This window comes from Asaia bogorensis NBRC 16594 (assembly GCF_001547995.1).
In the GTDB taxonomy this organism is placed as follows: Bacteria; Pseudomonadota; Alphaproteobacteria; order Acetobacterales; family Acetobacteraceae; genus Asaia; species Asaia bogorensis.
This window is the reverse complement of sequence record NZ_AP014690.1, coordinates 2253504-2311174: the sequence shown is the minus strand read 5'-3', so window position 1 is coordinate 2311174 and position 57671 is coordinate 2253504. Positions and strand designations below refer to the sequence as shown.

Genomic DNA, 57671 nt, shown 5'->3' with positions numbered 1-57671 from the left:
AGCATAAGGCCGCCCGGACCGAATTGCCCGGTGAGCACCGGATGCCAGACTCCGGCCGGCAGGGGCAATGTATGCCCACCGAACGGTATCGTTCCTGTAAGTGACGCAGTGATATCGGGTGTCATCAGGCGATTGGTCTCGTCCGGCGCGCCTGCTTGTGCCTGAGAGCCTTGCCCGTTATTGACGGCCTGATCCCTCGCAGTGGATGCGGTGGCAGCGCCATTCGGGGGTTGCATGCCGGGCAGCCGCTGAAGCCACGGCGCATGGGCAAGCATCCAGGGCAAGGGGAAGAAGAGGCTCATGATCGTGAAAAAGATCATGATATAGATCATGAGGCGCCATGCAGGGGCACGGCGCCACAAGCGGGTGAAAGCTGACACTGACTATCGTTCCGGCGGGGTTCAGGGTGTCAGTCGCGCATTGAGCGAGACCGAGTCGTCAGCTATTTCGGCTTTGACACCGTCGTTGCTCATGACGAGACGAACGAGCTTCGCATTATTCTGGCGCGCCAGGATCAGGCTTTCACTGACCATGTCTTCGATCGAGCGAACCAGATCACGTGCCGAGGCCCCGGCACCCAACTTCTGCTGACGCTGCATGAGTTGGAAGAGCAGGTAGGCATCGATACCGCCAGCTTCGACATTAAGCCCATAACCCTTGATCATTGCCTCGATTTCCAGCGCCGCTACCCGCGCAAGATCGAGGTCGCGCAGCTGACGGAAGACAAAGATACGATCCAGACGGTTCAGGACTTCGGGTGCAAAACCGGCCTTGCGCAGGGCTTCCGTCGACTCCGCACGCATCCTGTCTGCGTCGTCATGAAGACGATCGGCAATTTCGGTCAGTGCTTCTGTGGCGATATTGGAGGTGAGCATGAAGATGGCGCGCGTTGTAGATACCTGAGCGCCAGTTGAGGCCTCGGTCACGTGACCGTCATTCCATGCTGTCAGGAATTTTTTGAAAACGTCTGGATGCGCTTTCTCGATCTCATCCAGCAACACAATCGCATCCGGCTTCTCCTGAAGGCCGCCCGTGAGCTTGCCGAAACTATCGGATCCTACATATCCCTTTGGCGAGCCGAAGAGCATGGTTGCAGCGTGAGGGCTGGACATCTGGGTCATGTCGAAATGAAGCAGGGGCCGGTCCATCTGCCGGGCGATCTGCTTTGCCAGATAGGTTTTTCCCGTGCCCGGAGGGCCGGCGAGGAGAAAGATTCCGACCGGCTTGTTACGCATAGTAAGAGCGAGACGGCGTCTCAACTGCTGGGCAATATCCTCGCAAACCTGATCCTGACCGACGACCTTGGCGCGCAGTCCGGCGGCCAATTCTTCGGCATTGATCGCGACTTCCTTCTGCTCTTGGGCAAGTAGCTCTTCGAGCGCAACGCGGTTTGTCAGGCGGGCGAGAATATCCATAACGAAACCTTTGCGACGGCGAAGCCCCTTGCGGGCCAGTTTTGTGGAGCGCACCTCATAGAGGAGGCCGGATATCGAGAGCAGGGCGGCGAGACCGGCAATGGGAGGATAGGCGTCCCTTGCCCAGGAGAGGAAATGAAGCAGCATTCCCCCCGAAAGGTGAAGCGAAACAGCTGCCTGAATGCTCGCAAGGATCAGAAAAATCACCATCATGACGGGCATGAGGCGATTGAGGGCGGGCATCAGGGCTTTCATTGTACGATCACGTCCAGAACAATCTGCTGATCAAGGCTGGCTAGGGTCGGGAGAACCTGAGCGCCAAGCGCCGTAAGTATGCCGGTCTCCAGCCCCCCAGCTGGAGGCTGAGTCAGGGGAGATATCGTGACCTCGCCAGCCAGATAGATGGGTAGAACCACAGCCTGCAATTCGGGTTTGAGAGTGAGTCGTTGCGTTAAGCCACCCGAGGTGATGGCAATAGACTGGCCGGGTAGCCCCGCTATCTGAGCGATAGGCATGCGCACCAACCGCATGCGGCGATTTTTCACAGCGGCGAGTATGTTTGCCCTCTGCTGGGTATCGAAGCCTGAATGCGCCAGAGCTGACGGAGCCTGCCCGGGGGCAATCAGGGCAAACTGTGCACCCAGATGTCTGGCATCTGCCCGGATCTGAGGTTCACGGTCTAGCGAAGAGGTTGAAGCTTGCGGTGCGCGAGCCGCTGTCACGCCGCCATGAGCCGTGTTTTGCCAGTAGGCACCCCCCATGCATGCCATGACAACGGCAGACGCCAGGACGAGCTTGGAGGTCAACCCGCCGCTCTCGCGAGGGGAGTGATGGCCGCTGCCAACTGTCCCATGGGAGAGCGGCTTGAGTTGTGGCTCGGGCGTATCGTTCATCGCTGCGACTGTGGCAGGATAAAAACCATGACTGCAAGAGCCCTGTTACACGGGGAGTGTAATCAAAAGTTACGCATCACGCTTCCTGCCATGCACGAGTCTTGCATCAACGGCCATCTTGGCCTAGACAGCCCGTATTCCTTTCATCTTTCGTCTTATCGGGGGGTGGCCTTGACGGGCCGCCTTTTTTGTCTTGGCCAATGAAATTCCCAGCCTGAACGGTCTTGAAGCGCGTATCGCGCAGCAGATCGAGCCGACCCTGACCGATCTCGGTTACGAGCTCGTGCGCCTGAGCGTGCTGGGCCGCGAAACGCCCACCATCCAGATCATGGCTGATCGCGCCGATGGGTCCCTGATCGGAATCGAGGACTGTGAGCAGATCAGCCACGCCGTTGGCGCCGTGCTGGATGTGGATGATCCGATCCCCGGCGCATGGACGCTTGAGGTTTCCTCTGCCGGAATCGATCGCCCGCTGACACGCCTGAAAGACTGGGACCGTTTTGCGGGTCATCTGGTCAAGGCTGAGCTCGATCTGCCGCTCAATGGTCGCAAGCGCTTTTCGGGCATCATCACTGGAACGCGTGATGGTGCGGCTGTGATTCGTCTGGATGACGGCGAGGAAGCCGTTCTGCCCATCGACACGATCCGCAAGGCTCGCCTTGTGCTGACCGATGCGCTGATCGAGGCGAGCGCCGCGATGCTGGGCATTGCATCCGAGGATGAAGGGGCAGAAGAAGAGGGAGCGCCGCGTCGCAAGACGCCGAAGCTCAATCCTGCCAAGCCGGGCAAGGGATCGCGGCCCGGACGAAAGACACACTGAAGTTAGCGTTACTGGGTTTATCGCCTTTCCCGTTTCTGATGGTCCGCGCCGCACCGGCGCGCCGCATTTGAGGATTTCGTCTGATGGACACCTCCGTTACCCGTCCTGAGCTGCTTCTGGTGGCAGACGCTGTTTCGCGTGAAAAGAACATCGATCGTGAAGAAGTGCTGGAGGCGATGGAGCAGGCCATCCAGAAGGCCGGGCGCGCCAAGTATGGCCACGAAAAGGATATCCGCGCGACGATCGATCGCCGCTCTGGTGAGGTTCGTCTGTCACGCTGGACCGAAGTGGTCGAGACCGTGGAAAACGAGGACACGCAGATTCCGCTCGCCATTGCGGTGAAGTTCCAGCCTGAGATCAAGCTGGGCGAGCATCTGGTCGACCCGCTGCCGCCCATCGATTTCGGCCGTATTGCTGCCCAGACCGCCAAGCAGGTTATCGTGCAGCGTGTTCGCGAATATGAGCGCAAGAAGCAGTATAACGAGTTCAAGGATCGCGTGGGCGAGATCGTCAACGGCACGGTCAAGCGCACGGAATACGGTAATCTCATGGTCGAGATCGGTCATACGGAAGCACTGCTCCGTCGTGACGAACTGATCCCCCGCGAGTCGTTCCGCAACTCCGATCGCGTACGCGCCTACATCTATGACGTGCGTGACGAAACGCGTGGCCCGCAGATCTTCCTGAGCCGCACCCATCCTGCGTTCCTTGCCAAGCTGTTTGCGCAGGAAGTGCCGGAAATCTATGACGGCATCATCGAGATCAAGGCCGTGGCCCGTGATCCGGGATCGCGCGCCAAGATGGCCGTTGTCTCCAAGGATGCATCCATCGACCCGGTTGGTGCCTGCGTTGGTATGCGCGGCTCACGCGTTCAGGCCGTTGTAGCTGAGTTGCAGGGCGAGAAGATCGACATCATCCCCTGGAGCCCTCAGGCCGCAACCTTTGTGGTGAATGCTCTGGCTCCCGCCGAAGTGACCAAGGTGGTCATGGATGAGGAAGCCGGTCGCGTGGAAGTTGTCGTGCCGAACGAGCAGCTTTCGCTTGCCATCGGTCGCCGTGGTCAGAACGTGCGTCTGGCAAGCCAGCTCACGCGCTGGGACATCGACATTCTGACCGAGGCCGAAGAATCCGAGCGTCGTCAGGAAGAATTCCGCAAGCGTACCCAGCTCTTTGTCGATGCGCTCGATGTCGATGACGTGATTGCTGGCCTGCTAGTGACCGAAGGCTTCCACACCATCGAAGAGCTGGCTTACGCCGATCCGGATGAGCTGCATGCGATCGAGGGCTTCGATGAAAGCGTAGCCGAGGAGCTGATGCGCCGCGCCGAGGAATTCCTCGTGCAGAAGGAGCAGGAGCTGGACGACAAGCGTCGGGGCCTTGGCGTTGAGGATTCGATTGCCGAGCTGGGCGTGTTTACCAACGCCATGCTGGTGACGTTGGGTGAGAAGGGTGTGAAATCACTCGATGATCTGGCCGATCTCGCAGGTGACGAGCTTGTCGAAATGCTCGGCAGTGACAATATAGATGAAGATGCTGCCAATGAGATCATCATGGCAGCCCGTGCCCACTGGTTTGATGGTGAGCAGGCAGAAGCAGCCCCCGAGGAAGGGGAGGCTTCCGACGTCTGAGATCCACCAAACACAGACACCGAGTCCCGACTCCGATATCGAGCTTGACCTGATCGAACTCGATGATGAGAAGGGGCCGCAGCGGCGCTGCATCGTCTCTCGCGAGAGCGGGAACCCTGAAGTCATGCTGCGTTTTGTCGTCGCGCCCGATGGTACGGTCGTTCCCGATCTGGCGGCTAAGCTGCCAGGGCGGGGAATCTGGTTGAGTGCCAAGCGGGATGTGCTAGAAACCGCGCGGACGCGTCACCTGTTTTCTCGGGCAGCGCGTCAGCCGGTAAAGGTGCCTGAGGATATTGCGCAGGTGCTGGTTTCAGGAATAGAAGCGCGGCTGGTGCAGGGCCTTGGGCTCGCGCGTCGGGCCGGGCAGGCTCTCTGTGGGTTTGTTAAGTGTCGCGAATGGATTGCTGCCGGAAAGGCCGGCTTGGTGATCCAGGGATCGGGCGGAAGCCCGGATGAGTTGCGGCGTCTGATATCGGGAAACAACAAGGTTCCGGTGCGGACGTTACCGGCCCAGATGCTCGCGACGGCATTTGGGCGGGAACATGCGGTCTATGTTGTGATAGCGCCCGGTGCGCTCGCGCAGCGTCTGATGGCTGAGCATGAACGATTTTTGGGGCTGACCGATGGGTTGGTTCCTGAGCCGCGCAATGAGCGGCTCGGACGGGAACAGGCAGGTATATGAGCGAAGGCAACGAACGGAACCAGGGCACTCAGGCTCAGGGCGGTCAGACAGATGGCCAGAATGTCCAGGATCAGGGCGCCCAGGCTCAGGGTGACCAGGGTAAGGGACGTCTGTCCCTGCGTCCGGGCGGGCGCATGGAACTCGGGCGCACGGTAGATGCGGGCTCTGTCCGACAGAGCTTCAGCCACGGCCGCTCCAAGGTGGTGCAGGTCGAAGTGCGCAAGAAGCGCGAGACGAATGAGCGCAAGGACGGCCGCGGTGCTGCCGGCGGCCGTGGTGGCCGCGCCGGTGCAGGACGTGCGCTGACCCCTGCGGAACTCGCCATCCGCCAGCGCGTGCTTGAAGAGCAGCGCAAGGAAGCGGCTCGCGAGGCTGCGCGTCTCGAAGAAGAAAAGATCCGTATCCTCTCCGCAGCCGAAGAGGCCAAGCGTGAGGAAGAGGCACGTGCCGAGGCAGCAGCCCGCGAGGTTGAGGCCCAGCGTGAAGCTGAAGAGCATGACCGCCAGATGGCTGCCGCGGCTGAAGATCAGGCGAAGCAGGAAGCTCTCGAGGAGCAGCGCAAGGCGCGTGCCGCTGAGCGCGAGCGCGAGGAAGCTGCACGTCGTGCGCCGCTCGAGGCGACTGAGTCGGCCCGTCGTACCGGTGGCGTGCAGCTTGCTGCCCCGATGGAACGTCTGCGTCCGCTGGCCGAACGTGCCGTCATGGCGCCGCGTCCCGTCACGCCCAAGCCTGCGCCTGCCGCGGCCGGTGCATCGGCTGCAGCGCCTCGCAATGAAACCCTGCATCTGCGTCGCGGTGGCGCTGGTGGCGAAACCGAGGACGATCGTCGCGCTGGTCCGCGCCGTGCCCCGGCCGCGCCGCCGCGCCGTGGTGCGCCAGCTGCGCCCAAGAAGAGCGGTGATTCGCGTCGTTCGGGCCGTATCGACGTCCGCGCCGCCATCGAAGGTGATGACGACAAGACGCGTTCGCTCGCTTCGGTTCGTCGCCAGCGCGACCGCGAGCGCCGTCAGGCCGAGCTTGAGCGTCTCCGCGCCGATCAGGTCCGCGTGGTGCGTGACGTGATCCTGCCGGAATCCATCACGGTGGCCGAGCTGGCCAACCGTATGGCGCTGCGTCAGGCTGAAGTCGTCAAGGCACTCATGAAGATGGGTGTGATGGCCACAGCCACGCAGCTGATCGACGCCGATACGGCCGAACTGGTCATCAGCGAATTCGGCCATCGCGTCCGTCGCGTTGCCGAGAGCGACGTGGAACTGGGCATCGAGGGTGTGGAAGATCGCGAGGAAGACCTCGTAACACGTGCTCCGGTCGTGACAGTCATGGGCCATGTCGACCACGGCAAGACCTCGCTGCTCGATGCACTGCGCACAACTGATGTGGCGGCTGGCGAAGCCGGTGGCATCACCCAGCATATCGGCGCCTATCAGGTGACGGTGCCTAGTGGCGCGAAGATCACCTTCGTCGATACGCCTGGCCACGAAGCGTTCACTTCGATGCGTGCCCGCGGTGCTTCGGTCACTGACGTGGTTGTGCTGGTTGTGGCAGCCGATGACGGCGTGATGCCGCAGACGATTGAGGCCATCAAGCATGCCAAGGCTGCTGATGCCCCGATCATTGTGGCCATCAACAAGATCGACAAGCCGGGTGCAAACCCCGACCGCGTGCGTCAGGCCCTGCTGAGCCACGAAATCGTGGTGGAAGCCCTTGGCGGTGACGTTCAGGATGTCGAGGTTTCGGCGCTCAAGCGTACGGGTCTGGACAAGCTGGAAGAGGCCATTCTGCTGCAGGCAGAAGTGCTCGACCTGAAGGCGAATCCGAACCGCGTGGCTGAAGGCTCGGTCATCGAAAGCCGTCTGGATCGCGGTCGCGGTCCGGTGGCAACGGTTCTGGTGCAGAAGGGCACACTCAACCGCTCCGACATCGTCGTGGCTGGTGCCGAGTGGGGTCGCGTTCGCGCCATGCTGGATGACAAGGGACGCCAGCTCAAGGATGCTGGGCCGTCCATGCCCGTCGAGCTTCTGGGTATCACGGGTGTTCCCGGTGCCGGCGAACCTTTCGTGGTCGTCGAGAACGAGAACCGTGCCCGCGAGATCTGCGAGTTCCGTCAGCGCAAGCAGAAGGACAAGATGGCAGCCGGTCGTGCCGCAGCCCGCGGTACGCTCGACCAGATGCTGGCCCGTATCCAGGCGGGTGAGCAGAAGGAAGTGGCTCTGCTCATCAAGGCAGACGTGCAGGGCTCTGCCGAGGCCATTGAGGCTTCGGTGCTCAAGCTCGAGCATGAGGAAGTTCGTATCCGCGTACTGAATGCCTCTGTTGGTCAGATTACTGAGAGCGACATCCAGCTGGCCAAGGCATCGAACGCCATCATCGTGGCATTCAATGTTCGCGCCACCACGCAGGCTCGTGAAATGGCCCAGCGTGAGGATGTGGATATCCGCTATTACTCGATCATCTATCAGGTGACCGACGATGTGGAGCAGCTGGTCAAGGGCAAGGTTGCGCCCAAGCATCGCGAGAAGTTCCTCGGTTACGCCGAGATCCGTCAGGTCTTCAACATCACGAAGGTCGGCAAGGTCGCGGGTTGCTATGTCACCGAGGGCGTGGTCAAGCGTGGCTGTGGCGTGCGTCTGCTGCGTGACAACGTGGTGATCCATGAAGGCGAGCTGAGCCAGCTCAAGCGCTTCAAGGATGACGTCAAGGAAGTGGCTCGCAACTATGAGTGCGGTCTCTCCTTCGCTGGCTATAACGACCTGCGCGAAGGCGACATGGTTGAGTGCTACGAGATGGAAGTGATCCCTGCATGAGGGGTTCGCGTTCCAAGGTGCCGGGCTTTTCAGGGCCCGGCGACGCCCGTGGCCCTTCACAGCGTCAGCTGAGAATGTCCGAGGAGGTCCGTCGTGTTCTTTCAGATCTCTTCGCTCGCACCGAGTTCCGTGATCCGGAACTTTCGGGCGTGCATGTGACGGTCACTGAAGTGCGTATCTCCCCCGATTTTCGCCACGCCACGGCTTTTGTCAGCCGTCTGGGACGTAGCGATATCGAGGAAGTGCTGCCTGCGCTCAAGCGCGTGGCGCCGTTCCTGCGTACAGGACTTTCCAAGACCCTGCGTTCGCGCATCGTGCCGGAAATTCATTTCCAGCCCGATACCGCGCTCGAACATGCGATGGAAATGGATGCGCTGATGCGCACACCGGAAGTCCGTCGCGATCTTGATTCCGAAGACTGAGTGGAGCGACCCGTCATGGGACGCAAAAAAGGGCAGGATATCGACGGCTGGCTGGTCGTCGACAAGAGCCTGAAAGTCGGTTCGACCGATGTGGTGAACAAGGCACGCCGCCTGTTCGATGCCAAAAAGGCTGGACATGGCGGCACGCTGGACCCCTTGGCGACGGGCATTCTGCCGGTTGCTTTTGGTCAGGCCACCAAGACGATCCCCTATATCATGGATGCCACCAAGCGTTATCGCTTCACGCTGTTCCTTGGTGAGTCGCGCACAACCGATGACCGTGAAGGTGAGGTCGTGCTGACAAGCGAGCATCGCCCCAGTGATGCTGAATTGCGCGCGGCTCTTCCCGCGCTCATCGGTGATATCATGCAGGTGCCGCCGGTCTATTCGGCGCTCAAGGTGGATGGCGAGCGATCCTATGACCTCGCGCGGGCCGGACGGCCGCCCGATCTGCCCCCCCGGCCTGCGCGCGTTGACTCCATCACGCTTGTGGACCGTCCTGATCGTGACCATGCCGTGTTCGAGGTTCAGTCGGGCAAGGGCGTGTATATGCGCAGCCTTGCCCGTGATATCGCCCTGGCCTGCGGGACAGTCGGGCATATTGCCGTATTGCGCAGGACCAAATGCGGCCCGTTTGACGAGACCCATGCGATAACACTGGACAAGCTGGTTCAAAATGACGACAAGGCCGATGCACTTTCAGCGCTTCTGCGCCCGGTCTCGACCGCGCTGGCCGACATCCCGGCTCTGGCCATGACCGACGCAGAAGCACAGGCCTTGCGCTTTGGACAGAGCCTATCTCTGGCCGATTGCGCCGCTCTGATGCTGACACCGCAGGAGGGTGACGTCCTGCAGGCCCAGGAGGGGGGGTGTCTTGTCGGTTTGTGCCGCGTCCAGGAGGGCCGTCTCAAGCCGATACGAATATTCGAGTCGTTTAAATACGGAGACAGAGATGTCGATTACAGCTGAACGCCGCACGGCGCTGATTGAAGAATTCAAGACCAACCCGACCGACACCGGGTCGCCGGAAGTGCAGGTTGCACTGCTGAGCGAGCGTATCGTCAACCTGACGGGCCATCTGCAGACGCACAAGAAGGACTTCCACTCACGTCGTGGTCTCCTGATGCTCGTTGGCCAGCGTCGTGGCCTGCTTGACTATCTCAAGCGCAAGGATCAGGGCCGTTACCAGACCCTTATCGAGCGTCTCGGCCTGCGCCGCTAACATGCTCGGCGGAGGGTCATGCCTCCGCCGCCTCCCGTCGTCATTCTGGCGACGGGATACCAGGCTTCGTCACTGAACGTTGAAGCTGGAGACAGAACCGGCCTTCGGCGTTTCAGGCCACATGGTGACATGCCGGTCCGATCCCGGCCTTTCTTGCCATGCCGTCCGAAACGCTGCCAGCCAGTCAGGGCCCGTTCCCTTCAGATCACCGTAACCGGTGTCAAAGCCCCCTAATCAGGACAGAATGATGTTCAACTACTTCCGCAAGGAAATCGACTGGGCCGGACGCCCGCTCGTTCTGGAAACCGGCAAGATTGCCCGTCAGGCTGATGGTGCGGTTGTCGCCACCTATGGCGATACGGTCGTGCTCTGCACCGCCGTTGGCGCCAAGTCGGTCAAGCCGGGCCAGGACTTCTTCCCGATGACCGTCAACTATCAGGAAAAGGCCTATGCAGCTGGCCGTATTCCTGGTGGCTTCTTCAAGCGTGAGGGCCGTCCGTCCGAGAGCGAGACCCTGATCTCGCGTCTGATCGACCGTCCGATCCGCCCGCTCTTCCCTGAGAACTTCCGCAATGAAGTGCAGGTCACGGCGACCGTTCTCAGCCATGACATGGAAAACGACCCCGCACTGGTTGCGCTGATCGGCTGCTCAGCCGCGCTCACCCTTTCGGGTATTCCCTTCTATGGTCCGGTTGGCGTGGCGCGCGTAGCCCGCATCAATGACCAGCTCGTCATCAACCCGACCATTGCGGAGATGAAGGAGAGCGCGCTCGATCTCGTCGTCGCCGGGACGAGCGAAGGCGTGCTGATGGTTGAATCCGAAGCTTCCGAGCTTTCGGAAGAGATCATGCTCGAAGCCGTGACCGCTGGCCATGCAGCCTTCCAGCCCGTGATCGATGCGATCATCGATCTGGCCGAGCACGCCGCCAAGCAGCCCTGGGACCTCGAAGGCCCCACCAAGGAGCAGATCGCCCTGCGCAAGCGCGTGGAGAAGATTGGCACCAAGCTGATGGCCGACGCCTATAAGGAAAAGGCCAAGCAGGCACGCTACGAGAAGATCGCGACCGCCAAGGCGCGCATTATCGAAGGCCTGACCGAGGAAGGTCTGGACGTCGACATGGCCAAGCCGATGCTCAAGGAGCTTGAGGCCCAGGTCGTTCGCGGCGCCATCCTGAAGACCGGCATCCGTATCGACGGTCGCGACACCAAGACGGTGCGCCCGATCGTGTCCGAAGTCGGCATCCTGCCGCGCGCCCATGGCTCCTCGCTCTTTACGCGTGGTGAGACGCAGGCTCTGGTTGTTGCCACGCTGGGCACCACCCAGGACGAGCAGATCATCGACGCCCTTGAAGGCGAGTACCGCTCGAACTTCATGCTGCATTACAACTTCCCACCCTATTCGGTTGGTGAGTGCGGCCGCATGGGAAGCCCGGGCCGTCGCGAGATCGGCCATGGCAAGCTGGCATGGCGTGCCCTGCATCCGCTGCTGCCGGGCAAGGACCGCTTCCCCTACACGGTGCGTATCGTTTCCGAGATCACCGAGAGCAACGGGTCGTCCTCGATGGCCACCGTTTGCGGCTCCTCGCTGGCGCTGATGGATGCCGGCGTGCCGCTGCCGCGCCCCGTCGCCGGTATCGCCATGGGTCTGATCAAGGAAGATCGTGGCTACGCCGTGCTGTCTGACATCCTGGGTGACGAAGATCATCTTGGTGACATGGACTTCAAGGTGGCCGGTACCGAATCCGGTATCACTGCGCTGCAGATGGATATCAAGATCACCTCGATCACGCCGGAAATCATGAAGGTGGCGCTCGAGCAGGCCCGTGACGGTCGTATCCACATCCTCGGCGAGATGGCCAAGGCGATCGATGAAGGTCGTGAGGGGGTCTCGCGCAATGCGCCGAAGATCACCACCATGAACATCGCCAAGGAGAAGATCCGCGATGTGATCGGCTCGGGTGGCAAGGTCATTCGCGAGATCGTCGAGTTCTCGGGCGCTAAGGTTGATATCAACGACGAAGGTGTCATCACTATCGCTGCATCGAATGACGAGCAGGCCCAGAAGGCCATCTCGCGCATCGAAGGCATCGTGGCTGAGCCGGAAATCGGCCGTATCTACGATGGCAAGGTTGTCAAGACCGCCGATTTCGGTGCGTTCGTGAACTTCCTCGGGCCGCGCGACGGTCTGGTGCATATTTCCGAGCTGACCGATGGTCGCGTTGCCAAGACCACCGATGTCGTGAAGCAGGGCGACGCTGTGAAGGTGAAGGTTGTCGGTTTCGACGACCGCGGCAAGGTCAAGCTGTCGATGCGCGTTGTCGATCAGCAGACCGGCGCCGATATCTCGGAGAGCGTCGGTGCAAAGGCCGCTCGTCCGACCAGGCAGCGTGACGCTGACTGATCTCCCGTTTCAGGAGGAGGGCCATGAAAGGGCCTCCTCCCTCGGAGTACAACACAGATTATGATGTCGATTGATACCGTCCGCATGGCTGGCCGGGAAGTTCTCCCCCTCGTTGAGGGTGGCAAGGGCGTCTCGGTTTCGACCGGTATATCAGCAGGCCACTGGGCTGCTGCTGGTGGCGTGGGCACTGTCTCTGCCGTCAATGCCGACAGCTATGATGCAGATGGCAACCGTATCCCCCAGATCTATTCGGGCCGTACGCGCCGTGAGCGTCATGAGGAACTGATCCGCTACGCGATCGAGGGCGGTATCACCCAGGTTCGCATTGCCCGCGAAATTGCAGGCAGCAAGGGCATGATCAACGCCAATCTCCTGTGGGAGATGGGCGGTGCCGAGCAGGTGATCGAAGGTATCCTCGAGGGTGCCCCCGGGATGATCGACGGGCTGACCTGCGGCGCAGGCATGCCGTATCGTCTGTCGGAAATCGCCGCACGTCATAAGGTGCATTATTATCCGATCGTCTCCTCGGCGCGCGCTTTCAACGCGCTGTGGAAGCGTTCGTACAGCAAGACATCCGAATTGCTGGGCGGCGTGGTTTATGAGGATCCCTGGCGGGCGGGCGGCCATAACGGGCTGTCGAACACCGAGAACCCGCTCAAGCCGGAAGACCCCTATCCCCGCGTTGCCGCGCTGCGCAAGTCCATGAACCAGTTCGGTCTCGAGACCGTACCGATCATCATGGCTGGCGGTGTCTGGTGGCTCGAGGAATGGGCGCACTGGTTAAATAATCCCGAGATCGGCCCGATCGTGTTCCAGTTCGGCACACGCCCGTTGCTGACTCAGGAGAGCCCTATCCCTGATGCATGGAAGCGCCGCCTGCGCCGACTGCATGAAGGCGATGTGTATCTTAATCGCTTCTCGCCCACCGGCTTCTATTCATCGGCTGTGAACAACAGCTTCATGCAGAACCTGCGCGGGCGTTCCGAGCGTCAGGTGGCCTATAGCAGCGAACCTGTGGGCGAGCATGATACGGCTCATGGGATCGGCGCGCGCAAGCGCGAGGTCTGGATGACCGCGACGGATCGTGAGCATGTTCTGGCGTGGGAGGCTGCGGGCTATACCGAGGCCATGCGCACGCCGGATTCGACGCTCGTTTTCGTTACGCCTGAGGAAAGCCGCGTGATTGTGGCCGATCAGGTGGCCTGCATGGGCTGTCTTTCGGAATGTCGCTTCTCCAACTGGAGCCAGCGCGGCCCGAACTATACCAACGGGGCCAAGTCCGATCCGCGTTCCTTCTGCATCCAGAAGAGCCTGCAGGACATTGCGCATGCCGATGACAGCATGGGGATCGAGGCTGCCGACCAGCTGGTTGATCATAACCTGATGTTTGGTGGGACGAACGCATGGCGTTTCGGTTCCGATCCGTTCTATGCTGATGGCTTCACGCCGACAGTCGGTCAGCTTGTTGAACAGATCATGACGGGGCGCTGAACGCGCTCAAACAGCGGAGGTGCGAAACGGCATGATGAAGGGCAAGACCCGGCTTTCTGCCTCTCGCCCTCTGGCTGCCTTTCTAACGACCTCCACAAACCATCTCGCGCGTTACGCGATCACGCTCACGCCCGAGCAGCTGAGCCTGTACGAAGGCGCGCGAGCAGGCCTCGTCACGGCGCTCGCCCTGACCCCCTCGCTCTTCTTCGACCAACCCGTTCTCGCCTGGATTGCCTTCGCCTGTTTCTGGGCCTGTCTGATTGATCCGGGTGGCCCCAATCGCGAGCGCTTTCAGGTCCTGGGCGGGTTCACTCTGGCCGGTACCCTTCTTGTGTTCGGGGTTTCCAGCCTGAGCCTGTTCGGTCCCTGGGCCACCGTGCCGCTCGTGGCACTTATCGGGCTGGGTTGCGGTCTGGCGCGGGTGTTTTCTCCGGCAGTCATGCAGCTTTGGGCTCTGGCTGGTTGTGCCGCCGTTGCCGCCACCGGTTTTCCATCACCTCCGCGTCAGGCGGCTGAGATTGCGGGCCTGTTCTTCGCTGGGGGTGCCCTGGCGACGCTGTTCTGTCTGGTGCTTTGGCGGCAGCAGCCTTACGCCCCGGCGCGCCGTAGCCTCTCGGCAACGTTCTATATTCTCGATCTGATGGCGCGCGAGTTGTCAGCCGGCCGCTTGCGTGAGGCCGTGCATCGTCAGGCGGCGCGAAACGCAATCGAACGTGCCCGAACCTTGCTGCTGATGCTCGATGCGCGTCATGGCAATATGCGCCTGCGTCGGCGTATGGAAGCGACACTCATGGCAGCCGAGCGCGTCTTTACCGCTTTGCTGGCGCTGGAGCATCTTTCGCACAATGGGCCTTTATCGCCTGAGCTGCGCGTCCTCCTCGGGCGGCTCGGCATGGCCTGCCACGAGTGCATGCGACAGGTCGCGCGGCCTGAGCCCGATTTTCGTATTCTTGGGCAACTTGCACAGCGCCTCGACAGGGAGTCACGCATCGGTGGTGTGGTCAACGCCATGCCTGTCATCGCCTGCGCCGCGGCTTTCCAGCAGATGATCGCCGCGTTTTCGCGCCGCCATCGTGAGGAAGGCGAGGGGCAATCCGGGCCCGGGCGCGCCCTGACCCCGTTGATATGGCGCCATGCACTGCGTCTCTCTCTGGCGCTTACCCTGACCCAGATCGTCTGTCTGTATGGCGGCGAAGGGTTTTCCTACTGGGCGCTGATCGCGGCACTGCTGGTCATGCAACCAGCTGGCAACCTGACCATCGTGCGCAGCATTGAGCGCGTTGTGGGCAGTATCGGGGGCAGTCTGCTCGCGGCGCTTTGCGCTCTGGTACTGCCGGGTAAAATCCCCCTCCTGATCGCAGCGGTTTTTCTCTCTCTCGCTGCGATTGCGACCCGGGCCGTCAATTACACCATGCTGGTGTTCTTCCTGACCGGACTGGTGGTCGTTATTGCCGAGGCGCTGATGCCGGGGGGCGGCATCGTGTGGGCGCGTGTGCTGGACAATCTGATCGGCAGCGGGATCGCTCTGCTTTGCGTCCTGCTGCTCTGGCCCCAGCGCGGCGATTCCGATCGGGAAACGCTGGTCAGGCGTGCGATACTGGCCCATTGCCGTTATGCCAGCCTTGTTCTTTCGGGCGATACGGATCAGGGCCAGACCGACAAGGTGCAGCGTGAGGCCGGGATGACAACGATTGCTGCAGAGTTCTCTCGTGGGGGACTGCCTTTGTTCGGCGGGCTGGTGACGCAACTGCGCGATGGGAAGTCACGGGATGTGCAGGCCGTCCTGCGGGCGCTGCGTCGCCTGAGCGGCGAACTGACCCTCTATCGCTTCGATATGCAGAACGGGCTGCGAAGCCCTGACCTGCAGGAGGCGGAACGCTTCGAGCGGTGGGCGCAGGCGATCGCGTCTGAGGGAAAGTCCCGTGGTGTGAAGATCGTGCCGCAAGATGCCGAAAGGCCGGGCCCTCCCGCCATGCAGGAAGTACTCACCTGGCTCAATGACGAGACGGCTTTGATGCGGCTGGGGCAGAAGGCCGGGCTTCAGAGCAGGGCGGCAGGAGATGCCGTGACTTGAGGCCGTCCCCACTTGCCCGGAAATCAGAGCAGCGAGAAATCAGATCAGGCAGAGTTCGGACAGGCTGCGTCTGAGCGCTGGGGGGAGGTTCTCGATCCCCGTCGCTGCGGGTGACGAGCCCAGATCGATGGGCGCATCCTCGGGCTTCAGATAGCGCCAGCCCTGAAAAGGCCGCATGGCGCGCGGCTGAACCGGGATGATCTCGTCGGTAACGAGGATATGGGTGCCTAGCTGGCCATCAGGGCGGGTAAAGGGTCGGAACCCTATAATTGGCTGACGGCAGAGCACCAGCCCGCCCATCACCCGAAAAAGCGAGCCCTGCCCACTGATCTCATCGGCCTGTTTGGGCATTGTGCGTGTGCGTATGACGCCGTACCCCTCGACACGCTCGCCGCGCTGCATCCAGGCGGCGAGTTCATCGAGGGTCGTGCAACCGACGACCAGTTTGATCATGTGCAACAAGGATCAGTGCTTTCCCATGAAGCCCTGCGCCCAGCCAGCATAGAGCTTCTTGAAGCGATCGACATCGATGGCCTGCACGATGCTGACCTTCCGAACGCCCATTGCCTTGGGTGCCAGGGCATCCGGCCAGACATAGGCGTGGCCATAGCCAATGCCCTTTCCGATCTCGACATCCATATAGGCGTCCTGTTTCTTGGTAACCAGGGAGGGATCGGCCACGATGGCGCTCGTGACTTCATCCCACATGGCCAGCGGGACATAGTAGCGCACGAGATAATCGGTGGCGGCCGAGCGATGATCTCTCGCAATGGCCTCGACCTCAGCCTTGCTGAGTACCACGTCATTGGAGACATTGGCGACAGAGGTGATATGGGCCCAGGGTGCGGTCAGGGTAATATGGGCGGCCTCGGGATCGAAAATCAGATTGAAATCCGATCCGTTATCCGCATTGCCGGTGACAGACATCATCGCCAGGTCAAGATAGCCGCCCATAAAGACAAGCTGTTTCGCCGTGCTCGCAAAGCTCGGGTCCAGACGAATGGCCAAAGCCAGATTGGTCATGGGGCCAGCTTCGATGATCGTCACCTCATGCGGGTGAGCATGGACCTGCTGGATCATGAACAGCGCCGCAGGGATGCCCTGAGGCTGAAGCTCGGGCTTGCCATCGGGGGTCGGGGCAACAGCGGGCTGCGTGTCAGGGGTCTTGTCCATAGACCCCATGCCACCCCACGCCCCTTTCCAGGGCAGGCTGCCATATTGCTGCTCGCGCAGGCGCGTGAGCGCCACTGTGTTGATCAGGGGTTGGGTTGCCCCGTCATAAACCGGCACATCACGATGCCCCGAAATTTCCAGAAAGCGACGGATACGTGCGCTTTCGGCATTTTCCCAGTCATCGCCAGCCACGACCGTCAGGCCGAGAACTTTCAGTTTCGGGTTGTTCAGCAGGGGGATGACGGATTGGATGTTCGAGCCGCCCGGCCCCAGATAGTCATTATCGGCAATCACAAGCTCCGGACCGTTCCGGGTTTCGGCGGAGGCTGTGCCGATGGTGAGGGCGGCAAGCGCCAGACTGGCAAGGAAACAACGCATAAGCTGGTTTGACTCCGGAAAAGCGGGACGGTTCCCTATGTCTCATACTGTGAGCAATAAAGTCTTAAGGGAAGGGGTGATGAACGTCATCTCGTGGCGTGCCGGGTGTTCATGCAATCTGAATAATCACAAGGCTGAAGGGCGGTGATTCGCGGTTGATCAGAGGACCAGAGCACCCAGCAGGGCTTCGAGCCTCACACGACCTTCGTCCGTGGCAATGAGCCGGTTGTCCTGAAGGCTGAGATAATTCTCTTCCTGCGCCGCCTCGAAAATCGTCGGGTCCACACACTCGGCCAGTTGGCGTCCTGTACGTGTTGCGAACCAGTCCAGATCAATCCCTTCGCGCAGGCGTAACCCCATCAGGAGCGCCTCACGCCCGCGTTCTTCGGACGACAGAGGCGTTTCCTCGGTCGACCCGCTTCCTCGCTGTTCGACACGGTCTGCCCAGATTTCCGGAGCACGATGCCGCCGTGTGGCCAGAAGTGTGTCGTCCAGCGTCAGCCTGCCATGCGCTCCCGGCCCGATGCCGATATAATCCTGATAGCGCCAGTAGGTGAGGTTGTGACGGCTCTCGGCACCGGGGCGGGCATAATTCGAGATTTCGTAATCCCGCATTCCGAAAAGGCCTGCGATTTCGGCAGTCTTTTCATACAGGCGAGCGGCCTCATCTCCCTCAGGCAGGGTGAACCGCCCCTGTCGATAGAGCGCCTCGAACTTCGTGCCCTGTTCGATGGTGAGCTGATAGAGGGACAGGTGATCGGAGGCGAGGGCAAGCGCCTCGCGCAGCTCTGTCTCCCAGGCGCTCAGACTCTGGCCGGGGCGGGCATAAATCAGGTCGAAAGAAAGCCGCGGGAAGAGGGTGCGCGCTGTCTCCAAAGCCTGCACGGCCTGTCCGGCCGAATGTTCGCGGCCCAGAAACCGCAGGGAATCCTCGTTCAGGCTCTGGATGCCGAGCGATATCCGATTGACCCCCGCCTGAGCAAAACCGGCAAGTTTCTCGCGCTCCACACTGGTTGGATTGGCTTCGAGTGTGATTTCTAGATCAGGCGCGGCGTCGAAATGGTGCAGGGCATCCTGAATGATCAGGGCGACGGTTTCAGGGCGCATGAGCGACGGTGTGCCGCCACCGAAAAAGATCGAGCGCAGGCTGCGCCGCCCCGTGCGGGCAGCATCATGGGCGAGCTCCTGACGCAGCGCCGCTGTGAAGCGCTCATGCGGGATGACGTCGCGCACATGCGAGTTGAAGTCGCAATAGGGGCATTTGGCCAGACAGAAGGGCCAGTGCACATAGAGCGAGAGCGGCGGTGCTACGCTCAGATTGCGATCCTCACACCAAGCTCGACCACACGATCAGGCGGGATACGGAAGAATTCGGTGCTGGGGACAGCATTGCGTACCATGAGCAGGAACAGCCACATGCGCCAGATTGAAAGCTTGGGCAGGGTGGAGCGCACGACGAGCTCACGTGAGACGAAATACGAGGCCTGGATGGCATCGAACTCAACCCCGGTCGCATTCAGTTCCTCTAGGGCCTTGGGCAGATTGGGCATTTCCATGAAGCCGTAGCGAACAATCACACGGTGAATATTCGGCGCCAGCTCCTGCACCATCGCACGATGGCCGCGCTCTGCCTCGGGCTGATCGAGGTTCTGCACCGTCACGAACAGAACGTGGTCGTGCAGCACCTTGTTATGCTTGAGATTGTGCAGGAGACAGGTGGGGACGGTATCGGGATTGGCCGTCAGGAACACGGCCATGCCGGGCACCCTGACGGTGCGTGATTGCGGCAGACGCGCCAGAAAGGACGCCATGGGCAGTGAATCTGCCATCTGGCGGGTGCGGATCAGGCTGCGACCGCGCGCCCACGTGGTCATGAGAATGGTGGCAGAAACACCGATCGCCAGAGGCACCCAGCCGCCATCGGGGATCTTAAGCACATTCGCTGCAAAGAAGGTTCCATCGCTGAGCAGGAAGAACCCGAAGACGAGACCTGCCAGAGGAGCGCTCCAGTTGAACACGCGACGGAACACCACCATGGCCAGAACGGCCGTGCACATGAAGGTGCCTGTCACGGCAATGCCGTAAGCCGCTGCCAGAGCCGAGGAGGAGCGGAAGGAGAGAACGAGCAGGATCGAACCCAGGGCAAGCACCCAGTTGAACACGGGAAGATAGATCTGTGCCTCTTCCTCCGCATTGGTATGGGTGATGCGCATACGGGGCAGATAGCCCAGCTGGATAAGCTGACGGCAGAGCGAGAAGCCACCCGAAATGCCGGCCTGGCTGGCAATCACGGTTGCCATGGTGGCAAGCAGCAGAAGCGGAATCTGGGCCCAGCCGGGGGCCAGATGGTAAAACGGATTTTGCAACGCTGCCGGGTTGCGGAGAAGAAGGGCACCCTGACCCAGATAATTCAGCGTCAGGGACGGCAGAACGAAAAACAGCCACGCATAGCGGATGGGCGTCCGACCGAAATGCCCCATATCGGCATAAAGCGCCTCGGCGCCTGTCACGGAAAGAACGACAGAGCCCAGGGCGATGAAGGCCAGCCATCCATGATAGAGCACGAACTGCGCGGCGTAATAAGGCGAAAGCGCCATCAGGATATGCGGCGTCTGGGCAATGGAATGGATACCCATGACGGCCAGCGTCAGAAACCAGATCATCATGATCGGGCCAAAGGCACGACCGATCTTGCCAGTGCCGAGTGCTTGCGCGCTGAACAGGGCAATCAGGATGATGATCGCCACTGGTATGATGATGTGGGAGGCTGACGGCACCGAGACCTCGATACCTTCGATGGCCGAGAGAACGGAAACCGCTGGGGTAATGATGCCATCACCAAAGAAGAGGCAGGCCCCGCCAATACCTACAATGCCGAAGAACCAGCGATATTTGGGCGATTTGCACACGCGCTGTGCCAGAGACATCAGCGCGATGATACCGCCTTCGCCATCATGGTCGGCGCGCATGACAAGCATGACGTACTTAATGGTGACGACCAGCATGAGTGCCCAGAAAATCAGGCTCTCGATGCCCATGATCTCCCAGCTTTCCGCTGGGTGACGGATGGAGCCGACGATCTGGACAGAGGCCTGAAAGGCGTAGAGCGGGCTGGTGCCGATATCGCCATAAACCACTCCCAGAACGCCCAGAAGACCGGCCAGACCGACAGGGGCTTTCTTGTGCAGGCCGTCATTCGCGCCGAACTCGCGGATGGAGCCCTGCCCGTCGGTTGCGTTTCTGACAACGGACCCTGGTTCTGCGGTGGTGGAACCTGGCTGTCCGGCAGGCCTGTCTGTCATTTCTGTTCCATCTCATGGCAAGCGCGAGGCAAGCACGGGGGCAAATACGATGCGTGATACACATAGATGTGAGCGATCACTGACATAAAGCCTGCCATACGATCATTCGTCCTGTCGCCGCAAGCATGGCGTGGCCGAAATCAGATGGTGGGACGACTGCCGAAGATTGCGGTGCCTACGCGCACGAGTGTTGCGCCATGGGCGATCGCGGTTTCGAAATCGGCTGACATGCCCATGGAGCACTCTGCCAGACCATGAGCCTGCGCCAGCTGTGCAAGGTATGCGAAGTGGGGGGCTGGTTCCTCATCCTCGGGAGGGATGCACATCAGTCCCTTCACAGCGTTGTCGAAACGCGTCCGGCACAGCGTGATGAATGCATCGGCCTCCTCGCGCGGGATACCCGATTTCTGAGGCTCATCACCTGTGTTGACCTGAACGAACAGGTCAGGCAGGCGGCCAAGGCGGTCGCCGGCACGGGCGATGGCATCCGCCAGGCCAGGTCGATCGAGGGATTCAATGCAATCGGCCACGCGACATGCGTCCAGCGCCTTGTTGGTTTGCAGGCCACCGATGATATGCAGGCGCAAATCAGGCCAGGTTTCGCGCAGGGCGGGGAACTTCTCCCTGGCTTCCTGAACGCGGTTTTCGCCGAACAGGCGTTGCCCGGCCTCAAGGGCCTGCTCGATGGCGGCAGCCGGATGAAACTTGCTGACGGCAACGAGCTGTACGCTCTCCCTCTGGCGCTGGGCTGTCAGGCAGGCGGCATCGATACGCGCACGAATCCGGTCGAGACGGGAGGAGAGCGTGTCGTTTGTCATGGCCATATCCGCAAGTTGTTGCTGTTAAGATGCACGAAGGGGTAGCGCGGCGCTTCGCGAAATGCCATTGGCAAGGCAATGTCCAAAGCACCTTCTCAGATTCCCGCCGATCCGACACGCGATCTGGCCTTCGATATTGTCTGCGGTGTCGTCGAGCATCGACGTATGCTGGAGACGACGCTCGACCGCAGCCCGCTGACCGACCCAAGGGATCGTGCAAGCGCTCACCGGCTTGCGGCGACCGTGCTGCGGCATATGGGCAGCATGACCGAATTGCTGCAACCGCTCCTGCGGCGCGAGCCGCCTGCGCCCGTGCGCTGCGCTTTGCTGATGGGTGTCGCACAGCTGCGTCATCTGGAGACACCACCCCATGCTGCGGTGGGCACGATTGTCTCCCTGCTGCGTCGTCGTGGGCTGGCGCCCTTTGCCGGGCTTGCCAACGCCGTGCTGCGGCGTGTGGCGCGCGATGGTGACGAACTGGCCGAGGGCCTTGATGCCGACCGGCTTGATGTTCCGGCCTGGCTCTGGACGGCCTGGGGGCACCGGGCTCGCGATATCGCGGCCGGGCTGCATCGCGAGGCGCCGATCGATCTGACCCTGAAACCGGGCGCTGTGGCGCCGGAAGGCGGGGAGATGATGCCCAATGGCAGTGTGCGTTTCGCACCGGGGACGCGGGTGACGGAGCTTGAAGGCTTCGAGGAAGGCGCGTTCTGGGTTCAGGATGCGGCGGCCACCATGCCAGCGCGGCTGCTGAATATCTCGCCGGGACAGAGCGTTGTCGATCTTTGCGCGGCGCCGGGTGGCAAGACAGCCCAGCTGGCTGTGGCCGGGGCAAAGGTCTATGCAGTCGAGCGCGAGGAAACGCGCGCCAGGCGCCTCAAGCAGAATCTTGAGCGCCTCAGGCTCGATGCCGAGGTGATTATCGCCGATGCCCTGCAATGGCAGCCAGAAGAAAAAGTTGACGCGGTTCTGCTCGATGCGCCGTGCTCTGCGACGGGAACATTGCGTCGTCATCCGGACGTCCTGTGGGTCAAGCGCCCGCGTGACGTGCTGGCGCTTGCGAAGGATCAGGATCGCCTGATCGATGCCGCTGGCGCCATGCTCAAGCCGGGCGGCATCCTGCTTTACGCCGTGTGCTCCCTTCAGGATGAGGAAGGTCCTCAGCGCGTGGCAGCAGCAGTCAAACGCGGCTGGGTGCTTGAGCCTTTTACGGCTGAAGAGCTCGCGGCCATGCCAGAGACGCTCACAAAACAGGGAACATTCCGCACTCATCCCGGCATGTGGGCCGAGCAGGGCGGTATGGATGGCTTTTTCGCTGCAAGGCTGCGCAAGACGGCCTGAGAAGGATTGTTCAGAGAGCGCCGCCCGATCGGGCTGTGCCTGATGAGCGCCCCGATACGGAACGATCGACACAGAGAGAAGGTAGAACGATGCCCCAGTTGAAAACGCCCCTGATTGCACCGAGCATTCTCAGCGCCGATTTTGCGCGCATGGGCGAGGAAGTCGAAGCCGTGGTGCGCGATGGGGCCGACTGGCTGCATCTGGATGTGATGGACGGGCATTTTGTGCCCAACATGACATTCGGCCCTGGCATGGTGGCAGCACTGCGCAATCGTACCGACAAGCCCTTTGACGTGCATCTGATGATCGAGCCGGCCGATGCCTTCATCGAGGCTTTCGCCAAGGCCGGTGCGGACCATATTCATGTGCATGTAGAGAACAATCCGCACGTGCATCGTACGCTCCAGCATATTCGCGCCCTCGGCAAGAAGCCCGGCATTGCCATCTGCCCCGGCACGCCGCCCGAAGCGCTCGAATATCTGCTCGACCTCGTCGACATCATTCTGGTCATGACTGTCAATCCCGGTTTCGGGGGGCAGAAATTCCTCGAGAGCCAGGTGCCCAAGATCCGCAAGCTGCGCCAGATGGCCGATGCGACGGGGCGCGACATCCGCATTGGCGTCGATGGCGGCATTGATCTGGCTACCGCGCCTCTCGCGACGGGTGCCGGTGCGGATATGATGGTCGCAGGGACTTCCATCTATGGACAGGATGATTATGCTGCAGCAATCAACTCTTTGAGACAGGTTGGCAGCCTGTCCTGATAACCTGATCTGGGGGAACATACCGGCATGCTCGGACGCTGGGCGCGTGAAGCTCGTCTTTCATTTGCCCGGCTTCCATCAAGTGTGCCGGGGCTTGCGCGTGCGCCAGACCGGCCTGTCCATGCCATAAGGGATATCTGGCCCGGCAACCCGGACCATGGAGCCCTGCTCGTTAGCGGCGCGGCCCGATTCGAGGGGCGGTCCATACCCCTGCGTGTGACAGATTGGGAATATGCCGATGTTTCCCCGGCAACACGTGACTGGCTGCAAGGCTTTACCTGGCTGCGCGATCTGCGCGCACTTGGGAGCGACGAAGCCCGGCTCTATGCCCGTTCGATCGTCAGCAGCTGGCTCGATCAGCCGCCAATTGATCCCCTCGTGCTCAATGCTACGGCGACAGGTGCCCGTCTGGCCTCCTGGCTTGGCCATTTTGATTTCTTCGCGGCGTCAGCCAGTGAGGGGTTCAGGCAGCGATTGATGGATCGCCTCCTTGTAGAGGGGCGGTTGGTTTCCATCATGCTGCCTCTCGCAGAACAGGGGTGGCGCAATTTCACGGCGCTTAAGGGGCTGCTTTCCGTCGCAGTGGCCATACCCTCGCAAACCGGGTTTCTGCAGCGTTTTCATCGCTTTCTGGATCAGGAAATCGAGCGGCAGATCCTGCCTGATGGTACGCTGCGCGAGCGTAGTCCGCTGGCGCAAATGGAAGCGACGCGGGAACTGGCCGAGATCAGTGTGTTCATGCGCATGGCGCAGCTCTCTCCGTCGGAGTCCGTTCAGAACGCCCTCGCACGGCTCTGCCCCGTTTTGCGTGCGCTCAGGCACGGTGATGGTGGATTGGCCCTGTTTCATGGTAGCAAGGAGCAGGATGATCGCCAGATAGACAGGATCATCCAGTATGGTGCGCGTCAGAGGCTTCTGGCCTCGGCCATGCCGGATGGCGGGTTCTGGCGCATTGCGGCGGGCAAGGCCCTCCTTTTTGTCGATGGTGGTGCGCCCCCTTCGGTCAACTATGACCGCAATGCCCACGCAGCCCCGCTGTCTCTCGAGTTTTCGTTCGGTCGCCAGCGCCTTTTTGTGAATTGCGGTGGCGCTGCCGGGGGCTCGTGGAAGCATGCGCTGCGTCAAACCGCGGCTCATTCATCTCTCGTGGTCGAGAATACCTCATGCTGTGATATTGGGGCTGATGGCGCGATCATTCGCCGTCCTGCCCATGTCACCCTGGCTCATCAAAGTCAGGACGGCGCCCATTGGGTCGATGCCCAGCATGATGGCTGGTATCCCGGTTTTGGTGTGCATTGGCGCCGGCGCCTCTATCTTGGCCCGACAGGGGAGGATCTGCGGGGCGAGGAATGTGTAGATGGCGAACGTCGCGTTGCCTTCGCCCTGCGCTTTCACCTGCATCCTTCCGTAACGGCTGAACTCGCGCCTGATGGTGATGAGGTGTTGATGCATGCAGGTGGCATGATCTGGCGTTTCCGCCAGGAAGGCGGGGCCCTGTCGCTGGAGAAGAGCGTTTATGCCGGTGGCGAGAAACCGGTTTCGGCCTTCCAGATTGTCGTGAGACCCGTCGCTCAACCGGACCAGGTTCCACAGGATCAGGCTCTTCAGGCGGATGCGCAGCTCGATGGTCTCGCATCGACAAGGCAGGCGTTACCAGTCGAGCAAGGGCAAGACGCCCCCGATGCACAGACGGCGCCCGACTCTTCTTCTTGTGAACACCTCTCTGGTGACGCGGACCCTGACGGAAACAACGCCCCCCCCGAGCGTGCCGTGCCGGTCGTCGAGGCGCTACCTTCCCGTCAGGTGCTTCAGTGGGTCATGGAGCGTGTACCGGAATGAAAAAGAGGCGCTCGAAAGCCAACATTCCGCCAGGCAGCGGAACGGCATTGCGTATTCTCGAAATCACCAATGTCGATTTCGCCATGCGGCAGTTCATCCACCCGCTGATGCGGGCCTTGCGTGAAGCCGGACATGAGGTCGAGGGTGGCTGTGCCGAGGGGGATCATCTCGTCCCCGTTCGGGATGATGGTTTTGTCGTGCATGCCCTCCCCATGGCGCGGTCCTACTCACCGGTTGCGCAATGGCGCGCGCTCAGAGCGATCATCCGGCTCATCAGGCACACCCGACCTGATCTTGTGCATGGCCATATGCCGATCAGCGGTTTTCTGGCGCGTATTGCCGCCTGGTGGTGCGATGTGCCGCTCATCGCCTATACCTGCCACGGTTATCTGTTCAACCAGCCGGGGTCCTGGCGGCGTCGGGTTCTGTCCTTCGTGATGGAGTGGCTGGCGGGACAAGTGACCGACCGCTACATGACCGTATCGCATGCCGAAGCGCGCGATGCCCGGAGGTTACGTATCCACCCCTGGCCAAAAGCCGTTGGAAATGGTCGTGATCCGCAGCTCTACCGGCCTGATCAGACAATCCGGCGCGCGTATCGCGAGGCGCTTGGTCTGGATGACACGTCAATCGTGGTTATCGCAGTATCACGCATCGTGCGCCACAAGGGGTATCCAGAATTATTGCGAGCGATGGAGGCCGTGCCAGACGCTATACTTGTGATCGTGGGAGAGCGTCTTGCCTCTGATCATGGCGACAGCATGACGACCGAGTTCGCTGCTGCCGCGTCAGCTCTTGGAGATCGTTTGCGCCTGCTGGGTTACCGCGAGGATACGTCAAGGCTGCTGGCTGCAGCGGATATTTTTGCACTGCCGAGCCATTTTGAAGGTCTCCCCATGTCGGTCATCGAGGCCATGCTGAGTGGTCTGCCAGTGGTAGCAACCGATATCCGCGGACCCAATGAGCAGGTTGTGCATGGTGAAACCGGATTTCTGGTACCGCCGGGTCTGGCGGCGCCCCTTGCCGATGCACTGAACCAGCTCGTGCGGAATCCGGCCTTGCGGACCGCCATGGGGCAGGCCGGGCGGGATCGAGCCACGCAGCTTTATGACGAGAAGAAGGTTCTGAGCCGTGTGGTGACGCTGCTGAGTTGATCAGAGCCAGCCATTCTGCCTTGCAATACGGCTCGCCTCGACACGGTTACGGGCACCTATCTTCTGAATGATATCTGAAAAGCAGTTGCGCAACGTGCCGGGCGAGAGCTCGAAGAATGTTGCGATCTGTTCGCTGGAGCGTCCGGACTCCACCAGGCGCAATATCGCGCGGTCGCGGGAATTCAGGGGATCATGAGCAGCGTCCCAAACCTGCTGCGCGAGACCAGGATCGATGGCGCGTCCTCCCCGCCCGACGTTACGCAAAGCGCCAGCCAGCTCGCTCAACGGCGCATCCTTGAGCAGATAACCCCGGACCCCTGCATTGAGTGCACGCTTCATATAGCCAGCGCGGGCGAAGGTCGTAACAATCACCACCACGGTTCGGGCTTTCTCAGCCTGAAGGGTTTCCGCCAGTTCGATGCCGCTCATTCCCGGCATTTCAATGTCGGTGAGGAGGATATCGGGGCGCTCCGACCGCGACAGGGTCAGGGCTTCAAGCCCATTAGCTGCCTTGCCCACGATTTCGAAATCGGATTCCATCGACAAAAGCGCCGCGAAGGCATCGCGCAGCATGACCTGATCTTCGGCAAGAACGAGGCGCAGCTTCTGCCTCATGACAGGTCTCCAAGCGTGATGATGAGGGTCAGGCCGTCTGGTCGTGGGGTCAAATCAAGTCGTCCATCGATCTCGGCCAGGCGGCGACGCATTCCGCTTATACCATTCCCTTCTCGGAATGATAACAAAATATTGCTGTCATGGTGGAGCCCGGTCTGATCACGAACCATAAGCTCGAACACCGCCGTCGCGCGTTGCCGGAATGCGATATGACAGGTCGCGGCGTTGGCGTGGCGCAGGATATTGGTCAGCGCCTCACGCAGGGCAAAGGCGAGGACCGCCTCGGCGTATGCGGGCATCAGCCCCGGTTCGCCTGATGTCTCCGTGGATATTCCTGCGTCATTCAATGCGACGACACCAGAAGCGAGTTCATCCCGCAGAGAGGTCACGCGCATATCCGATACGACCTGACGCGTTTCAGCCAGAGCGTTGCGCGCTCGCTGACCAATCTCGTCCAGTTCGTCCTGCGCCTTGCTGGTGTCGTGCGGCAGATGACGATGGGCAAGTTCGGATTTCAGCGCAATGATCGTCAGAGATTGACCGAGCGTATCGTGGAGGTCACGCGCGAGACGTTCTCGCTCTGCGATGAGGGTGAGGGAGCGTATCTCCTCCTGCGCCGCGGCAAGCGCCTCGTTTCTCTGATGCAGATCCATCGACAGCACCATGGTGGCGAAAGTACCGATGGCGACAATAATCGTGATCAGGCATCCAATGAGATCCTCATAGGCGAGCCATGTCAGCGATGCACAGATGCATAGTATGACGGCGAGCATCGTGAGACCGAGGCGCCGGTTCGTGATGGCACCGCATGTCGCTGCGGCCGAGATGAAGAATACCCCCCAATAGCCGTGGAACGGTATGAGCAGGATACCTATGAAGGCATAGATCAGGGCCCTGACTGCAATCGGCACGGCAAGTCGACCTGGCAGAAAAGGTAGCGCCAGAAATACGGCCGCCCCCGCGATGAAGGCGACGATTCCTGCCAAACTTCCGCCACGCGTGAGCCAGGGAAGGGGAAAGAGAAGCAGGTAGATGCCCGAGATACTGCGGCGAAAGGCGGTGCGGGAACGGGGGCCGAGGGTGATAGGCATGACAGGGCCTTGGTCTGACGCTGGGAGGGAAGATATGGAATCAGGCGATGGTACGGATTGGGGCCTCGGCTTCACGGGAGCCTATCAGCCTGCTGCGCATAAGCCGACATAACGCCCCCACCCAGCAGGCACTGGCTGTCCCTAGCCCGGCGACGACACTGTGAAGCGGCTGATTCAGGAAGAGAGAGGCCGCAGTCACGAAGAGAATGCCAACACCTGTGTAGATATGCACAGGCTCACGCATGGCACGTCCCAGAGGCAGGTAGGAGGCGCCGATAACGAGGCCTGCGGCAACAAGCATCAGGTCAGGCCGATGGACGGCCGATAAAACCACACCTGCCGCAACGAGAAGAGCGACTCGCGCCCGGCGCGTGCGGCGAGCCAGTTGATGATCGTGAACGATCTCAGGGTCATGCTGTGTGATGTCTCTTCTGAGGAACCCCCAAGCCAGCGGCAGGGAGATTGAGACTGTGATGATCAGTCCATGAGACGGGGTAATTCCAAGGGCGGCAAGACCTCTCATACTCCAGAGCGCGGCAAACAGCAGTCCGGTGAGATCGGTCAGGGCGTAACGCCAAGGTCTTTGAGCGGGAGTGGTGGGCATGATGCATTCTCTCACTGTCGGGATATCGAACCTGAGGATCGCAAGGCTCTGACCTGTGCGACAGTGTGCAGCGTCATGCGAGAGAGATGACCTGAGATGACAACGGCTTCATGTGGGTCAGGAGGGGTCAACTCCCAACAATCGGGTGGTGCGAGCGGTGGGCTGATTGCGTGTCGGGGCGATGATGTCCGATTTCATAAATAATATGTTGATATACAAGTAAAAACTTAACATAAAACCAGAATAGATATTGTCGACTAAATAAATATTTTTCGGGGTTCAGAAGTGACGTCCAGAATTCTCTTCGATAGTGATGATATCGTCGTTCATTTCAACGAGGGTCGTTCCGATTACGTTCTTGTAACGTTCATGGGCATTGGACATGAGGCCAATGCCACGGCATCTTATTTTGGTAAGCCGATCGTTGAGCGCGACAATTTTTCCTGTATTGGTATCACAACTAAGGTCAGAAACTGGTACACTTCGCAGAATATGCATACGGCTCTGCGTCTTATCTGTAGTCTAATCAAGGAGAGATACCGCAGCGTCATTACGATCGGTCTTTCAGCCGGGGCCTATGCCGCTATAAAATATTCACGAATTCTTGGTGCCAGACGCACTTTGGCTTTGGGGCCGCAATTGACGATCGATGATCGAGAGGGGAATGTTCTGCCTGAATGGGCGGCGCTATGCGCGCCATCCATGAGAGGTATGGGCATCAAACCGCAGGATCTGCACGGTACGATCTTCACGCTATTCGATCGCCGTCACGTCGATGATAACGCGACCGTACAGCATCTTCTTGATTACGTGGATCAGGGCGCCCAAGCCGAGATCGTTCCGATCAACGTGCCGAGCGCCGGGCATATCGTCTATGAGAGCCTGAAGGGCAGCGCCAACCTGGTTGCGTTGATCGCTATGTTGAACGAGCAGGATGCGACCATGTCCTGTGCCCGGAATCTGAGGATCGCAACATCCCGGTTTCGCCGATCCAACACAACGAACCTGTATAACAAGATCCAGAGCGGATACCGGAAATTTCCAAAGCTCGTCTATGATATATTATCCAGCGAAAGGTTCTGCCGCGATTTCCGGTATGATGATATCCTGCGCGACGAGACGCTTCTATTCAGGGTTTGTGCTGCGCTGAATGAGAAAGGCTATGTGCCCCAGTCACGTGCTCTATTGCGGGGGTTGATCGATTACTATGCATCAGGTGAATTCTCACCTGGTGGCAATGACCACGTCATTGCAGGGATGCCCGTCATGCTCGATCATCGTGGCCGGACATTGGGGTACTCATCACGCGAACGGCGTTTTACGAGCTCCAACATAGTCTGGATGGAAGGCGATGCGATTCCCGTCAGCCTTACCCACCTCAACAGGGTCGCCTACCCCAGCATTTCGCTTTTCGGCAGGCGTTTTTTTCTCGATCTCGATGGCCATGATATACGGGCGTCTGCATCGCCGGGGCGTATTCACGCTCAGTGCCGGGGAACAACCTGCGGCATCAGAAACCACGAAGAACGTTATCTGACCGTCGTGGGCGACCGTGAAATGGCGTGGTCCGCCCACCAGCTATCCTATGAGACGTTTTCTGTGGTCACGGTCTGACTGTCTGCTGACAGGAAACCACGTTCTTTGGGGGGCTGCCTAACGCAGGTGAACGCAAGGAGCAGTGCTTACCCCGAGCGGCTATGGGCGAACATAAAGATTGAAACGCTGCGGCAGGAAAACTCCTCAGGACGCATGGACGTCCTGAGAGCAATGGTCAGACGATACGCAGCAGCAGATGACGCTTCTTGCCAGAGGAGAGCTTGAGCACCCCTTCTGCAAGATCATCCGGACCGATTATCCGGTTCTCGTCCTGAATGGGCTGATCGTTCAGCCTTGCGCCGCCTCCCCTGATCAGGCGGCGTGCTTCGCTGTTTGTCGCTACCAGCCCCGACTCGCCAAACAGACGGAACGCCGGAATACCAGCCTCGAGTTCTGCGCGCGGCAGGTCGCGCGAGGGAAGATCGGCGGCAACGGCACCGGCCTCGAAAGTCTGCCGTGCGGTCTCGGCGGCAGCTTGCGCAGCGTCGCGGCCGTGGCAGATGGCCGTGGCTTCGGTGGCAAGGATTTTCTTCGCCTCGTTGATCTCGGCCCCTTCAAGCGCGCCGAGACGATCGCATTCCTCAACGGGGAGATCCGTGAAGAACTTCAGGAAGCGACCAACATCGGCATCTTCCGTGTTGCGCCAGAACTGCCAGTATTCAAAGACCGGCAATTTTTCAGCGCTCACCCAGGTGGCACCCTTGGCCGATTTGCCCATTTTCACACCGGATGATGTCGTCACCAGCGGTGTCGTCAGGCCAAAGACCTGCTTGCCATCCGTGCGACGCGCCAGATCGATGCCGGCAACGATATTGCCCCACTGGTCGGAGCCGCCCATCTGGAGCACGGCGCCAAAGCGCCGGTTCAGTTCGCGGAAGTCATAGGATTGCAGGATGGAATAGTTGAATTCGAGGAATGTCAGGCCCTGCTCGCGGTCCAGGCGCTGCTTGACGCTCTCGAATGACAGCATGCGGCTGATCGAGAAATGCACGCCGACATCCTGCAGCAATTCAATATAGGACAGGCGATCGAGCCAGTCGGCATTATTGACCAGCATGGCGTCGCTCGATCCGGTGCCGAAATTCAGGAACTGGCGCAGGCTGATCTCGATACCGGACAGATTATGCGCCAGTTTTTCCGGGCTCATCAGCGCTCTTGCCTCGTCTCGAAACGAGGGATCGCCGATCTTGGCTGTGCCGCCACCCATGAGGGCAATCGGGCGATGGCCGTGTTTCTGCATCAGGCGCAGCATCATGATGGAGAGGGCATTGCCCACATGCAGCGAGTCCGCTGTTGGGTCGAAGCCGATATAGCCTGCCACCGGGCCCTTGCTCATCGCTTCATCAAGCGCGGCAAGGTCGGTGCACTGGAAAATATAGCCCCGAGCCTGAGCCTCTTTCAGGAAAGGACTTTTCAGCGCGTGCTCTGCCATATCGGGTCATCCATCAGAATAGGGTCAAGGCTGGGGGTCCTAGCATGAAACTGCCCGGAAGCCGACCGGGCACGTCGATCTGCCCCCCGAAAAAGTAAAGCGCCAATAAAAAAGGCGGGGTATGTCCCGCCTTTTTAACAGATCCGATGCTTTTCAGGCGTCAGTCGGCGGCGATAGCCAGAACGCGACGGTTGCGCATGACAGTCACATGGTCTTCCAGCGCGTGGGCGACCTTGTCGGCCTCGCTGGCAAAGATGTGGTTGGCGCCCTCGAATACGCGGTAATCAACCTCGACATTCTTCTGCGTGTTCAGCTTGTCAACCAGCTTGCGGATGCCCGGCTCCGGGGCCATGTCGTCCTTGTCGCCAGCGATCATCAGGCCACCGCAGGGGCAGGGGGCCAGAAAGCCGAAATCATAGTCATTGGCGGGTGGTGCCACGCTGATCCAGCCGCTGATTTCAGGGCGGCGCATCAGAAGCTGCATGCCCACGAACGCACCAAAGGAGTAGCCGGCAATCCACAACTCGCTTGAGTTCGGGTTGACCATCTGCATCCAGTCCAGCGCGGCTGCGGCGTCTGAAATTTCTCCGATACCGCCATCATAGCGGCCTTGAGAACGCCCCACGCCACGCGAATTGTAGCGCATGACGGAAAAACCCATTTTCTCGAACGACCGGTACATTGTGTAGGTAATGCGGTTGTTCATGGTCCCGCCATGAAGCGGGTGCGGATGCAGAACCAGAGCGAGCGGCGCGTTAGGCTCGTCAGAATGGTGGTAACGACCCTCCAACCGGCCATCAGGGCCGGCGAACATGACTTCTGGCATCAAAATGCTTCCGAATTATGCCCCTGTCTGAGGGCGTGCCCTGCAGGGGATATGTGTTTTTTATAGGAGATGAGGCTATGCCTGAAGACCCGGAGGCTTGTTGCTCCAGACCTGTTCAGGGACAGGTCATGATGACTGACGCGGATCTCTCAGCGAAGCGGCACCGTGGTAACACGTACCGAAGGGAAGGCTGGTCGGGCATGAAAACCATGTAGGGATTCGGCAGGCGTTGAAACGCGCATGGACTAGCTCCTCAACGGTAAGGGAATATCAAGCGGATATTCCCTGAAGCGGCGCGGGCCCCGTGGGAGGGATTTCTCTCTCAGGGGCAGATCACCACGCCATCATTGGCGCAGTGTATAACGACGCTGACAGGTAAAATTCCACAGAAATCGTCATAACACGCCATTTCCCTTTCCTGCGCTTTTGACTTGCACTCGGCGAGCGCAAGCCGATCTATAGGAAGATGACCGTTTATCTTGATGCCAATGCTACTGACGTTTTGCGTGACGAAGCCAGATTGGCGATGCTTGAGGCACTGTCGCTTGGGGGCAATCCCTCCTCGGTGCATGGGCCGGGACGCGTTGCGCGCCGGGCGCTAGAGGAGGCGCGTGACCGCATGGGTCGCTATTGCGGCGTAGGGCCGGAGCAGGTCGTTTTCACCTCGGGCGGAACCGAGGCGAACATGTTGGCCATACACGCCCTGACGCAGGGAGATGGCCTGCCCGGCGGGACGACGCGACGGCCGCTGATTGGTGCGACGGAGCATGACGCCGTAAGAATGGCGCGTCCCGATGCCGTGATCCTGCCCGTGCTGGCAGATGGGACACTCTGCCTCGACGCGCTGGAAAAGGCGCTTGCTGATGGCGTACCGGCGCTCGTCTGCTGCATGGCCGCCAATAACGAGACAGGAATTATTCATCCGATGCAGGAAATCGCTGCGCTTTGCGCACGCCACGGGGCTCTGCTTCATGTCGATGCGGTGCAGGTGGCGGGGCGTATGGCGTTACCCCGTGGTTCGGTCACAAGCCTCGCACTGTCCGGGCACAAGGCGGGTGGCATCATGGGGGCGGGCGCCTTGATTCTGGGGGCAGAGGGACACATCACTCCGCTCATCCGTGGCGGCGGCCAGGAGCGTGGCAGGCGCGGAGGCACGCCGCCACTCCCCGCAATCCTCGGCATGATGGCCGCGCTTGAAGCATCCCGCCAACAGGACTGGCGCGAGATTGCGAGGCTTCGTGACAAGGTGGATGAGGCGGCGGTCGCCTGCGGTGCACGTGTAACCGGAGATCGCAAGGCACCGCGCCTGCCTAATACGACCTCGCTGATCCTGTGGGGTGTGCCGGCTCAGACGCAACTCATGATGCTGGACCTGCAGGGCTTTGCCGTTTCAACAGGGTCGGCCTGCTCCTCCGGCAAGGTATCGGCCTCGCATGTCCTTCAGGCCATGGGGCTGGGTGAGGCGGCTGCCAATGCCATCCGAGTCTCATTGCCCTGGAACATCACCGAGGAGCAGATTGACCGTTTTATCGAGGCCTATACGTCCATGGCGCTTCGTCTGGGGGCCAAGGCAGCGTGATCTATCTCGATAATCAGGCAACGACGCGTTGTGATCCCGAGGTCGTGGCGGCCATGCTGCCCTGGTTCAGCGAGCATTATGGCAATCCACATAGCGAAGGCCATGCAGCAGGTGAGGCGGCAGCCTATGCCGTTGAAGAGGCACGTGCTGCAATTGCGGCGCTGATCGGGGCGCAGTCACGCGAGATTATCTTTACCTCAGGTGCCACCGAGGCAAATAATCTGGCAATCAAGGGCGCAGCCCGGTTTCTGGCCCGCCAGAACAGTCCGAAGCGTCGCATCATTACTGTTGCGACAGAGCATAAATGCGTTCTGGAGTCGGTGCGCGATCTGGCTGCGGAAGGGTTCGAGCCCGTCATCTTGCCTGTCGGACCCGACGGCTTGCTGGCGCCTGAAACTTTGGCCGCTGCGCTGTCGCAACCGACGGCTCTGGTAAGTGTCATGACGGTCAATAACGAGACAGGCATCATTCAGGATATCCCACGCCTGTCTGCCATAGCCCGTGAGGCAGGCGCGCTGTTCCACACCGATGCCGCACAGGCCGCTGGCAAGATGGCGCTTGATTGCGGTCTGGTCGACCTGATGTCGCTTTCGGCCCATAAGTTCTATGGGCCCAAAGGCATCGGGGCGCTTTATGTGCGCCATCGTCCGAGGGCGCGCCTTCTTCCCCTGTTCTCCGGGGGCGGGCAGGAGAGGGGATTGCGCTCGGGCACCTTGCCGACACCACTGATCGCCGGATTTGGAAAGGCGGCAACGCTCGCGAAGGCGCTGATGCCGCAGGAGCAGCAGCGCCTTGCCGGTCTGCGCGATCAGCTTCTGGCGGAGCTTGAGGAGATCTTTCCCGGGGTGCGCATCAACGGTGCTTCGTCGCCTCGGGTCAGTAGCGCTCTCAACCTCATCTTCCCCGAAGGGGGCGAGGCAAGGGCTCTGATGGCGGCGCTCCCTGATGTGGCCTTGTCCACCGGATCAGCCTGTACCTCGGCTGATGTCACGCCTTCCTATGTTCTGACAGCAATGGGGCTTGATGCGAAAGACGCGGCACGATGCTTGCGTCTGTCGGTCGGACGCTTTACCTCCACGCCCGAGATCGTGCAGGCGCTGGGATATTTCCGTCAGGCAGCCTGCGAGGTCTATCGCACCTCGTAACGAAGAAGCAGGGTAGAGACACTATGCCACACATGATTTTCGTCGAGCAGGACGGCACCCGCAGGGAAGTCGATGCGCCGGTCGGCCTCTCCGTACTCGAAGTTGCCCACAAGCACGATATCGAACTCGAAGGCGCCTGTGAGGGCTCGCTGGCCTGCGCCACCTGTCATGTGATTGTCGATCCTGAATGGGCCGACAAGCTTTCGGCGCCGACAGACGACGAGGAAGACATGCTCGATCTCGCCTTCGGGCTCGAAAAGACTTCCCGTCTCGGCTGTCAGATCGTTATGACCGATGCGCTGGACGGTCTGGTTGTGCGTCTGCCCAAGGCTTCCTGAAGCCTGAAATTCCGTTTTTTGAAAAGTAGAGAGATCTCATGCGTATCCTAGTTGCCATGTCGGGAGGCGTGGACAGTTCCGTAGTGGCCGCGCTCCTGAAACAGGAAGGGCATGAGGTCATCGGCGCCACGTTGCAGCTTTATGATCATGGTCAGGCCGTGTCCAAGCCCGGTGCCTGCTGCGCGGGCCGTGACATTCTTGATGCGCGTGCCGTGGCTGATCGGCTCGATATCCCGCACTACGTCATCAATGCTGAAGATCGTTTTCGCAGCAGCGTGATGGCCAGTTTTGCTGACAGCTATGCACGTGGTGAAACGCCGGTGCCCTGTGTGGCGTGCAATCAGGGCGTTAAATTCACCGATCTGCTGAGCATGGCCCGTGATCTGGGCTGCGAGGCGATGGCGACCGGTCATTATGTGCGGCGTATCGAGGGCGAGGAGCGGTCGGAACTCCATCGCCCGTCCGACAGCTCGCGCGATCAGTCATGGTTCCTGTTCGCGACCACGCAGGACCAGCTCGACTATCTGCGCTTTCCGCTTGGCGATATGCCGAACAAGGATGCAGTGCGTCAGAAAGCCGAGGAATTCGGACTCGCAATCGCCGCCAAGCCCGATAGTCAGGATATCTGCTTCGTCCCCACCGGCACCTATGCCGAAGTGGTTGAGAAGCTGCGCCCCGAAACCAGCGGGACTGGCGAGATTGTCGATGAGACAGGGCGTATCCTGGGCCAGCATGAGGGCATCGCGCGCTACACGGTAGGGCAGAGCAAACGCCTGGGTGACATCCACACGAAGGATGGCCGCCGCCAGATTGTCAAACGCATTGACGCCACGACGCGCCGTATCATCGTGGGTCCCAAGGAAAATGCCGGTCGGAGCGAATTTGCGCTGCGCGACATGAACTGGCTGATCGATGCGCCAGAAGCCGGCGTTCGCTGCCAGGTGCAGATCCGGGCCCGCGAGGTGACGCGTGATGCCTGGGTCTATCCTCTTGCGGGTGGCGCACGTGTCGTGCTGGATGAGGCAGCCATGCCTGCGCCCGGACAGGCCTGCGTTCTTTATCGGGACAGCAGGGTTCTCGGCGGGGGCTTCATTCTCGCCTGAACAGGACCATTGTCATGGATTGCCTCGTCATCGGAACGCGCCGCTACTCCTCCTGGTCTCTGAGAGGGTGGCTCGCCGTGCGCTGCGCCGGGCTGAACGTGCCGGATGAGGTTATCGCGCTGCGCGGGGGCGGACAGACGAGCGAAATCCACGAGATATCCCCCAATGGGATGGTGCCCTATCTGGTGCATCAGGGTGCCCGGATATGGGAAAGCCTTGCGATCTGCGAATACTGCGCTGAGGTCGCGCCCGTATTGTGGCCGGCGGATCGCGTGGCGCGCGCGGTGGCCCGCAGCGTGGCCAGTGAGATGCATGCAGGCTTTCGTGCCTTGCGTATCGCTATGCCCATGAATCTTGGTCGGACAAACCGCCCTTTGCTCGAAACAGGCGATGACGTGCTGGCGGACATCGCCAGAATCGATCGGATATGGTGCGAGACACGCGAGCGCTTCGGTGCAACCGGCCCCTATCTTTTCGGCGCTGATTTCTGCGCTGCTGATATCATGTTCGCACCGGTGGTCTCACGTTTCACTTCCTATGGGGTAACGCTTTCGGCTGTTGGTGAAGCTTATCGGCTCGCTGTACTCGATCATCCCCTCATGCGGGAATGGGCGCATCTCGCCGCGTTGGAACCCGTTTCCTGGCAGCTTGAGCGTTACGAATCACTCGCCTGACTCCGCGTGTCGCAGCCGCGTATAGTTGGTGGTGGTATTGCAATAGAAACCGTCGTGAGGACGCTTGGTATCGCTGATGTGGCGACCCATTGGTCGTTACGGAAAAGTTCGAGATTTTCTCTATTCCGACGCCAGTGATCTTGTTCATTACCTGTTGTAATAGGGTGCTTAAATGTCGGTCTGCGGTAGTAGATGTCGCTGTTTAAATAAAAGATAAGCCATATCTATATGTATCTTTTATTACGAATGATGGATTCTGGCTGTTATATCGCTTGTTCATTGCACCGTTGCGAGTTTTTGACAGTTCGGGCTTGGCGATCCTGGCCGGGCCGGGTATAAGCCGCGCCAAACCAGCCATGCCGTTTTGCTCAGGATACGGGTTTGGGCCCTCCTTTCCTGCAATGCACAAGACGGAACGGCGGGCCTCAAGCGACTTGCGTTAAGGACAGACGTGCATGATCACGCTCCCACCGGATTATCGGCCCTCCGACGACGAAGAGTTCATGAATCCGCTTCAGGTGGAGTTCTTCCGGCAGAAATTGCTGCGTTGGCGCAATGACCTTCTCAAGGAAGCCAATCTGACGCTCGCCAGCCTGTCCGAAGGCGGAATCCACGAGGCCGATGTCACTGATCGTGCAAGCGTCGAGACAGACAGGGCCCTTGAGTTGAGAACGCGTGACCGCGCCCGCAAGCTGATTGGCAAGATCAACCTTGCCCTGCAGCGTGTCGAAAACGGCTCGTATGGCTTTTGCGAGGAAACGGGCGAGCCTATCGGCCTTCGTCGCCTTGAGGCCCGCCCCATCGCCACGATGTCGATCGAAGCGCAGGAGCGCCACGAGCGTATGGAAAAAATTCATCGCGACGACTGATTCTTTTTACAAAAAAGCGCTTTCGGGGCTTGCAGCTTTCAGGCTGAGAAGCTACGAAGCGCTCCAGTTGCTGCTGTAGCTCAGTGGTAGAGCACTCCCTTGGTAAGGGAGAGGTCGCGAGTTCAATCCTCGCTAGCAGCACCATGATTTCCCTCGAAATTCTGACACTATGCCTAAGGCGTATGTGCTCGCTGAGGGCGAGATATAGTGTTCGTTAAGTCGACGGCATCGCGTTTTTGCGGTGCGCGACTTCTTCACTGACGAACGCCTGGCGAGCGTCACACGCAAGCTTCAAGTATCCCGGTCTGCTCCGTTTTAGTATCTGCCCGTTCTTCGATATGATCCGGATCTCGCGCGATACTGCCAGTTGGCCAGGCCACCGACCGATCTTTGCCGTCGGCCCCCTGCAGATCGTGCTTATGATGACAGGACCAGATAGTTTGTCGCTTTCTTCTACTCGTCTGCCTAACGGCGCGGTCATAAGACTGACGCAATGATTTGGTTCTTGCGATTGCGCGCTAGGCTTGGGGCCAGCCATGTAGGCTGCACAATTTATGGTACGTGGAATTGCTGCGCAGCCTGTCGATTCAGGGTTTTGTAGAATTCGTGTCGTCGGCATTGGCTGCATGCCTGCTGTTCATGGCAAGACGATTGACGATATTATACAGACCCAGCCATCTTGAGCCCTCAGCCGGTCGTGGCCAGAAGCGGGCCGCGACCGCGCAGGATGCCACGATGAAGGTGCCAAGCACTGTGAGGTCTGACGCCAGGCTGGCGGGAATTATTGGCATGATTGCAGTGTAGAATTGTTGCCAATCGATATTCATGCTCTGATTGTCCTGGAGAACGTTGTCGGAAAATAATCAGATATTGTGTGAGATGCCTGTTACAGCTCGTCCGAAATAGACGGCACGCTCGAGTTGGCGGCGCTTTCTGAGCCCGGGTAGGGCAACCATCTCGCCCTTCACGCAGGCTTTGTCCCAGCGGAGCAGTTGCTCACCCGCGGCGCTGTATTGACCCTGATTGAGCAGGCGGCGCAAAGTCGAGTGATACATCGCCGCGCTACCAATATTGAATTGCCAGGACAGGAGCGCTCCTTCCTGATATGGCGTTAGAGGGACGGAAATGGCGTCACGCAGTTCCTTACGCAGGTCAGTCAAAGTGCTCTGCAGTAGGGTCAGTGCGTCGTTTTCTGTCAGCGGGGGTGTTCTTGCTGTGACCGGACTGCCATCAGCGAGAAACCGGTTGCCAATACCAATCGTCCAGTAACCCGCAGGGCAAAGATAGGGCGCAAGGCGCAGCCCCTCGAAATCGTCCCGACGCAAAAGCGCCGTGGCGATCCTGATTGAATCATCCATCATCTATTCTCTTTTTTTGCGATTCATCGACAACTGAGGCGTGACGACAGTGAGCCACGTGCCGAGGTCTAGGCCTTTTCCAGAAGGTTTATCTGCTGGTTTCGTCCCTGCCAGAAATCTGCTTTCCGCCGAATCTGCGTGGAGCTGTTCGGCTCATGCTGATCGCTTCAGGACACGCTCTCGGCGTCCTTCCGCACTTGGTAGGAACGAAGATAGTGCGTGTTTCCGGGCTGTCTTGTCGTGCTCAAGCATCTGCGCTGTCGAGCTCTGAGGGTTAAGGAAACGCGATTATGATCTGAACCACGGATACCCTAAGTATGGATGTATCAATATCATATTTTATGGAAAAAATGAATATTACGAATTTGCGCTCTAATATAAATCTACGAAGTTATTCAGTATATTTTCAATGAGCCCAATTCATGGGAATGATGGGATCTTTGGTTTCCAAGTATGGAAGCCATTATTGCCTGCTGGCGCATTGGCGAAATAGAATTCTCGTTCCTGAGCGATAGTCTGGTCTCAGCCTGGTCACGAACGAGCACGTTTGGCTTGCTCCCCACCCGCCTGAGGAACACGGCAGTTTGTGAAACCCTCTTCGCAAGGTTTCGTTTGAGCCCGAGGTGATGCCTCTCGCGCATTCACCAGGGGGAGAAAGTGTGAAGCAGCGCGACGACTGGCATTTGACGGACGAGCTTGATTACGAACAGGGGCGTGGTGATCCTTTTGCCGCTGCTGTACGAGCCACCCGCATGCCGATGGTGATTACGGACCCGGGTCAGGCCGACAATCCGATCGTTTTCTGCAATGTCGCTTTCCAGGAACTGACGGGATATGACCGTTCCGAGATCATGGGCAGGAACTGCCGCTTTCTGCAGGGGCCCGATACTGATCCCGAGGCCGTCGCCCGGGTTCGGGCGGCCATTGAGGAAGGGCATGATATCGATGTTGACTTGCTGAATTATCGGAAGGACGGGTCAACCTTTTGGAATGCGCTCTATCTCTCTCCCGTACGTGACGCAAAAGGTGATATCCGCTTTTTCTTCGCTTCCCAACTCGATGTGACAGAGCGTGTGCAAGCGCAGCACATCATCAACCAGCAGAAAATACTGGTCGAGCGTGAAGTTGAGCGCCGAACGGCGGATTTGCGAGATGCCCTTGAGGCGAAGACCATCCTCCTTCACGAAGTCGACCATCGTGTGAAGAACAACCTGACCATGATCGGGTCGCTTTTGCGCCTGCAAGCGCGCACGATTGATGATCCGGCGATCGTTGCCAAACTCGATAGCATGCTCGAACGTGTCGATGCGCTTGCTGTGGTCCATCGTCAGCTTTATCAGTCAGAGGATATCGCCGCGTTCGACATTGGCGCTTTTGTTGAAAACCTTGCACGCGACGTCGTCGGGTCGAGTGGCCGCGCAAATATACGTCTACTGTTGAAGGTGCGGCCGCTGATGGTCGATTCAGCCCATGCCTCCGCCCTTGGTCTCATCCTCAACGAGATCCTGACAAATGCCATCAAGCACGGTTTTGCGGATGGTCGGGCAGGCGTGCTCAGTCTGTTCGCCGGGGAGGAAAACAGGCTCGGCACAATCCGTATCTGTGATGACGGTCCGGGCATGCCCTCAGTCAAGCGAACCAAGAGCATAGGTGCGGCCCTGATCACCCGTCTTTCACGTCAGGCCCAAGCTCAGGCCACATGGAGTGACAACGGTCCTGGGACTTGCGTCACGATCACCTTCCCAAAAAGCGATACATTCTGATGGCAACTCCCATGGACGTTCTCATTGTTGAGGACGAGATGATCATTGCTATGGATATGGAAGCGCTGATTCGTGACAGTGGTCACGAGGTGGTGGGAGCTGTTGCGTCGCTGCAGGAGGTCGAAGCGCTGCCGGATCAGGTCAGTCCACAACTCGCATTAGTTGATCTTCATCTCGCAGGAGGATCGAACGGGTTCGAGGTCTGTGCGTATATCCGCGAGAGATGGCCGGAAGCCCTGATCGTTTTCCTGACCGCAAACGTCTCAAAAATCCCCGAGGATTTTTCAGGGGCGCATGGTGTGATCGCCAAGCCGTTTTCTCACGCTGGCGTGGTGAACGCATTGCGTTACTTGTCCGAAGGGGTGTTGGATCCACCACCCTCGGTGCCGCGCCCATCAAGCCTTGCAACGTCTGAACATCTTCGCGAACGCTGGGCAAACTGCGCCTGAAGCGTGAACCGTGCCAAATCAGGGGGCAATAACGCTACGCGCCGTGCACCCTGACCAAGCGGCTAGACGTTAAAGGATACCGCCGGAGATCGGCATGGTGACGCCTGTGATGTAACTTGCATCCTCACTCAGCAGGAAAGCCACGGTGCCAGGGATCTCCTCGATATCGCCAAGACGACGCATGGGAACACCAGCAACCATCTCCTTCTTGACTGTCTCCGGATCGGTCGAAAAATACTGCGTATTCGTGGCCGCTTGCAGCTCAGTCTGGCGGTCCCACATGAAGCCCGGCCCCATCAGCGCTGGGGCAATGCCATTGACCCGGATGTTATGAGGCGCGAGATCCTTTGAGGCGACCTGGGTCAGGCCAACTACGCCGAATTTCGATGAGCCATAGGCGCCCATGTTTGGAGGGCCCTGCAGGCCTGCCATGCTGGCTGTATTCACAATGCTGCCGGAACGGCGAGCGACCATGCGGCGCGATACGGCACGCAGCACATGAAATGCCCCAACCAGATCGATATCGACGACGCGTTGGAAGTCTTCAACGGGGTACTCATGAATCGGAGCGAAGGCGCCCTGATACCCGGCATTATTGAACAGCAGGTCGATCGGGCCGACGTTCTTCTCGGCGTAGGCGACGGCTTCCTCGACGCTGGCGTAGTTCGTGACGTCACAAACTACCGTCTTGACCTTCACGCCATGCTCGGCGAACTGCTTTGCCGCTTCGTCGAGTTTGCCTTGATCGAGATCGAGCAGCACGACGTGGCTGCCTTCTTTCGCCAGTCGGCGCGCTACAGCGAGGCCGATATTGCCAGTGGCACCGGTCACGAGAGCTGTCTTGCCAGCGAAACGTTTCGTCTCACTCATTGGTTGTCATCCTTCATGGTCGTATCCCGGCCTTTCGACCGGGATACGCCGAAAGACCCTGCCTTGCCTTCAGCGGCATAGGCGCGGGTCGGTTCCTCATAACTAGCAGTATAGCAGCGCTTTCGCATTGCTATGCATCAAAGGGTTTTAAGCATTCCGCCGTCGACGAAATAGGATGACCCCACGCTGTAGGAAGCCTTGTCGGAGCACAGGAACACAAAGAAATTGGCCAGTTCCTCGGGTGATCCAAAGCGCTTGATGGGGGCATGTTCGTCGGCAACGCCCTGCAGATAGGCTTCCCAGTCGCCACCGCTCTCGCTGGTCAGCTGCTTGGCGGTCTTGATCCAGTCAGGCGTCAGGATCAGGCCTGGATTGACGCAGTTCACGCGGATGTTGTCCTTGATCACCTCTGTCGAGAGGGTTTTCGAGAACATCATCAAGGCTGCTTTGGTGACGTTGTAGATCGGCTCGTACCACAGCGGCTGGGCTGCACAGATGGAGGCATTGTGAATGATTGCGCCACCGCCACGCTTCTTCATGCCAGGCACAAGGCCGCGCGCGAGGCGAATGGCCGCCATGACGTGCAGATCCCAGTAGAACTGCCACTTCTCGTCAGAGGCTTCCATAATGGTCTCGTTCGAGCCCGTCCCGGCATTGTTGATGAGGATATCCGCACCACCAAAAGCAGCTTCAGTTTCACGAACGATGCTTTCGATACCCTCGCTCGTGGCTACATCGGCAGCAACAGGCAGGCAGCGCACACCAAAGCTCGCCGCAAGCTTCGATGCTGCTTCTGTCAGTCGCTCCTTGTCGCGTGCCACCATGACGATGTGAGCCCCTTCGCGGGCCAGACCTTCTGCCACAGCAAGGCCTATACCGACACTACCGCCTGTGATGACGGCAACTTTATCCTTAAGACCCAGATCCATTCCGGTCGTCCTTGTGAGTTCCTGAGTCACCTCCCTATGAGGCGACCCATAGGCGGCACACTGAACGAGGGATCAGAAACGGGAGGAAGAGGGAACGGCGCACAAGTTTGGGTGACATCGAACACACTACGGTGAGGCTGGCCGCCGGGTAATGCGATCACCGGCCAGCGCCCGGTTTAAAAGCGCTTATGACGTGCGCCGGGTGACTATAAGGGGCATGAGACTGAGCGTGCTACGATCCGAGCGGGCGACATGCATTCATGCTCGCTCTTCCGCCGGGCCAGTCGATAAAGTTTCCTCCACGGTATCCTGCGCCTCACGCATTCCAGGTGATCGCAAATCTACCAGGGTTTTCGCCTGTACCCGGCAGTTTCATCAGAGCAATTACGCCTTTCGACGACAAAAAATATACCCCGGGATCGACCTTACGCTACTGATCTTCGGTATAACAATCGTAGTGCTGACGATGCAAAAAGACGAAAATTTGGTATGGGAAGCAGGCCAGCCGAATTGCGCTGAGAACCAAAACCAAAACCAAAACCAAAACCAAACCTGAGCCTGCATTTTTCTTAAGGCGCTCGCTCTCGCTCGTGTGCTGGAGGAAGGGGGGGGGGCAGGGCAATGGATTGCACTCTGATTTTCAGCCGCTCCGGCATTTTCTCTTGCTCGTCATGTCAGGTGTCGGAGGCGGATATTGCTGCCGAGCGCGTGCTTTGCGTAGGACTGGGTTCGACCAGATAGGCCATGCATCAGTATGTGGTACAATATGGTGCGACACCTCCGAGCGGGTTTGTTCATCTGATCAGTGGGTAAGGTCAGGCGCACTCGGTGGCAACGGTGCAGGTGACGGTGCTTGGCCGTGAACGCTGCGACCGGAATTCCGCTCGTTATCCTCTTGGCGCACCAAATCGCGTCGAGCGGTTTGCGGTATTCTGTTTCGATCCTGGGTCGATGTGGGACTCCGGTCTCACGAGGAGGCATAGGTGCATAACATGTGCCGCACTCGACCTCTCTCCTGACATGGTTCATCACTAGAGGCTGCGTATAGATAGTTGTGTGAGAGGACACATTTCATGATCAGATTGCATAAACTGAAGAGCCGGTGCTTCTCCTGCGTCATCGCATTGTCCTCAGTGTGCCTGACACCCTCGCTTGCAGGATGTTCGCAGGATCAGAGACCGGCGAGAGGCGCCTATATGGCCAATCCCGCTTCGGTTTATTGCAAGGAACAGGGCGGTAAGCTCGAGATCCGCCACGAGAAAGACGGCGAGGTGGGTTATTGCCATCTGGCTTATGGACGCGTGGTTGAGGAATGGGTGCTCTACCGCGCGGCGCATCATTGAGCGCGTAGTTCGCGCAGCCGATGACGGGGAGCGGCGGTTTCACCAGGGCTGGCGAGACGTCGAATCCTCGAGGTTCTGAAACACGTCAGCGTGGTAGCGCGGTTGTGAACGAGGCGTTGGGCGCACCATGCAAACAGCGAGTGTGCGACACCGTTAAGCCTCAAACGGGTTGTATCGACAGGTTCATACAATCTGCTCATCCGTCTGCCTGAGGGCAGGGGGACGTCGTTGCTTCTGGCCAGTCTCTCGTCGAAGAGAAAATTCTCTGGGGGGCGCGGCATTGGATCTGCTGCGAAAGAGACGCGAGATGGTCATCAAAGTCCTGCCTGAAATCCTGATCGCCAGCCCGCAGATGTCGGTGCGCGGAGTGATTTTCGACATGGACGGCCTTTTGCTCGACAGTGAATCCCTGGGCATAGAGGCTTCCATGAGGGCGGCGCGACAATGCGGATTATCTCTGCCGATCTCCCTCGCACGAGCCATGATCGGCCTTTCAGAAGACAAGTGTTTTGAGCTTGTTACGGAGCAATGTGGCGTGGCAGGGCAAGCGGAGAAGTTCTTCGCTCTGCAGGAGACGTGCCTGTCGGAAATGGTCGGTGAGGGGCTCTTGCAGTTAAAGCCGGGCGCCCTCAGTCTTCTCGATCTGCTCGACGCCAGAAATATTCCGCGAGCGATTGCCACGTCTTCAAGTCATGCGCGCACCACATCTCATCTCGCTGCTCTTGCCATGCCAGAGCGTTTCGACGCCATTGTGACGCGTGACGATGTAAGTCACGGCAAGCCGGACCCCGAACCCTACACGCTTGCTGCCGCCCGTATTGGCGTGACCGCCGAGCTTTGTCTCGCGCTCGAGGATTCAACAGTTGGCGTCAGGGCTGCGGTTGCAGCGGGTATGCGCGTTATCATGGTGCCGGATCTGGCCGAACCGGACGACTTCGCACGGGCCAACGCTCTCGCCATTGTAGAAAGCCTCGATGTCGCTCGGGATTATCTCATGCGCTACGCCCGATAGGGTTCAGAACCGCGTGTCAGGCGGAGCAACAATAACGCAGCCTTCAAGATAACGCTCAGGCTACAAAAACTTCATACTGTAATCAGAAAACCGGTGAGCCTGTTCAGCGCTGTTCATCACATGCCCGCGATTACTGGAGGCGGGTGAACACCCGCAGGGTTTTACAATCTCACCCGCCATCTCCTCAAATGGAAATCAGGCTTACATAGTATTGAATAAGAAAATATTCATAATATGTTTTGTATGTATGGTGCCTGTCATGTTTTTGTCATGTCTTCAATAGGATAGCCGGAAATAGCGCGCGTAACGTTAAATATGTGAAGAATGACATTGCTCTGGTTATGTACGCTGCATTGGCGGAAGTCAGAATTTCACTGCTCAACAAGACATATTTTGACGTTTTTCCTTGCATTTCTCGTTTCCATGCCTATTTTAGGGTCATACACACGATTTCGTGATTGCCCAAACCCTGTGTGCAGAGAGCGCCGGTCGGTGCCCGCACAAACCGAGAGAGGACAATATCATGACCGTAGCTTCCGCTAATGCTACCGATATTCCCGCAGCCCTCCGCGAAGATGGCTCACTGAAACTCGTTATATTCGATTGTGATGGCGTGCTGGTCGATGGCGAACATCTGTCGACAGCCAAGATGGCCGAGGAAGCCCGCCATTATGGCTGGAACATTTCCAATGATGAGGCCCACAAGATTTTCACGGGTGGTGAACTTGTGAAGATCGGTGAGCGCATCGGCCGTGAAACCGGCACCGAAATGCCCGAGAATTGGGATATGATGATGCAGGACCGCATCGTCAAAATGATGGAAACCGAAGCAGAAACCATCGATGGCGCCCATGACATGCTGCAGAGCGTGCATGATCTGGGCCTCCCCATCCGTATTGGCTCAAACTCTTCCGGTGCTGAAATGGAAGCAAAGTTCTCAAGCACAGGGCTTGATGAGCTGCTTGAAGATGAGCGCATCCATTCGGGTCGTGATCTCGACATGCCGAAGCCGCGCCCCGATCTCTATCTGCACGCAGCTGAAATGGAAGGCGTGCATCCTGAGAATTGCATCGTGCTTGAGGATTCAGACACGGGTGCTGAAGCCGCTCGTCGCGCTGGCATGGCCTGTGTGCTGCTGCGCGACCTCAGCAAGCCTGCTCCCAGCTGGCCTGGCCTGCTTCGCATCGGGCATCTTTCTGAATTTCCGCTGATCCTCAAGCAGATTCTGGATGTGCAGTCTGGCGCAAAGGCGATAGCTGCCTAAGGCTTGGTGATCGTTCACCCGTAAAAAAGCCGTCCCTCGGGGCGGCTTTTTTAATGTCTGCGCAGTTAGTGAGGCAGGCAACATTCGTGCCTCGCCCTGCGTTCGGCTTGCACGGGATTTTCCTTTCCAACCGCCCGCCGGGCCAAGTAAGGACAGGCATCATGTCAGCAAAGGACTTCAAGAAGGGTGATGACGTCACCTGGAAGACGAGCAACGGCGAAACCGAGGGGCATGTGGTCAAGACGGTTACAAAGCCGATGAAGATCAAAAGCAACGAGGTGAAAGCGTCCAAGGACAATCCCAAAATTGTGGTGGAGAGTGACAAGACTGGCGCGAAGGCCGCGCACAAGCCAGACACACTGCACAAAAAGTGACGCAGATGCAGGTTCAATCGTTTCGGCGCTGGAGAGGCACCGCGCTTGCCGCTCTGGCTTTCGCTGTGGCTCCCGCGATTGCGCAGGCAGCAGACGGCCAGTGTGATAACGCGAAATTCCAGGCAGATCAGTCTGGTTTTCTGCAAACAGGTCCGACGCGTTTCGATCTGCCTGAACACGTCTGCGGAAAGGTCATGTCGGTCACCACGCGTTCGCGTCATACGCGCAGCGGTGTCCATGGCTACTTCATCATGCAGCTGGCGCCTGGGCAGGCCATTCGTATCGTGTCTGATCTCGACCGTATGAACGCCCCGGCATGGCCATGGGTCAAGCCGGGCGATCAGGTTGAGGTCGTAGGCCGGTATTATTTCGACTCTGCGCGCAGTCAGGGCATTGACTGGACGCATCATGGCACAGGCAGACACTGGGCGACGCCCGGCTATGTCGTCGTGAACGGTACACGCTACGAATAAAAAAAGCGGTGGGGTTTTCCCACCGCTTTTTCTTTTGGGCTCATGTGAGCCTGTTGTTTCGTTGCCCCTTGTCCGGCGGGATACCGAGGTAAGGGGGCTGCGGTCAGTTATCGCTGGTCGCTTCCGACTTCTCGTCGGAATCTTCTTCGCCATTCTTCGGTGTAGCTGGAGTAGCCTCAAGGAAGTCGAAGTGCAGTGCGTTGTCCTTGAGACCGATGCGCACCGCACCGCCATTCGCCAAGGCACCGAACAATAGCTCCTCCGCGAGGGGCTTCTTGATCGTGTCCTGAATGACGCGCCCCAACGGACGTGCGCCGTAATGGCGGTCATAGCCGCGTTCAGCCAGCCATTCCTTGGCCGCGGAACTGATCTCGATCGTCACATGACGATCCGCCAGTTGGGCTTCAAGCTGCAGCACGAACTTCTCAACCACTCGGCCGACAGTCTCGGGTGTGAGATTGGCGAACGGAATGATCGCATCTAGGCGGTTGCGGAATTCCGGGGTGAACAGGCGCTTGATGGCGTCTTCATCCTCACCCACACGATCCGTTCGGCCAAACCCGACAGCTTCCTTGCTCAGATCGGCCGCGCCCGCATTGGTCGTCATGATCAGGATGACATTACGGAAGTCGATGGTCTTGCCGTTATGGTCGGTCAGACGGCCATGATCCATGACCTGAAGCAGGATATTATAGAGTTCGGGATGCGCCTTCTCGATTTCATCGAGCAAAAGCACCGCATGCGGATGCTGGTCGATTGCATCGGTCAGCAAACCGCCCTGATCGAAACCCACATAACCCGGCGGCGCACCGATCAGGCGTGAAATGGAGTGACGCTCCATATATTCCGACATGTCGAAGCGGATCAGTTCGACCCCCAGCGAGGCGGCAAGCTGCTTCGCCACTTCGGTCTTGCCCACGCCAGTCGGTCCGGAAAACAGGTAGTTTCCGATAGGCTTCTCAGGATCACGCAAACCGGCACGAGCCAGCTTTATGGCAGAGCTGAGGGCTTCGATCGCCGTATCCTGACCGAACACCATGTTCTTCAGATCACGGGACAGGAGGCGAAGCGTTTCGCGGTCATCGGTTGAGACCGATTTGGGCGGAATACGCGCGATCTTGGCCACGATCTCTTCGATATCCTTGAGCGTGACCGTTTTGCGGCGCTTGCTTTCGGGCAGGAGCATACGCGACGCACCGGCTTCATCGATGATGTCGATTGCCTTATCCGGCAGCTTGCGGTCGTGCATGTATTTGGCCGAGAGCTCGACCGCCGCCTTCAGGGCGTCATCGGTGTAACGGACCTTGTGATGGCGCTCGTAATTGCCTTTGAGCCCGCGCAGGATCTTGATTGTATCGCTGATCGAGGGCTCGGGCACGTCGATTTTCTGGAACCGGCGCACCAGCGCACGGTCTTTTTCGAAGTGCTGGCGGTATTCCTTGTACGTGGTCGAGCCAATGCAACGCAGTGTACCGGCTGCCAGTGCGGGCTTGAGCAGGTTGGACGCATCCATTGCCCCACCCGAGGTCGCACCAGCGCCAATCACGGTGTGGATTTCATCGATGAAGAGGATGGCGCCTGGCGTCTGGTCCAGCTCTGTCACTACCGCCTTGAGGCGCTCCTCGAAATCACCGCGATAGCGGGTGCCAGCAAGTAGCGCGCCCATATCGAGCGAGAAGATCGTCGCGTCGAGCAGCACCTCCGGCACATCACCTTCGACGATGCGCTTGGCAAGCCCTTCGGCAATAGCGGTCTTGCCCACGCCCGGATCACCCACATAGAGAGGGTTGTTCTTGGTCCGGCGGCACAGGATCTGGATCGTCCGCTCAACCTCACCGTCGCGTCCGATCAGCGGGTCAATCTTGCCTTCTTCGGCACGCTTGTTGAGATCGACGCAATAGGCGGCGAGCGCTTCCTGCGGTTTGGCTGCCTTGCCCTGCTTCTCCTCACGTTCCCCTTCATCCTTGTCGCGCGAACCGGTCGGCGTGCGACGGCTGGATTTGTCGGGTGCCTTGGCAATGCCGTGAGAGATGAAATTGACAGCATCGAGCCGGGTCATGTCCTGCAATTGCAGGAAATAGACGGCATGGCTCTCGCGTTCGGCAAAGAGCGCAACCAGCACATTGGCGCCCGTCACTTCATCGCGGCCCGTCGACTGCACATGGATGGCCGCGCGCTGAATGACACGCTGGAAAGCCGCCGTTGGCTTGGGCTCGGTGGGGCGGTCAGAAGCAAGGCCCGCCAGATCCTTGTCGAGAAACTCGGTCAGATCGGCACGGAGCTTCTCAAGGTCGATTCCGCAGGCCTTGAAGACCGTCACCGAGTCCGTGTCTTCGGTCAGAGCCAGCAGCAGATGTTCGAGGGTTGCGTATTCGTGGCGTCGCTCACCGGCGAGGGTGAGGGCGCGATGGAGCGTCTGTTCGAGCATACGAGACAACATGGGGGCGCTCCTTGAGGTCAGGCGTGACGGGTCAGCATGACAGGATGTAGGCAAATAATGGGTTTGTAAAAGGGTCTCTCCTGCCGTTTCCCCGGCAAGGTCGAATAATTTCGATTCAGGCTTTCTCAATCATGCATTGCAGTGGGTGCTGGTTCTGTCGTGCCAGATCCATCACCTGGGTTACCTTGCTCTCTGCCACCTCAAAGGTGAAGACCCCGCAGACGCCCACGCCTTTTTTATGGACATTGAGCATGATGTTGGTCGCCTCCTCGCGTGACTTGGAGAAAAAGCGTTCCAGAACATGCACGACAAATTCCATCGGCGTGTAGTCGTCATTCAGCATGAGGACCTTGTACATCGCCGGACGCCGCGTTTCAGGGCGCGCCTGAATGACGACGCTGATATGCGACTCGTCGTTATTGCCATCCTTGCGCGGTGGATCGTCCTCGCCCGCCAGATGAGGCAGGGTAGGGGCGGGGGTCACCGAGGCGTCGGCTAACCGGGTTCCTGAAACTTCTGTGCGGTACGGCATGATCCAGACCATATGGGATCGAAAGGGCGTTCGCAAAGATCAATCGTGTGTTTTACCGGCTCTTCGCGGGCGCATCGACGCGATGACAACCGAGCTCCTGATGCTCGAATGAGGGTTGAAACACGCTCTCGGGCGTCAATCGGGGTTATTAAGCGCCGTTTACCTTATTTTTCCCTCAATTGTGGCAGATCGTCGTGGACGGTTTGAAATGTGTCAGTCTATGATACGAATTAACGCAAGATTCCCGGGGGCACGAGTGACCTACTGCATGCAGTCCGCTACCAAGACGAACCTTATCAAGGTCACCCGGGCGGGCAAGGCGCGCAAATGGTCGGTGTTTACCCGTGCGCTGCTCGGCACAGGACTGGGACTGGGCACTGTAGCGGTCTCGGTGCCGGCACATGCTCAGTATGCGGGCCATGTCAGTTCCTATGTTGTGGACGTGAATAGCGGCGCTGTGCTCTCGCAGGTCGATCCCGACCTCCAGCGTTATCCGGCCTCTCTGACCAAGCTCATGACCCTGTATATGGCGTTTCGCGCCATGCGTGCGGGCGAGATCACGGCTGATACCCCGGTTCCGGTCTCTATCCACGCTTCCATTCAGGCGCCTTCGAAGCTCGGCCTGGTTCCCGGCACGCATTTCGTCGTGCAGCAGGCGATTCTCGGCCTCGTCACCAAATCAGCCAACGACGCTGCCTGCGCGCTCGGTGAATTGCTGGGCGGGGGCGACGAAGTCCGTTTTGCGAATATGATGACGCAGCAGGCACGCGCACTGGGTATGTCGAACACGACGTTCCGCAATGCCTCGGGCCTGCCTGACCCCGATCAGGTGACGACGGCACGCGACCTGTCCATGCTGGCACAGCATCTGGTTCAGGATTTTCCTGAATATTACCACTACTTCTCAACGCCCATGTTTGCTTTCCATGGGCGCATGATTCCGAACCATAACCCGATGCTCAAGACCTATGCGGGTGCGGACGGGATGAAGACCGGCTATACTGATCTGGCAGGGCATAATCTGATCACCTCCGCTCAGCGCAGCAATGTACGTCTTGTGGGCGTGGTGCTGGGCGCGCGCTCCAATCCCCAGCGCAACGCGATGATGGCGAACATCCTCGATCAGGGTTTTGCGGCGGAAGGTGTGGCCCCCATGGCCCCGCTGCATCCCCCGGTTGTCCTGGCACGCAACACGCGCCGTCACGGGCATCTCTCTGCCGGGTCCACTGCTGTTCTCGAAGTGGCCGAGGCGCCGACTGGCCCGCGCCGCTATCAGCCTCTTGCGCATGGTGCCAAGCACCACACAGTCGCGTCTGCAAAGCTGCGTATGGCTACGTCGCGTCATGTTGTCTCGACCCGGAAGACGAACCGCCACCAGAAGGGTTGATCCAGTCAGGCGATAAAAAAGACGATCCGGCCTTGCTCCTCATGCCCTGGCAGCGCATTTTCTCTGCATCATCCGTGAAGTAGACAACATGAGCGGGAGCAACAGCAGGGTATGGACAGTATGGCGCACGACCACGGGATCACGATTTACACTGAGGACGATTTTGTTGGCCTGAGAAAAGCGGGTCAACTCGCTGCCGCCACACTCGACATGATCACGCCCTATGTCGTGCCCGGCGCCAAGACCGATGATCTCAATCGTCTGATCCACGAATACACGCTCGATCATGGGGCAGTTCCTGCACCACTGAACTACCGTGGTTTCCCTAAATCCTGTTGCATTTCGATCAACCATGTCGTCTGTCATGGCATCCCTGGCGAGCGCTGCCTCAAGGATGGCGATATCGTCAATATCGACGTCACCTCCATCATCGATGGCTGGTATGGTGATACGTCGCGCATGTATCTGGTGGGGAACGTGCCCCGCAAAGCCGTCAATCTGGTTGATGCAACCTACAAGGCCCTGATGCTGGGCATTGCAGAAGTTGCGCCGGGTAAGACGCTGGGTGACATCGGGCACGCCATCCAGAGCTTTGCCGAGGGTCAGCGGCTTTCGGTCGTGCGTGATTTCTGCGGACATGGCATCGGGCGTGAATTCCATGCCGAGCCGCAAGTCGTGCATTACGGCAAGCCGGGCAAGGGGCTGAAGCTGAGAGAAGGCATGGTGTTCACGATCGAGCCCATGCTCAATCTGGGCAAGGAAGGCACCAAGACGCTTGAAGACGGCTGGACAGCCGTGACCCGTGATCGTTCCCTTTCCGCACAGTTCGAACATATGCTTGCCGTAACGAGTGAGGGATGCGAGATTTTCACGCTCTCGCCTGCCGGCTTTACCAAGCCGCCTTACGTCTGAAGCCGAAGGCTTCTGTCTGATCTGCAAGGAACGATTTACGTGAAGCGTGTCTGCACCCGGGTTGCGGCCTTGCCGCTCCTCCTCGCCAGCATTTCTGTCTCGAGTCTCGCCCAGGCTGCGCCAGCGGCCATGCCCTATGACCCGCTGGCCTTCGGCACGGTCAACCCGGCACTCAAGCCCGCAAAGCCGGTTGTCGGAACGCGTGGCATGGTCGTATCGGCCCAGCATCTGGCGTCGGAGGCCGGGCGTCGTATTCTGGCGTCGGGTGGCAATGCGGCTGATGCTGCCGTCGCGGTGGGGTATGCGCTCGCCGTTGTCTATCCGGCTGCCGGCAATATCGGCGGCGGTGGCTTCATGACCCTGCGCCTGCCAGACGGCAAGACGACATTCATCGACTTCCGTGAGCACGCGCCGCTCGCTGCCACGGCCACGATGTATCAGGATGCACAGGGCAAGGTGGACCCCAAGGCCTCCATCGAAGGATGGCGGGCAATCGGCGTGCCGGGCACAGTTGCCGGACTGGATGAGATCCAGCGCCGCTGGGGCAAGCTCAGCCGTGCTCAGGTCATGGCGCCGGCCATCGAGCTGGCGGAGAGGGGTTTCGTGATCGGGCAGGGCGATGCCGATCTGCTGCACACCAGCACCGCGGCCTTCCAGAAGGATCCGCATGCATCGAAGATCTTTCTTCGTCCCGACGGCACGCCGCTCCAGCCGGGCGATCGTCTGGTGCAGACAGAGCTTGCCCGCACGTTGCGGAGCATCGCGAGCCAGGGCCCGGATGTCTTCTACAAGGGCGATATTGCCCAGCGCGTCGTAGCTGCCAGCAAGCAGAATGGTGGGATTTTGAGCCTCGCCGATTTTGCGGCCTATCACACGCGCGAGCTTCAACCGATCCATTGCAGCTACCGTGGCTATGATATCGATACAGCCCCGCCTCCGAGCGGTGGTGGTGTGGCCCTTTGCGAAATGCTCGACATTCTGTCTGGTTATGACATGAAACAGCTTGGTCTGCGCACGGTGGCTGGCGTTCAGCGTCAGGTAGAGGCCATGCGCCATGCCTATTCCGATCGCCGCGATCTGGGCGATCCGGACTTCGTGAAGAACCCCGTTGCCCATCTGATCGACCCGGCCTATGCGGCCGCCATCCGTCAGGGAATCCCGCTCGATCACGCCCTGAATTCCGATGCGCTGGTCGCGGGCGCCCCCCTGCCGGGTGTCATGCAGGCCCAGCCTGCCGAAGATCACGAAAAGCATGAGACAACGCAGTTCTCTGTAGCTGACCGCTCAGGCTTCGCCATTTCTGCCACCTACACGCTTAATGGCTGGTTCGGCGCGGGTGTTATCGGTGGGGATACCGGCTTCTTCCTCAATGACGAGATGGATGATTTTGCCGCCAAGCCGGGCAGTGCCAACATGTTTGGCATTGTCGGGTCCGAGGCCAATGCCATCGCGCCGGGCAAGACCCCTCTCTCATCCATGGCCCCCACGATCATCACGCATGAGGGCAAGCCTTTCATGGTGATCGGCAGCCCCGGCGGTTCACGCATCCCCACCATCATCCTGTCTGTCGTGCTCGGGGTGATCGATGGCGGGCTGGACATTCAGCAGGCCGTGGATCTGCCGCGTATTCATGAACAGTGGAAGCCCTCGGCGATCGAACTGGAACCGCGGGCACTCAGCCCCGATGTGATGCAGCAGCTTCAGATCGAGGGATACGCGCTCTCGCCGCATCGCCCCTGGGGCGTGGCCGAGGGAATTCTGTTCGGGCGTCCATCGGTTGCGGCACCTGCAAGCGGCAAGCTTTATGGGGGCTGGGACCGACGCCATGAAGGCGGCGGCGCAAGCGGATTGTAAAAAAACCTGATCCTGCCTCTTGCGCATGAGAGGCAGAATGGTGTTAACCCTGCACCGGGAGGTCGGCCTTGGACGGACGGCTTGCGAACCCGGTCAGGTCCGGAAGGAAGCAGCCGCAGTGAGTTTTGTTCGGGTCATGTGTTCGGCCTCCCACCCTCTGATGCAGCCGGTCTCGTCTCGCGAGTCATGACGCCTTCAGATACCCCCTCCCACGATGACGATATTCCGCTGCCCCCGGTTGAGGCTGGCGGATTTTTTGATGCGCCGCAGGAAAGTCCCGTTGAAGCGGCTGCTCCTGCACCGGCAGCGTCCGTGGCACCCGCGCGGGATAAAAACGAGCGCAGCGGACCCTATCGTGTTCTCGCCCGCAAATATCGCCCCCAGCATTTCGATGACCTGATCGGGCAGGATGCTACAGTGCGTATCCTGCGCCGTGCCTTCCAGCTGGGCCGCGTCGCACATGCCTTCATGCTCACCGGCGTGCGCGGCGTGGGCAAGACCACAACGGCGCGTATCATCGCCCGTGCGCTCAACTGCATTGGCGTCGATGGGCAGGGTGGCCCGACCGCTGATCCTTGCGGTGTCTGCGCCAATTGCACGGCCATTCTCGCCGATCGTCATCCCGATGTGCTCGAGATGGACGCCGCATCACGGACGGGCGTGGACGATATACGCGAGATCATCGAGGCGACACGTTTCCGCCCGATGCAGGGACGCATGAAGGTCTTCATCATCGATGAGGTCCATATGCTTTCACGCAACGCCTTCAATGCGTTGCTGAAAACCCTTGAGGAACCACCCGAGCAGGTGACATTCATTTTTGCGACGACCGAACTACGCAAGGTGCCGGTGACCGTGCTGTCGCGCTGCCAGCGATTCGATCTGCGCCGCGTGCCGCAGGAGATGCTCATGCAGCATTTCGCGGGCATTGCGGAGAAGGAGTCGGTCGCGTTCTCGGAAGAAGCGCTCTCCCTGATCGCACGCGCTGCCGATGGCTCTGTGCGTGATGGGCTATCTCTGCTCGATCAGGCGATTGCACAAGGTGAGGGCGAGGGGGCCGAGCGCATCGAGGCCCCCATGGTCAGCGCCATGCTGGGGCTGGCCGATCGTCAGCTCGTGTTCGACCTGTTCGAGATCCTGATGCAGGGCAAGGCCGAAGAGGCGCTCGCCATAAGTGGTCAGGCCTATGCGCAGGGGGCTGACCTTGGCATCCTCCTCGCCGATCTGCTCGATCTGATCCATGTAATCTCGCGTCTAAAGGCCATCCCCTCGCTGCGTCATAGCCGCGAATTGCCGGAGGCCGAGCGCGATCGCGGGGCCTCTCTGGCCGATCGCCTGCCCAATGCCGAACTCGGTCGCGCCTGGCAGATCCTGCTCAAGGGTATTCAGGAGGTCGAGCAAGCCCCTGATCGACGCGCTGCGGCGGAGATGGTGCTCATACGTCTGTGCTATGCCAGCACCCTGCCGACGCCGGATCGCGTGGCACGCATGGTCATGCAGATGCAATCCGAGGATCGCCCCGCCGGTGATATGGATAGGGAAAGTCGGGCAGGTCCCTCGGGAAGTATGACCAGTCATGGCGCCGGATCGGTTTCCGCACAGGCGAGCAGTTCGCAGGGAATTTCGGGCAGTCATGGCGGCGATGACCGCCCCAGGGCGGCCCTGCGTCTGGTGGCCAATGGAGGTGTAGCCTACGACCCTGTCTCCAGTGCCGTGGCTGTCCCAGCGCCCGTTTTGACCCCGGTACAGCCAGCGCCGCAGGGCGAGGAGGCTGATGCTCTCCTGCCGCCCCTGCGTTCATGGCGTGAGATGGTCGCTTTTGTCGCACGCCAGTCCGAAGCCATGTTGCATGGCATGCTGCGCCATTCGGCGCATCTCGTGCGCTTCGAGCCGCCGCGTGTGGCCATACGCATGGCCCGTGGAACGCCACCGCGTATTGAAACCCGTCTGCAGGCCCTGCTTGAGAAAGTCTATCCGGGGCAGTGGCAAGTCGAAGCCTCGGATGAAGAAGGCGAGCCGACACTGGATGAGCAGGGTGCAGAGATCGTGGCCCTGCGTCGCGAGGAACTTCATGCGCACCCGCTGCTGCGTGCCATACTCGACGTGTTTCCCGATGCCCGTGTTGGCGAGCCGAAGGATCTCTCGCTCGACGAATACGGGCTTCCCCCCGAAGAGCTTGAAGAGCCGGAGAGCTGGACGGCAGAACCTGCCGTGCCCG

The 57671-nt window shown here is 59.6% G+C and carries 50 protein-coding genes, 1 tRNA gene, 1 other RNA gene and 2 pseudogenes (2 of these 54 cut by a window edge); 35 read left to right on the top strand and 19 right to left on the bottom strand.

Features of this window, described 5'->3' with window-relative positions; translation table 11 throughout:
* The 3 genes in view from Asbog_RS10320 to Asbog_RS10310 are tightly spaced (at most 21 nt apart) and all read right to left on the bottom strand, a layout consistent with a single transcriptional unit that may run on beyond the window.
* Nucleotides 1-380, bottom strand: the 5' portion of a protein-coding gene (locus Asbog_RS10320; protein ID WP_062165072.1) for a hypothetical protein. The gene continues 577 nt to the left of window position 1, outside the view; 380 of the gene's 957 nt are visible here — the first part of the coding sequence; the start codon lies at nucleotides 378-380; its stop codon lies beyond the left edge, outside the window.
* A 21-nt stretch (nucleotides 381-401) separates the two neighbouring features.
* Nucleotides 402-1670, bottom strand: coding sequence for an AAA family ATPase (locus tag Asbog_RS10315; RefSeq protein ID WP_062165071.1), 1269 nt, complete (start codon nucleotides 1668-1670; stop codon nucleotides 402-404).
* A complete protein-coding gene (locus Asbog_RS10310) occupies nucleotides 1667-2308 on the bottom strand; it encodes a hypothetical protein (RefSeq protein ID WP_062165070.1) in 642 nt (213 codons plus the stop codon). The genes Asbog_RS10315 and Asbog_RS10310 overlap by 4 nt, the downstream gene beginning before the upstream one ends.
* A 193-nt stretch (nucleotides 2309-2501) precedes the next feature.
* On the opposite strand from Asbog_RS10310, the gene rimP reads away from it, so the two are divergent.
* The 11 genes and pseudogenes from rimP to Asbog_RS10260 all read left to right on the top strand — a co-directional run bounded on the left by rimP (nucleotide 2502) and on the right by Asbog_RS10260 (nucleotide 15852).
* Nucleotides 2502-3128, top strand: coding sequence for a ribosome maturation factor RimP (gene rimP / locus Asbog_RS10305; protein WP_062165069.1), 627 nt, complete (start codon nucleotides 2502-2504; stop codon nucleotides 3126-3128).
* 83 nt (nucleotides 3129-3211) lie between these two features.
* Entirely contained in the window at nucleotides 3212-4756 is a 1545-nt protein-coding gene (nusA, locus tag Asbog_RS10300) for a transcription termination factor NusA (RefSeq protein ID WP_062165068.1), read from the top strand.
* A 1-nt stretch (nucleotide 4757) separates the two neighbouring features.
* A complete protein-coding gene (locus tag Asbog_RS10295) occupies nucleotides 4758-5438 on the top strand; it encodes an RNA-binding protein (RefSeq protein WP_231944711.1) in 681 nt (226 codons plus the stop codon).
* Nucleotides 5435-5873: pseudogene (locus Asbog_RS14795) on the top strand (translation initiation factor IF-2 associated domain-containing protein); the annotation flags it as partial. The gene Asbog_RS10295 and the pseudogene Asbog_RS14795, both read left to right, overlap by 4 nt.
* Before the next feature lie 206 nt (nucleotides 5874-6079).
* Nucleotides 6080-8242, top strand: a pseudogene (infB, locus tag Asbog_RS10290) (translation initiation factor IF-2); the annotation flags it as partial.
* The gene (rbfA, locus tag Asbog_RS10285) at nucleotides 8239-8664 is read left to right on the top strand and encodes a 30S ribosome-binding factor RbfA (RefSeq protein ID WP_062165067.1); all 426 of its coding nucleotides are present in this window, start codon (nucleotides 8239-8241) and stop codon (nucleotides 8662-8664) included. The pseudogene infB and the gene rbfA, both read left to right, overlap by 4 nt.
* 15 nt (nucleotides 8665-8679) lie before the next feature.
* Nucleotides 8680-9633: a tRNA pseudouridine(55) synthase TruB gene (truB, locus tag Asbog_RS10280; RefSeq protein WP_062165879.1), complete on the top strand. Its 954-nt coding sequence runs from the start codon at nucleotides 8680-8682 to the stop codon at nucleotides 9631-9633.
* Nucleotides 9617-9886 (top strand): 30S ribosomal protein S15, encoded by a 270-nt coding sequence (gene rpsO, locus Asbog_RS10275; protein ID WP_023979579.1) that lies wholly within the window; start codon nucleotides 9617-9619, stop codon nucleotides 9884-9886. Before truB ends, rpsO begins: the two co-directional genes overlap by 17 nt.
* 247 nt (nucleotides 9887-10133) lie before the next feature.
* A complete protein-coding gene (pnp, locus tag Asbog_RS10270) occupies nucleotides 10134-12287 on the top strand; it encodes a polyribonucleotide nucleotidyltransferase (RefSeq protein ID WP_062165066.1) in 2154 nt (717 codons plus the stop codon).
* Nucleotides 12288-12347: 60 nt separating this feature from the next.
* Nucleotides 12348-13778 (top strand): NAD(P)H-dependent flavin oxidoreductase, encoded by a 1431-nt coding sequence (locus tag Asbog_RS10265; RefSeq protein WP_062165065.1) that lies wholly within the window; start codon nucleotides 12348-12350, stop codon nucleotides 13776-13778.
* A gap of 31 nt (nucleotides 13779-13809) precedes the next feature.
* Nucleotides 13810-15852: an FUSC family protein gene (locus tag Asbog_RS10260; protein WP_062165064.1), complete on the top strand. Its 2043-nt coding sequence runs from the start codon at nucleotides 13810-13812 to the stop codon at nucleotides 15850-15852.
* Between the two features lie 39 nt (nucleotides 15853-15891).
* Here the strand turns inward: Asbog_RS10260 and Asbog_RS10255 are convergent, their stop codons facing one another.
* From Asbog_RS10255 to Asbog_RS10235, 5 genes are all read right to left on the bottom strand, one after another.
* Complete coding sequence (locus Asbog_RS10255; protein WP_062165063.1) at nucleotides 15892-16314, bottom strand: DUF1489 family protein; 423 nt, start codon at nucleotides 16312-16314, stop codon at nucleotides 15892-15894.
* A gap of 3 nt (nucleotides 16315-16317) precedes the next feature.
* On the bottom strand, nucleotides 16318-17403 hold the full coding sequence (locus Asbog_RS10250) for a nucleoside hydrolase (RefSeq protein WP_083510825.1): 1086 nt from the start codon (nucleotides 17401-17403) through the stop codon (nucleotides 16318-16320).
* A gap of 159 nt (nucleotides 17404-17562) precedes the next feature.
* Nucleotides 17563-18720, bottom strand: coding sequence for a radical SAM family heme chaperone HemW (gene hemW / locus Asbog_RS10245; RefSeq protein WP_062165062.1), 1158 nt, complete (start codon nucleotides 18718-18720; stop codon nucleotides 17563-17565).
* Nucleotides 18717-20705 (bottom strand): potassium transporter Kup, encoded by a 1989-nt coding sequence (locus tag Asbog_RS10240; protein WP_062165061.1) that lies wholly within the window; start codon nucleotides 20703-20705, stop codon nucleotides 18717-18719. Before Asbog_RS10240 ends, hemW begins: the two co-directional genes overlap by 4 nt.
* Nucleotides 20706-20845: 140 nt before the next feature.
* Nucleotides 20846-21523: a YggS family pyridoxal phosphate-dependent enzyme gene (locus Asbog_RS10235; protein ID WP_231944557.1), complete on the bottom strand. Its 678-nt coding sequence runs from the start codon at nucleotides 21521-21523 to the stop codon at nucleotides 20846-20848.
* 78 nt (nucleotides 21524-21601) lie between these two features.
* Between Asbog_RS10235 and Asbog_RS10230 the strand changes: the two genes are divergently transcribed.
* From Asbog_RS10230 to Asbog_RS10215, 4 genes are all read left to right on the top strand, one after another.
* Entirely contained in the window at nucleotides 21602-22864 is a 1263-nt protein-coding gene (locus tag Asbog_RS10230; protein WP_062165059.1) for an RsmB/NOP family class I SAM-dependent RNA methyltransferase, read from the top strand.
* A gap of 89 nt (nucleotides 22865-22953) precedes the next feature.
* Nucleotides 22954-23628: a ribulose-phosphate 3-epimerase gene (rpe, locus tag Asbog_RS10225; RefSeq protein ID WP_023979589.1), complete on the top strand. Its 675-nt coding sequence runs from the start codon at nucleotides 22954-22956 to the stop codon at nucleotides 23626-23628.
* A gap of 27 nt (nucleotides 23629-23655) precedes the next feature.
* Entirely contained in the window at nucleotides 23656-25467 is a 1812-nt protein-coding gene (locus Asbog_RS10220) for a heparinase II/III family protein (protein ID WP_062165058.1), read from the top strand.
* A 47-nt stretch (nucleotides 25468-25514) separates the two neighbouring features.
* A complete protein-coding gene (locus Asbog_RS10215) occupies nucleotides 25515-26621 on the top strand; it encodes a glycosyltransferase family 4 protein (protein ID WP_062165876.1) in 1107 nt (368 codons plus the stop codon).
* Here Asbog_RS10215 and Asbog_RS10210 read toward each other — a convergent pair whose 3' ends face one another.
* The 3 genes from Asbog_RS10210 to Asbog_RS10200 are packed head-to-tail and all read right to left on the bottom strand — an operon-like array spanning nucleotide 26622 to nucleotide 28931.
* Nucleotides 26622-27236: a response regulator transcription factor gene (locus Asbog_RS10210; protein WP_031241364.1), complete on the bottom strand. Its 615-nt coding sequence runs from the start codon at nucleotides 27234-27236 to the stop codon at nucleotides 26622-26624.
* A complete protein-coding gene (locus Asbog_RS10205) occupies nucleotides 27233-28327 on the bottom strand; it encodes a sensor histidine kinase (RefSeq protein ID WP_062165057.1) in 1095 nt (364 codons plus the stop codon). Before Asbog_RS10205 ends, Asbog_RS10210 begins: the two co-directional genes overlap by 4 nt.
* 40 nt (nucleotides 28328-28367) lie before the next feature.
* Complete coding sequence (locus tag Asbog_RS10200; protein ID WP_146926358.1) at nucleotides 28368-28931, bottom strand: hypothetical protein; 564 nt, start codon at nucleotides 28929-28931, stop codon at nucleotides 28368-28370.
* A 285-nt stretch (nucleotides 28932-29216) separates the two neighbouring features.
* On the opposite strand from Asbog_RS10200, the gene Asbog_RS10195 reads away from it, so the two are divergent.
* Entirely contained in the window at nucleotides 29217-30545 is a 1329-nt protein-coding gene (locus Asbog_RS10195) for a hypothetical protein (RefSeq protein WP_062165055.1), read from the top strand.
* Between the two features lie 157 nt (nucleotides 30546-30702).
* On the opposite strand, the gene tyrS is transcribed toward Asbog_RS10195, so the two are convergent.
* Nucleotides 30703-31959 (bottom strand): tyrosine--tRNA ligase, encoded by a 1257-nt coding sequence (gene tyrS / locus Asbog_RS10190; RefSeq protein ID WP_062165054.1) that lies wholly within the window; start codon nucleotides 31957-31959, stop codon nucleotides 30703-30705.
* A gap of 160 nt (nucleotides 31960-32119) precedes the next feature.
* Nucleotides 32120-32785: an alpha/beta hydrolase gene (locus tag Asbog_RS10185; RefSeq protein ID WP_023979597.1), complete on the bottom strand. Its 666-nt coding sequence runs from the start codon at nucleotides 32783-32785 to the stop codon at nucleotides 32120-32122.
* A 466-nt stretch (nucleotides 32786-33251) separates the two neighbouring features.
* On the opposite strand from Asbog_RS10185, the gene Asbog_RS10180 reads away from it, so the two are divergent.
* From Asbog_RS10180 to Asbog_RS10150, 7 genes are all read left to right on the top strand, one after another.
* Nucleotides 33252-34364: a cysteine desulfurase family protein gene (locus Asbog_RS10180; RefSeq protein WP_062165053.1), complete on the top strand. Its 1113-nt coding sequence runs from the start codon at nucleotides 33252-33254 to the stop codon at nucleotides 34362-34364.
* Nucleotides 34361-35509, top strand: coding sequence for a cysteine desulfurase family protein (locus Asbog_RS10175; protein WP_062165052.1), 1149 nt, complete (start codon nucleotides 34361-34363; stop codon nucleotides 35507-35509). The genes Asbog_RS10180 and Asbog_RS10175 overlap by 4 nt, the downstream gene beginning before the upstream one ends.
* A 23-nt stretch (nucleotides 35510-35532) precedes the next feature.
* Nucleotides 35533-35847 (top strand): ferredoxin family 2Fe-2S iron-sulfur cluster binding protein, encoded by a 315-nt coding sequence (locus Asbog_RS10170; protein ID WP_023979601.1) that lies wholly within the window; start codon nucleotides 35533-35535, stop codon nucleotides 35845-35847.
* A 38-nt stretch (nucleotides 35848-35885) separates the two neighbouring features.
* Nucleotides 35886-36950, top strand: coding sequence for a tRNA 2-thiouridine(34) synthase MnmA (gene mnmA, locus Asbog_RS10165; protein WP_023979602.1), 1065 nt, complete (start codon nucleotides 35886-35888; stop codon nucleotides 36948-36950).
* A gap of 14 nt (nucleotides 36951-36964) precedes the next feature.
* Nucleotides 36965-37624, top strand: a complete 660-nt coding sequence (locus Asbog_RS10160) for a glutathione S-transferase family protein (RefSeq protein ID WP_062165051.1) — start codon at nucleotides 36965-36967, stop codon at nucleotides 37622-37624.
* A gap of 455 nt (nucleotides 37625-38079) precedes the next feature.
* Nucleotides 38080-38493 (top strand): RNA polymerase-binding protein DksA, encoded by a 414-nt coding sequence (gene dksA / locus Asbog_RS10155; protein WP_023979604.1) that lies wholly within the window; start codon nucleotides 38080-38082, stop codon nucleotides 38491-38493.
* A 69-nt stretch (nucleotides 38494-38562) separates the two neighbouring features.
* Nucleotides 38563-38637 (top strand) — tRNA-Thr (locus Asbog_RS10150).
* Between the two features lie 443 nt (nucleotides 38638-39080).
* On the opposite strand, the gene Asbog_RS10140 is transcribed toward Asbog_RS10150, so the two are convergent.
* Entirely contained in the window at nucleotides 39081-39320 is a 240-nt protein-coding gene (locus tag Asbog_RS10140; protein ID WP_062165049.1) for a hypothetical protein, read from the bottom strand.
* Between the two features lie 36 nt (nucleotides 39321-39356).
* On the bottom strand, nucleotides 39357-39854 hold the full coding sequence (locus Asbog_RS10135; protein WP_231944556.1) for a lysozyme: 498 nt from the start codon (nucleotides 39852-39854) through the stop codon (nucleotides 39357-39359).
* A gap of 656 nt (nucleotides 39855-40510) precedes the next feature.
* Here Asbog_RS10135 and Asbog_RS10130 point away from each other — a divergent pair.
* Both Asbog_RS10130 and Asbog_RS10125 read left to right on the top strand, forming a co-directional pair.
* Nucleotides 40511-41614 carry a histidine kinase dimerization/phosphoacceptor domain -containing protein gene (locus Asbog_RS10130; RefSeq protein ID WP_083510824.1) on the top strand — a complete coding sequence of 368 codons (1104 nt, stop codon included), beginning with the start codon at nucleotides 40511-40513 and terminating at the stop codon, nucleotides 41612-41614.
* 11 nt (nucleotides 41615-41625) lie between these two features.
* Nucleotides 41626-42063 (top strand): response regulator, encoded by a 438-nt coding sequence (locus tag Asbog_RS10125; protein ID WP_197669038.1) that lies wholly within the window; start codon nucleotides 41626-41628, stop codon nucleotides 42061-42063.
* A 69-nt stretch (nucleotides 42064-42132) separates the two neighbouring features.
* Here the strand turns inward: Asbog_RS10125 and Asbog_RS10120 are convergent, their stop codons facing one another.
* Together Asbog_RS10120 and Asbog_RS10115 are read right to left on the bottom strand one after the other, a co-directional pair.
* Nucleotides 42133-42933: an SDR family NAD(P)-dependent oxidoreductase gene (locus tag Asbog_RS10120; RefSeq protein WP_062165045.1), complete on the bottom strand. Its 801-nt coding sequence runs from the start codon at nucleotides 42931-42933 to the stop codon at nucleotides 42133-42135.
* A 137-nt stretch (nucleotides 42934-43070) separates the two neighbouring features.
* Nucleotides 43071-43862 (bottom strand): SDR family NAD(P)-dependent oxidoreductase, encoded by a 792-nt coding sequence (locus Asbog_RS10115; RefSeq protein WP_062165044.1) that lies wholly within the window; start codon nucleotides 43860-43862, stop codon nucleotides 43071-43073.
* Between the two features lie 1073 nt (nucleotides 43863-44935).
* Between Asbog_RS10115 and Asbog_RS10110 the strand changes: the two genes are divergently transcribed.
* The 5 genes from Asbog_RS10110 (at nucleotide 44936) to Asbog_RS10090 (ending at nucleotide 48328) form a co-directional block, all read left to right on the top strand.
* The gene (locus tag Asbog_RS10110; protein ID WP_062165043.1) at nucleotides 44936-45205 is read left to right on the top strand and encodes a putative hemolysin; all 270 of its coding nucleotides are present in this window, start codon (nucleotides 44936-44938) and stop codon (nucleotides 45203-45205) included.
* Between the two features lie 307 nt (nucleotides 45206-45512).
* Nucleotides 45513-46217 carry an HAD family hydrolase gene (locus tag Asbog_RS10105; protein ID WP_062165042.1) on the top strand — a complete coding sequence of 235 codons (705 nt, stop codon included), beginning with the start codon at nucleotides 45513-45515 and terminating at the stop codon, nucleotides 46215-46217.
* A 523-nt stretch (nucleotides 46218-46740) separates the two neighbouring features.
* Entirely contained in the window at nucleotides 46741-47481 is a 741-nt protein-coding gene (locus tag Asbog_RS10100) for an HAD family hydrolase (RefSeq protein WP_062165041.1), read from the top strand.
* Nucleotides 47482-47642: 161 nt separating this feature from the next.
* On the top strand, nucleotides 47643-47855 hold the full coding sequence (locus tag Asbog_RS10095; protein ID WP_023977611.1) for a hypervirulence associated TUDOR domain-containing protein: 213 nt from the start codon (nucleotides 47643-47645) through the stop codon (nucleotides 47853-47855).
* A 5-nt stretch (nucleotides 47856-47860) separates the two neighbouring features.
* Nucleotides 47861-48328 (top strand): DUF3465 domain-containing protein, encoded by a 468-nt coding sequence (locus Asbog_RS10090; protein ID WP_062165874.1) that lies wholly within the window; start codon nucleotides 47861-47863, stop codon nucleotides 48326-48328.
* 103 nt (nucleotides 48329-48431) lie between these two features.
* Here the strand turns inward: Asbog_RS10090 and clpA are convergent, their stop codons facing one another.
* Nucleotides 48432-50768 carry an ATP-dependent Clp protease ATP-binding subunit ClpA gene (gene clpA / locus Asbog_RS10085; protein ID WP_062165040.1) on the bottom strand — a complete coding sequence of 779 codons (2337 nt, stop codon included), beginning with the start codon at nucleotides 50766-50768 and terminating at the stop codon, nucleotides 48432-48434.
* Between the two features lie 115 nt (nucleotides 50769-50883).
* Nucleotides 50884-51252, bottom strand: a complete 369-nt coding sequence (gene clpS / locus Asbog_RS10080; RefSeq protein ID WP_023977614.1) for an ATP-dependent Clp protease adapter ClpS — start codon at nucleotides 51250-51252, stop codon at nucleotides 50884-50886.
* Between the two features lie 316 nt (nucleotides 51253-51568).
* Between clpS and Asbog_RS10075 the strand changes: the two genes are divergently transcribed.
* The 5 genes from Asbog_RS10075 to Asbog_RS10055 form a co-directional block, all read left to right on the top strand.
* Nucleotides 51569-52687 (top strand): D-alanyl-D-alanine carboxypeptidase family protein, encoded by a 1119-nt coding sequence (locus tag Asbog_RS10075; RefSeq protein WP_083510823.1) that lies wholly within the window; start codon nucleotides 51569-51571, stop codon nucleotides 52685-52687.
* A 120-nt stretch (nucleotides 52688-52807) separates the two neighbouring features.
* A complete protein-coding gene (map, locus tag Asbog_RS10070) occupies nucleotides 52808-53599 on the top strand; it encodes a type I methionyl aminopeptidase (RefSeq protein WP_031239998.1) in 792 nt (263 codons plus the stop codon).
* Nucleotides 53600-53638: 39 nt separating this feature from the next.
* Nucleotides 53639-55453: a gamma-glutamyltransferase gene (gene ggt, locus Asbog_RS10065; protein WP_371861635.1), complete on the top strand. Its 1815-nt coding sequence runs from the start codon at nucleotides 53639-53641 to the stop codon at nucleotides 55451-55453.
* A gap of 57 nt (nucleotides 55454-55510) precedes the next feature.
* An RNA gene (gene ffs / locus Asbog_RS10060) (signal recognition particle sRNA small type) lies at nucleotides 55511-55607 on the top strand.
* Between the two features lie 32 nt (nucleotides 55608-55639).
* Nucleotides 55640-57671: the 5' portion of a DNA polymerase III subunit gamma/tau gene (locus Asbog_RS10055; protein ID WP_062165868.1), read on the top strand. It continues 80 nt past the right edge of the window; only the first 2032 of its 2112 coding nucleotides appear in the window; it begins with the start codon at nucleotides 55640-55642; its stop codon lies beyond the right edge, outside the window.

Coding starts and splice junctions, on each gene's coding strand:
- Asbog_RS10115 (WP_062165044.1), bottom strand. CDS start 43,862: ATGGATCTGGGTCTTAAGGATAAAGTTGCCGTCATCACAGGCGGTAGT.
- Asbog_RS10315 (WP_062165071.1), bottom strand. CDS start 1,670: ATGAAAGCCCTGATGCCCGCCCTCAATCGCCTCATGCCCGTCATGATG.
- Asbog_RS10140 (WP_062165049.1), bottom strand. CDS start 39,320: ATGAATATCGATTGGCAACAATTCTACACTGCAATCATGCCAATAATT.
- Asbog_RS10185 (WP_023979597.1), bottom strand. CDS start 32,785: ATGCCAGAAGTCATGTTCGCCGGCCCTGATGGCCGGTTGGAGGGTCGT.
- rbfA (WP_062165067.1), top strand. CDS start 8,239: ATGAGGGGTTCGCGTTCCAAGGTGCCGGGCTTTTCAGGGCCCGGCGAC.
- Asbog_RS10250 (WP_083510825.1), bottom strand. CDS start 17,403: ATGCGTTGTTTCCTTGCCAGTCTGGCGCTTGCCGCCCTCACCATCGGC.
- Asbog_RS10075 (WP_083510823.1), top strand. CDS start 51,569: ATGCAGTCCGCTACCAAGACGAACCTTATCAAGGTCACCCGGGCGGGC.
- Asbog_RS10100 (WP_062165041.1), top strand. CDS start 46,741: ATGACCGTAGCTTCCGCTAATGCTACCGATATTCCCGCAGCCCTCCGC.
- Asbog_RS10095 (WP_023977611.1), top strand. CDS start 47,643: ATGTCAGCAAAGGACTTCAAGAAGGGTGATGACGTCACCTGGAAGACG.
- Asbog_RS10205 (WP_062165057.1), bottom strand. CDS start 28,327: ATGCCTATCACCCTCGGCCCCCGTTCCCGCACCGCCTTTCGCCGCAGT.
- Asbog_RS10135 (WP_231944556.1), bottom strand. CDS start 39,854: ATGATGGATGATTCAATCAGGATCGCCACGGCGCTTTTGCGTCGGGAC.
- Asbog_RS10125 (WP_197669038.1), top strand. CDS start 41,626: ATGGACGTTCTCATTGTTGAGGACGAGATGATCATTGCTATGGATATG.
- Asbog_RS10090 (WP_062165874.1), top strand. CDS start 47,861: ATGCAGGTTCAATCGTTTCGGCGCTGGAGAGGCACCGCGCTTGCCGCT.
- rpe (WP_023979589.1), top strand. CDS start 22,954: ATGCCCCAGTTGAAAACGCCCCTGATTGCACCGAGCATTCTCAGCGCC.
- tyrS (WP_062165054.1), bottom strand. CDS start 31,959: ATGGCAGAGCACGCGCTGAAAAGTCCTTTCCTGAAAGAGGCTCAGGCT.
- Asbog_RS10110 (WP_062165043.1), top strand. CDS start 44,936: ATGATCAGATTGCATAAACTGAAGAGCCGGTGCTTCTCCTGCGTCATC.
- map (WP_031239998.1), top strand. CDS start 52,808: ATGGCGCACGACCACGGGATCACGATTTACACTGAGGACGATTTTGTT.
- Asbog_RS10105 (WP_062165042.1), top strand. CDS start 45,513: ATGGTCATCAAAGTCCTGCCTGAAATCCTGATCGCCAGCCCGCAGATG.
- Asbog_RS10180 (WP_062165053.1), top strand. CDS start 33,252: ATGACCGTTTATCTTGATGCCAATGCTACTGACGTTTTGCGTGACGAA.
- Asbog_RS10210 (WP_031241364.1), bottom strand. CDS start 27,236: ATGAGGCAGAAGCTGCGCCTCGTTCTTGCCGAAGATCAGGTCATGCTG.
- Asbog_RS10265 (WP_062165065.1), top strand. CDS start 12,348: ATGATGTCGATTGATACCGTCCGCATGGCTGGCCGGGAAGTTCTCCCC.
- dksA (WP_023979604.1), top strand. CDS start 38,080: ATGATCACGCTCCCACCGGATTATCGGCCCTCCGACGACGAAGAGTTC.
- nusA (WP_062165068.1), top strand. CDS start 3,212: ATGGACACCTCCGTTACCCGTCCTGAGCTGCTTCTGGTGGCAGACGCT.
- Asbog_RS10200 (WP_146926358.1), bottom strand. CDS start 28,931: ATGCCCACCACTCCCGCTCAAAGACCTTGGCGTTACGCCCTGACCGAT.
- Asbog_RS10240 (WP_062165061.1), bottom strand. CDS start 20,705: ATGACAGACAGGCCTGCCGGACAGCCAGGTTCCACCACCGCAGAACCA.
- mnmA (WP_023979602.1), top strand. CDS start 35,886: ATGCGTATCCTAGTTGCCATGTCGGGAGGCGTGGACAGTTCCGTAGTG.
- Asbog_RS10235 (WP_231944557.1), bottom strand. CDS start 21,523: ATGACAAACGACACGCTCTCCTCCCGTCTCGACCGGATTCGTGCGCGT.
- Asbog_RS10120 (WP_062165045.1), bottom strand. CDS start 42,933: ATGAGTGAGACGAAACGTTTCGCTGGCAAGACAGCTCTCGTGACCGGT.
- Asbog_RS10260 (WP_062165064.1), top strand. CDS start 13,810: ATGATGAAGGGCAAGACCCGGCTTTCTGCCTCTCGCCCTCTGGCTGCC.
- Asbog_RS10170 (WP_023979601.1), top strand. CDS start 35,533: ATGCCACACATGATTTTCGTCGAGCAGGACGGCACCCGCAGGGAAGTC.
- Asbog_RS10230 (WP_062165059.1), top strand. CDS start 21,602: ATGTCCAAAGCACCTTCTCAGATTCCCGCCGATCCGACACGCGATCTG.
- truB (WP_062165879.1), top strand. CDS start 8,680: ATGGGACGCAAAAAAGGGCAGGATATCGACGGCTGGCTGGTCGTCGAC.
- Asbog_RS10220 (WP_062165058.1), top strand. CDS start 23,656: ATGCTCGGACGCTGGGCGCGTGAAGCTCGTCTTTCATTTGCCCGGCTT.
- Asbog_RS10160 (WP_062165051.1), top strand. CDS start 36,965: ATGGATTGCCTCGTCATCGGAACGCGCCGCTACTCCTCCTGGTCTCTG.
- clpA (WP_062165040.1), bottom strand. CDS start 50,768: ATGTTGTCTCGTATGCTCGAACAGACGCTCCATCGCGCCCTCACCCTC.
- Asbog_RS10310 (WP_062165070.1), bottom strand. CDS start 2,308: ATGAACGATACGCCCGAGCCACAACTCAAGCCGCTCTCCCATGGGACA.
- rpsO (WP_023979579.1), top strand. CDS start 9,617: ATGTCGATTACAGCTGAACGCCGCACGGCGCTGATTGAAGAATTCAAG.
- pnp (WP_062165066.1), top strand. CDS start 10,134: ATGTTCAACTACTTCCGCAAGGAAATCGACTGGGCCGGACGCCCGCTC.